This is a genomic window from Micromonospora sp. M61 (assembly GCF_018070245.1).
Lineage (GTDB): Bacteria > Actinomycetota > Actinomycetes > Mycobacteriales > Micromonosporaceae > Micromonospora > Micromonospora zamorensis.
This window is the reverse complement of sequence record NZ_JAGPYA010000002.1, coordinates 57,672-113,853: the sequence shown is the minus strand read 5'-3', so window position 1 is coordinate 113,853 and position 56,182 is coordinate 57,672. Positions and strand designations below refer to the sequence as shown.

General features: G+C 72.3%; 57 protein-coding genes, 3 tRNA genes and 1 pseudogene (2 of these 61 only partly in view). 42 read left to right on the top strand and 19 right to left on the bottom strand.

Features of this window, described 5'->3' with window-relative positions; genetic code table 11:
* The 4 genes from KBX34_RS01725 to serA all read left to right on the top strand — a co-directional run.
* On the top strand, positions 1-66 hold the 3' portion of the coding sequence (locus KBX34_RS01725; protein ID WP_141908174.1) for an acetolactate synthase large subunit. The gene continues 1,818 nt to the left of window position 1, outside the view; only the last 66 of its 1,884 coding nucleotides appear in the window; its start codon lies off the left edge, out of view; the stop codon is at positions 64-66.
* Positions 66-581, top strand: coding sequence for an acetolactate synthase small subunit (gene ilvN, locus KBX34_RS01720; RefSeq protein WP_088946549.1), 516 nt, complete (start codon positions 66-68; stop codon positions 579-581). Before KBX34_RS01725 ends, ilvN begins: the two co-directional genes overlap by 1 nt.
* Before the next feature lie 93 nt (positions 582-674).
* The gene (ilvC, locus tag KBX34_RS01715) at positions 675-1,688 is read left to right on the top strand and encodes a ketol-acid reductoisomerase (protein ID WP_088946550.1); all 1,014 of its coding nucleotides are present in this window, start codon (positions 675-677) and stop codon (positions 1,686-1,688) included.
* Between the two features lie 429 nt (positions 1,689-2,117).
* Positions 2,118-3,716 carry a phosphoglycerate dehydrogenase gene (serA, locus tag KBX34_RS01710; RefSeq protein WP_088946551.1) on the top strand — a complete coding sequence of 533 codons (1,599 nt, stop codon included), beginning with the start codon at positions 2,118-2,120 and terminating at the stop codon, positions 3,714-3,716.
* 76 nt (positions 3,717-3,792) lie between these two features.
* On the opposite strand, the gene KBX34_RS01705 is transcribed toward serA, so the two are convergent.
* Together KBX34_RS01705 and KBX34_RS01700 are read right to left on the bottom strand one after the other, a co-directional pair.
* Positions 3,793-4,149 carry a hypothetical protein gene (locus KBX34_RS01705; protein WP_210922858.1) on the bottom strand — a complete coding sequence of 119 codons (357 nt, stop codon included), beginning with the start codon at positions 4,147-4,149 and terminating at the stop codon, positions 3,793-3,795.
* Positions 4,150-4,534: 385 nt separating this feature from the next.
* Positions 4,535-5,377, bottom strand: coding sequence for an FAD:protein FMN transferase (locus KBX34_RS01700; protein WP_210922856.1), 843 nt, complete (start codon positions 5,375-5,377; stop codon positions 4,535-4,537).
* Between the two features lie 231 nt (positions 5,378-5,608).
* Here KBX34_RS01700 and KBX34_RS01695 point away from each other — a divergent pair, with 231 nt between their 5' ends.
* Both KBX34_RS01695 and KBX34_RS01690 read left to right on the top strand, forming a co-directional pair.
* Positions 5,609-6,640: a 3-isopropylmalate dehydrogenase gene (locus KBX34_RS01695; protein ID WP_088946554.1), complete on the top strand. Its 1,032-nt coding sequence runs from the start codon at positions 5,609-5,611 to the stop codon at positions 6,638-6,640.
* A 163-nt stretch (positions 6,641-6,803) separates the two neighbouring features.
* Positions 6,804-7,901 (top strand): branched-chain amino acid aminotransferase, encoded by a 1,098-nt coding sequence (locus tag KBX34_RS01690; RefSeq protein WP_088946555.1) that lies wholly within the window; start codon positions 6,804-6,806, stop codon positions 7,899-7,901.
* 79 nt (positions 7,902-7,980) lie between these two features.
* Here the strand turns inward: KBX34_RS01690 and KBX34_RS01685 are convergent, their stop codons facing one another.
* Both KBX34_RS01685 and KBX34_RS01680 read right to left on the bottom strand, forming a co-directional pair.
* Positions 7,981-8,736, bottom strand: a complete 756-nt coding sequence (locus tag KBX34_RS01685; protein WP_307871303.1) for a tyrosine-protein phosphatase — start codon at positions 8,734-8,736, stop codon at positions 7,981-7,983.
* A 56-nt stretch (positions 8,737-8,792) separates the two neighbouring features.
* Positions 8,793-9,251, bottom strand: a complete 459-nt coding sequence (locus KBX34_RS01680) for a PRC-barrel domain containing protein (protein ID WP_210922852.1) — start codon at positions 9,249-9,251, stop codon at positions 8,793-8,795.
* Positions 9,252-9,618: 367 nt separating this feature from the next.
* On the opposite strand from KBX34_RS01680, the gene cimA reads away from it, so the two are divergent.
* Positions 9,619-11,202, top strand: coding sequence for a citramalate synthase (gene cimA, locus KBX34_RS01675; RefSeq protein ID WP_210922850.1), 1,584 nt, complete (start codon positions 9,619-9,621; stop codon positions 11,200-11,202).
* Between the two features lie 120 nt (positions 11,203-11,322).
* On the opposite strand, the gene KBX34_RS01670 is transcribed toward cimA, so the two are convergent.
* The gene (locus tag KBX34_RS01670; RefSeq protein ID WP_210922849.1) at positions 11,323-12,330 is read right to left on the bottom strand and encodes an endonuclease/exonuclease/phosphatase family protein; all 1,008 of its coding nucleotides are present in this window, start codon (positions 12,328-12,330) and stop codon (positions 11,323-11,325) included.
* A 339-nt stretch (positions 12,331-12,669) separates the two neighbouring features.
* Between KBX34_RS01670 and KBX34_RS01665 the strand changes: the two genes are divergently transcribed.
* From KBX34_RS01665 to arfB, 7 genes are all read left to right on the top strand, one after another.
* Positions 12,670-13,179 (top strand): hypothetical protein, encoded by a 510-nt coding sequence (locus tag KBX34_RS01665; protein ID WP_088946561.1) that lies wholly within the window; start codon positions 12,670-12,672, stop codon positions 13,177-13,179.
* A gap of 267 nt (positions 13,180-13,446) precedes the next feature.
* Positions 13,447-14,490: a MoxR family ATPase gene (locus KBX34_RS01660; RefSeq protein WP_088946562.1), complete on the top strand. Its 1,044-nt coding sequence runs from the start codon at positions 13,447-13,449 to the stop codon at positions 14,488-14,490.
* Positions 14,487-15,506: a DUF58 domain-containing protein gene (locus KBX34_RS01655; RefSeq protein WP_210922847.1), complete on the top strand. Its 1,020-nt coding sequence runs from the start codon at positions 14,487-14,489 to the stop codon at positions 15,504-15,506. Before KBX34_RS01660 ends, KBX34_RS01655 begins: the two co-directional genes overlap by 4 nt.
* On the top strand, positions 15,503-16,462 hold the full coding sequence (locus tag KBX34_RS01650; protein WP_210922845.1) for a VWA domain-containing protein: 960 nt from the start codon (positions 15,503-15,505) through the stop codon (positions 16,460-16,462). The genes KBX34_RS01655 and KBX34_RS01650 overlap by 4 nt, the downstream gene beginning before the upstream one ends.
* Positions 16,463-16,500: 38 nt before the next feature.
* Complete coding sequence (locus KBX34_RS01645; protein WP_088946565.1) at positions 16,501-17,373, top strand: S1C family serine protease; 873 nt, start codon at positions 16,501-16,503, stop codon at positions 17,371-17,373.
* A 110-nt stretch (positions 17,374-17,483) separates the two neighbouring features.
* Positions 17,484-17,780 carry a hypothetical protein gene (locus KBX34_RS01640; protein WP_210922843.1) on the top strand — a complete coding sequence of 99 codons (297 nt, stop codon included), beginning with the start codon at positions 17,484-17,486 and terminating at the stop codon, positions 17,778-17,780.
* 34 nt (positions 17,781-17,814) lie between these two features.
* On the top strand, positions 17,815-18,240 hold the full coding sequence (arfB, locus tag KBX34_RS01635) for an alternative ribosome rescue aminoacyl-tRNA hydrolase ArfB (RefSeq protein ID WP_099851126.1): 426 nt from the start codon (positions 17,815-17,817) through the stop codon (positions 18,238-18,240).
* 13 nt (positions 18,241-18,253) lie between these two features.
* Here the strand turns inward: arfB and KBX34_RS01630 are convergent, their stop codons facing one another.
* Positions 18,254-19,120: a 3-methyladenine DNA glycosylase gene (locus tag KBX34_RS01630; RefSeq protein WP_210922841.1), complete on the bottom strand. Its 867-nt coding sequence runs from the start codon at positions 19,118-19,120 to the stop codon at positions 18,254-18,256.
* 33 nt (positions 19,121-19,153) lie between these two features.
* Positions 19,154-20,629: a hypothetical protein gene (locus KBX34_RS01625; RefSeq protein ID WP_210922839.1), complete on the bottom strand. Its 1,476-nt coding sequence runs from the start codon at positions 20,627-20,629 to the stop codon at positions 19,154-19,156.
* Positions 20,630-20,801: 172 nt separating this feature from the next.
* Between KBX34_RS01625 and KBX34_RS01620 the strand changes: the two genes are divergently transcribed.
* The 4 genes from KBX34_RS01620 to KBX34_RS01605 all read left to right on the top strand — a co-directional run bounded on the left by KBX34_RS01620 (position 20,802) and on the right by KBX34_RS01605 (position 22,240).
* Complete coding sequence (locus tag KBX34_RS01620) at positions 20,802-21,605, top strand: fumarylacetoacetate hydrolase family protein (protein ID WP_099851131.1); 804 nt, start codon at positions 20,802-20,804, stop codon at positions 21,603-21,605.
* Between the two features lie 108 nt (positions 21,606-21,713).
* Positions 21,714-21,785: transfer RNA gene (locus KBX34_RS01615), tRNA-Gln, on the top strand.
* 135 nt (positions 21,786-21,920) lie between these two features.
* Positions 21,921-21,993: transfer RNA gene (locus KBX34_RS01610), tRNA-Glu, on the top strand.
* A 174-nt stretch (positions 21,994-22,167) separates the two neighbouring features.
* Positions 22,168-22,240 (top strand) — tRNA-Glu (locus KBX34_RS01605).
* Positions 22,241-22,438: 198 nt separating this feature from the next.
* Here the strand turns inward: KBX34_RS01605 and KBX34_RS01600 are convergent.
* Positions 22,439-23,125, bottom strand: a complete 687-nt coding sequence (locus KBX34_RS01600; protein WP_007456408.1) for an IclR family transcriptional regulator — start codon at positions 23,123-23,125, stop codon at positions 22,439-22,441.
* 49 nt (positions 23,126-23,174) lie between these two features.
* Here KBX34_RS01600 and leuC point away from each other — a divergent pair, with 49 nt between their 5' ends.
* From leuC to KBX34_RS01580, 4 genes are all read left to right on the top strand, one after another.
* On the top strand, positions 23,175-24,620 hold the full coding sequence (leuC, locus tag KBX34_RS01595; protein ID WP_210922837.1) for a 3-isopropylmalate dehydratase large subunit: 1,446 nt from the start codon (positions 23,175-23,177) through the stop codon (positions 24,618-24,620).
* A gap of 14 nt (positions 24,621-24,634) precedes the next feature.
* Entirely contained in the window at positions 24,635-25,222 is a 588-nt protein-coding gene (gene leuD / locus KBX34_RS01590; protein WP_210922835.1) for a 3-isopropylmalate dehydratase small subunit, read from the top strand.
* Positions 25,223-25,394: 172 nt separating this feature from the next.
* Positions 25,395-26,099: an HU family DNA-binding protein gene (locus KBX34_RS01585; RefSeq protein WP_210922833.1), complete on the top strand. Its 705-nt coding sequence runs from the start codon at positions 25,395-25,397 to the stop codon at positions 26,097-26,099.
* 140 nt (positions 26,100-26,239) lie between these two features.
* Positions 26,240-28,162, top strand: coding sequence for an endonuclease/exonuclease/phosphatase family protein (locus KBX34_RS01580; protein ID WP_210922832.1), 1,923 nt, complete (start codon positions 26,240-26,242; stop codon positions 28,160-28,162).
* A 44-nt stretch (positions 28,163-28,206) separates the two neighbouring features.
* Here the strand turns inward: KBX34_RS01580 and KBX34_RS01575 are convergent, their stop codons facing one another.
* From KBX34_RS01575 to cofC, 5 genes are read right to left on the bottom strand one after another with little or no spacing between them, the layout of a single operon-like run.
* The gene (locus KBX34_RS01575; protein ID WP_088946575.1) at positions 28,207-29,085 is read right to left on the bottom strand and encodes an NUDIX hydrolase; all 879 of its coding nucleotides are present in this window, start codon (positions 29,083-29,085) and stop codon (positions 28,207-28,209) included.
* A complete protein-coding gene (locus tag KBX34_RS01570; RefSeq protein ID WP_210922831.1) occupies positions 29,073-30,593 on the bottom strand; it encodes a CYTH and CHAD domain-containing protein in 1,521 nt (506 codons plus the stop codon). The genes KBX34_RS01575 and KBX34_RS01570 overlap by 13 nt, the downstream gene beginning before the upstream one ends.
* 24 nt (positions 30,594-30,617) lie before the next feature.
* Positions 30,618-32,972, bottom strand: coding sequence for an RNA degradosome polyphosphate kinase (locus KBX34_RS01565; protein ID WP_210792138.1), 2,355 nt, complete (start codon positions 32,970-32,972; stop codon positions 30,618-30,620).
* A 54-nt stretch (positions 32,973-33,026) separates the two neighbouring features.
* Positions 33,027-33,224: a cold-shock protein gene (locus tag KBX34_RS01560; protein ID WP_030335323.1), complete on the bottom strand. Its 198-nt coding sequence runs from the start codon at positions 33,222-33,224 to the stop codon at positions 33,027-33,029.
* 23 nt (positions 33,225-33,247) lie between these two features.
* Complete coding sequence (cofC, locus tag KBX34_RS01555; RefSeq protein ID WP_210792139.1) at positions 33,248-33,898, bottom strand: 2-phospho-L-lactate guanylyltransferase; 651 nt, start codon at positions 33,896-33,898, stop codon at positions 33,248-33,250.
* Positions 33,899-34,026: 128 nt separating this feature from the next.
* On the opposite strand from cofC, the gene KBX34_RS01550 reads away from it, so the two are divergent.
* The 5 genes from KBX34_RS01550 (at position 34,027) to KBX34_RS01530 (ending at position 38,826) form a co-directional block, all read left to right on the top strand.
* Positions 34,027-34,764, top strand: coding sequence for a 1-acyl-sn-glycerol-3-phosphate acyltransferase (locus tag KBX34_RS01550; RefSeq protein WP_210922830.1), 738 nt, complete (start codon positions 34,027-34,029; stop codon positions 34,762-34,764).
* Positions 34,761-35,768 (top strand): NAD(P)H-dependent glycerol-3-phosphate dehydrogenase, encoded by a 1,008-nt coding sequence (locus tag KBX34_RS01545; RefSeq protein WP_210922829.1) that lies wholly within the window; start codon positions 34,761-34,763, stop codon positions 35,766-35,768. Before KBX34_RS01550 ends, KBX34_RS01545 begins: the two co-directional genes overlap by 4 nt.
* An 8-nt stretch (positions 35,769-35,776) precedes the next feature.
* Positions 35,777-36,907, top strand: coding sequence for a cystathionine gamma-lyase (locus tag KBX34_RS01540; protein ID WP_210922828.1), 1,131 nt, complete (start codon positions 35,777-35,779; stop codon positions 36,905-36,907).
* Complete coding sequence (locus KBX34_RS01535; protein ID WP_210922827.1) at positions 36,904-37,692, top strand: putative protein N(5)-glutamine methyltransferase; 789 nt, start codon at positions 36,904-36,906, stop codon at positions 37,690-37,692. Before KBX34_RS01540 ends, KBX34_RS01535 begins: the two co-directional genes overlap by 4 nt.
* Before the next feature lie 84 nt (positions 37,693-37,776).
* Positions 37,777-38,826, top strand: a complete 1,050-nt coding sequence (locus KBX34_RS01530) for an ROK family protein (RefSeq protein ID WP_088946583.1) — start codon at positions 37,777-37,779, stop codon at positions 38,824-38,826.
* Positions 38,827-39,027: 201 nt separating this feature from the next.
* Here KBX34_RS01530 and KBX34_RS01525 read toward each other — a convergent pair whose 3' ends face one another.
* Positions 39,028-39,228 (bottom strand): DUF397 domain-containing protein, encoded by a 201-nt coding sequence (locus KBX34_RS01525; RefSeq protein ID WP_088946584.1) that lies wholly within the window; start codon positions 39,226-39,228, stop codon positions 39,028-39,030.
* Positions 39,229-39,233: 5 nt separating this feature from the next.
* The gene (locus tag KBX34_RS01520; protein WP_099851149.1) at positions 39,234-40,079 is read right to left on the bottom strand and encodes a helix-turn-helix transcriptional regulator; all 846 of its coding nucleotides are present in this window, start codon (positions 40,077-40,079) and stop codon (positions 39,234-39,236) included.
* Between the two features lie 278 nt (positions 40,080-40,357).
* Between KBX34_RS01520 and KBX34_RS01515 the strand changes: the two genes are divergently transcribed.
* Positions 40,358-40,576, top strand: coding sequence for a hypothetical protein (locus KBX34_RS01515; RefSeq protein WP_088946586.1), 219 nt, complete (start codon positions 40,358-40,360; stop codon positions 40,574-40,576).
* Positions 40,577-40,771: 195 nt separating this feature from the next.
* Positions 40,772-41,872 (top strand): D-alanine--D-alanine ligase family protein, encoded by a 1,101-nt coding sequence (locus KBX34_RS01510; protein WP_088946587.1) that lies wholly within the window; start codon positions 40,772-40,774, stop codon positions 41,870-41,872.
* 76 nt (positions 41,873-41,948) lie between these two features.
* Here the strand turns inward: KBX34_RS01510 and KBX34_RS01505 are convergent, their stop codons facing one another.
* Both KBX34_RS01505 and KBX34_RS01500 read right to left on the bottom strand, forming a co-directional pair.
* Positions 41,949-42,608 (bottom strand): DUF3515 family protein, encoded by a 660-nt coding sequence (locus tag KBX34_RS01505; protein WP_210922824.1) that lies wholly within the window; start codon positions 42,606-42,608, stop codon positions 41,949-41,951.
* Between the two features lie 9 nt (positions 42,609-42,617).
* Positions 42,618-42,851: an Lrp/AsnC ligand binding domain-containing protein gene (locus tag KBX34_RS01500; RefSeq protein ID WP_030487446.1), complete on the bottom strand. Its 234-nt coding sequence runs from the start codon at positions 42,849-42,851 to the stop codon at positions 42,618-42,620.
* A gap of 153 nt (positions 42,852-43,004) precedes the next feature.
* On the opposite strand from KBX34_RS01500, the gene KBX34_RS01495 reads away from it, so the two are divergent.
* Positions 43,005-43,937 carry a thiamine-phosphate kinase gene (locus tag KBX34_RS01495; protein WP_374223644.1) on the top strand — a complete coding sequence of 311 codons (933 nt, stop codon included), beginning with the start codon at positions 43,005-43,007 and terminating at the stop codon, positions 43,935-43,937.
* Positions 43,938-43,966: 29 nt separating this feature from the next.
* Positions 43,967-44,428: a GNAT family N-acetyltransferase gene (locus tag KBX34_RS01490; RefSeq protein WP_099851152.1), complete on the top strand. Its 462-nt coding sequence runs from the start codon at positions 43,967-43,969 to the stop codon at positions 44,426-44,428.
* Between the two features lie 181 nt (positions 44,429-44,609).
* Here the strand turns inward: KBX34_RS01490 and rpmB are convergent, their stop codons facing one another.
* Positions 44,610-44,801: a 50S ribosomal protein L28 gene (gene rpmB, locus KBX34_RS01485; protein ID WP_007456456.1), complete on the bottom strand. Its 192-nt coding sequence runs from the start codon at positions 44,799-44,801 to the stop codon at positions 44,610-44,612.
* 288 nt (positions 44,802-45,089) lie between these two features.
* Here rpmB and KBX34_RS01480 point away from each other — a divergent pair, with 288 nt between their 5' ends.
* Entirely contained in the window at positions 45,090-46,703 is a 1,614-nt protein-coding gene (locus KBX34_RS01480) for a DAK2 domain-containing protein (RefSeq protein WP_210922823.1), read from the top strand.
* On the top strand, positions 46,700-48,898 hold the full coding sequence (gene recG, locus KBX34_RS01475; RefSeq protein ID WP_210922821.1) for an ATP-dependent DNA helicase RecG: 2,199 nt from the start codon (positions 46,700-46,702) through the stop codon (positions 48,896-48,898). The genes KBX34_RS01480 and recG overlap by 4 nt, the downstream gene beginning before the upstream one ends.
* A gap of 107 nt (positions 48,899-49,005) precedes the next feature.
* Here the strand turns inward: recG and KBX34_RS01470 are convergent, their stop codons facing one another.
* On the bottom strand, positions 49,006-50,010 hold the full coding sequence (locus KBX34_RS01470; RefSeq protein ID WP_210792144.1) for an LPXTG cell wall anchor domain-containing protein: 1,005 nt from the start codon (positions 50,008-50,010) through the stop codon (positions 49,006-49,008).
* 451 nt (positions 50,011-50,461) lie between these two features.
* Between KBX34_RS01470 and rsmD the strand changes: the two genes are divergently transcribed.
* The 9 genes and pseudogenes from rsmD to KBX34_RS01425 form a co-directional block, all read left to right on the top strand.
* Positions 50,462-51,025, top strand: coding sequence for a 16S rRNA (guanine(966)-N(2))-methyltransferase RsmD (gene rsmD, locus KBX34_RS01465; RefSeq protein WP_210922820.1), 564 nt, complete (start codon positions 50,462-50,464; stop codon positions 51,023-51,025).
* Positions 51,022-51,504 (top strand): pantetheine-phosphate adenylyltransferase, encoded by a 483-nt coding sequence (gene coaD, locus KBX34_RS01460; RefSeq protein ID WP_088946595.1) that lies wholly within the window; start codon positions 51,022-51,024, stop codon positions 51,502-51,504. The genes rsmD and coaD overlap by 4 nt, the downstream gene beginning before the upstream one ends.
* Positions 51,505-51,730: 226 nt before the next feature.
* Positions 51,731-52,228, top strand: a complete 498-nt coding sequence (locus KBX34_RS01455; RefSeq protein WP_099851159.1) for a hypothetical protein — start codon at positions 51,731-51,733, stop codon at positions 52,226-52,228.
* 109 nt (positions 52,229-52,337) lie between these two features.
* Positions 52,338-52,901: a DUF177 domain-containing protein gene (locus KBX34_RS01450; RefSeq protein WP_088946597.1), complete on the top strand. Its 564-nt coding sequence runs from the start codon at positions 52,338-52,340 to the stop codon at positions 52,899-52,901.
* 5 nt (positions 52,902-52,906) lie between these two features.
* Entirely contained in the window at positions 52,907-53,080 is a 174-nt protein-coding gene (gene rpmF, locus KBX34_RS01445) for a 50S ribosomal protein L32 (protein ID WP_030335284.1), read from the top strand.
* A 111-nt stretch (positions 53,081-53,191) separates the two neighbouring features.
* Complete coding sequence (locus KBX34_RS01440; RefSeq protein WP_088946598.1) at positions 53,192-54,178, top strand: hypothetical protein; 987 nt, start codon at positions 53,192-53,194, stop codon at positions 54,176-54,178.
* Positions 54,175-54,921: pseudogene (rnc, locus tag KBX34_RS01435) on the top strand (ribonuclease III); the annotation flags it as partial. The gene KBX34_RS01440 and the pseudogene rnc, both read left to right, overlap by 4 nt.
* A 166-nt stretch (positions 54,922-55,087) precedes the next feature.
* The gene (gene mutM, locus KBX34_RS01430) at positions 55,088-55,945 is read left to right on the top strand and encodes a bifunctional DNA-formamidopyrimidine glycosylase/DNA-(apurinic or apyrimidinic site) lyase (RefSeq protein WP_088946600.1); all 858 of its coding nucleotides are present in this window, start codon (positions 55,088-55,090) and stop codon (positions 55,943-55,945) included.
* Positions 55,946-56,167: 222 nt separating this feature from the next.
* A protein-coding gene (locus KBX34_RS01425) for an MMPL family transporter (RefSeq protein ID WP_210922819.1) crosses the window boundary here: on the top strand, positions 56,168-56,182 show its 5' end (the start). 2,205 nt of this gene lie beyond the right edge of the window; 15 of the gene's 2,220 nt are visible here — the first part of the coding sequence; it begins with the start codon at positions 56,168-56,170; its stop codon lies off the right edge, out of view.

The following is a 56,182-nucleotide window of genomic DNA, read 5'->3' as shown; positions in this document are numbered from 1 at the left end:
ACCAGCAACGACGAGATCATGTTCGCCCGCGGCGTCCGCCCGACCTTCGACGAGGATGACATTTAATGACGATGCACACCCTTTCCGTGCTCGTGGAGAACAAGCCGGGCGTGCTCGCCCGGGTCTCCGGCCTGTTCTCCCGGCGCGGGTTCAACATCGACAGTCTCGCCGTGGGTGAGACCGAGAACCCGGACGTCTCCCGGATCACCATCGTGGTCAACGCGGAGTCGTCCCCGCTGGAGCAGGTCACCAAGCAGCTGAACAAGCTGGTCAACGTGCTGAAGATCGTCGAGCTGGATCCCCAGGTCTCGGTTGCCCGCGAGTTGCTGCTGGTGAAGGTCCGCGCCGACAGGTCCGCGAGGTCCCAGGTGCTGGAGACCGTCAACCTGTTCCGCGCCCGGGTCGTCGACGTCGCACCGGACACGCTGACCATCGAGGCCACCGGCACCCCGGACAAGCTCGACGCCCTGCTGCGCGATCTCGAAGCCTTCGGCATCAAGGAGATGGTCCAGTCCGGCCTGGTGGCGATCGGGCGCGGCTCGCGTTCGATCACCGCCGGTCCCGCGCTGCGGGCCGCCTGACCGCCACCCGGTCGGCCCTGGCGGGCTGCCCCGGAACCCATCAACACAGACCACGACGGGCCGCCCCGGCCGTCGTACGAAAGGGAAGTTCTCATGAGCGTTGAGGTGTTCTACGACGACGATGCCGACCTCGGCCTGATCCAGGCCAGGAAGGTCGCGGTGATCGGCTACGGCAGCCAGGGTCACGCCCACGCGCTGTCGCTGCGTGACTCGGGCGTCGACGTGGTGATCGGTCTGCCGGAAGGCTCGAAGAGCCGTCCCAAGGCCGAGGAGCAGGGCTTCCGGGTCCTCACGCCGGCGCAGGCCTCCGCCGAGGCCGACGTGATCATGGTGCTCGCACCGGACACCGCCCAGCGTTCCATCTACTCGGAGTCGATCGCCCCGAACCTCGCCCCGGGCAAGGCCATCTTCTTCGGCCACGGCTTCAACATCCGGTACGGCCTGATCACGCCCCCGGCTGAGGTGGACGTGGCGATGGTCGCCCCGAAGGGCCCCGGCCACCTGGTGCGCCGCCAGTACGCCGACGGCAAGGGGGTGCCCTGCCTCGTCGCCGTCGAGCAGGACGCCAGCGGCAACGCGTTCGCCCTCGCCCTCGCGTACGCCAAGGGCATCGGTGGCACCCGCGCCGGCGCGATCAAGACCACCTTCACCGAGGAGACCGAGACCGACCTCTTCGGCGAGCAGGCGGTGCTCTGCGGCGGTGCCTCCGCACTGGTGCAGACCGGCTTCGAGGTGCTCACCGAGGCGGGTTACGCCCCGGAGGTCGCCTACTTCGAGTGCCTGCACGAGCTGAAGCTGATCGTCGACCTCATGTACGAGGGCGGCATCGCGAAGATGCGCTACAGCATCTCCGACACCGCCGAGTACGGCGACCTCTCCCGCGGCTCGCGCATCATCGACTCCCGGGTCAAGGACGAGATGCGCAAGATCCTGGGCGAGATCCAGTCCGGCGAGTTCGCCCGCGAGTGGGTCGCCGAGGACGAGGCCGGCCGGCCCAACTTCACCAAGTGGCAGGCCGAGGGTGCGGCGCACCCGATCGAGGAGACCGGCAAGAAGCTGCGCGGCATGATGAGCTGGGTCGACCGCCCGATCACCGAGACCGCCTGACGCATCCTGCGACACCGACGGCCCCGGCCGGCGCTCTCCCCAGCGTCGCCCGGGGCCGTCAAACCATGTGCCGCCCCGCCCCTCAACGCGCTAGATGCCCTCCGTGATCCGGGCAACATCAGGGATATTGCGCCCTCAGGCTGCTTCGAGGCAGCAGTTTCCCCGATGTTGCGCGAGGCATGGCACCGATGGGCGGGCGCGGCGGCGGGCGGGACCGTTTCGGCCCGGTGAACGGTCGATGTCCGTCGCACGACCGGGCGTGTGAGGGCCCTCACCCCGAAGACCGGAACATGCTGGGCAGCAAGGCACCTACGATCGCGGGTAGGTGCAGCAGCCGGCACCTGACGGCCACGGCACGGATCAGCGCAGGGTGCAGTGCCGCGCCCCGCCCGCCCGGGCCGATCGCAAACACGACCTCTACGAGGACCGATGAATCCTGTCGTACTGATCGCCGAAGAACTCGCCCCCGCCGCCATCGAGGTGCTCGCCCACGACTTCGACGTCCGTCACGTCGACGGCACCGACCGTCCGGCCCTGCTCGCGGCGCTCTCCGAGGCCGACGCCGTGATCGTGCGCAGCGCGACCCAGATCGACGCCGAGGCGGTCGCCGCCGCGCCGCGACTCAAGGTGGTCGCCCGGGCGGGCGTCGGGCTGGACAACGTCGAGGTGCCGGCCGCCACCGCCCGGGGCGTCATGGTCGTCAACGCGCCCACCTCCAACATCGTCTCCGCCGCCGAGCAGGCCGTCGCACTGCTGCTGGCCGTCGCGCGTAACACCGCGAGCGCCAGCTCCGCGCTCAAGGCGGGGGAGTGGAAGCGGTCGAAGTACACAGGCGTCGAGGTGCAGGGCAAGACCGTCGGCGTGGTGGGGCTCGGTCGCATCGGGGTGCTCTTCGCGCAGCGCATCGCCGCGTTCGGCACCCGGCTGATCGCGTACGACCCGTACATTCAGCCGGCCCGCGCGGCGCAGCTCGGCGTACGTCTGGTCGGTCTGGAGGAGCTGCTGCGGGAGAGCGACTTCATCTCCATCCACCTGCCCAAGACGCCGGAGACGGTGGGGCTGATCGGTGAGAAGGAGTTGGCGATCGTCAAGCCCGGCGTTCGCATCGTCAACGCCGCCCGTGGTGGGCTGGTCGACGAGCAGGCGCTCGCGAACGCGATCGCCGAGGGGCGGGTCGCCGGCGCCGGTGTCGACGTGTACAGCAAGGAGCCGTGCACCTCGTCGCCGCTGTTCGCCTTCGACAACGTGGTGGCCACCCCGCACCTGGGTGCCTCCACCCACGAGGCGCAGGACAAGGCGGGTCTCGCCGTGGCCAAGAGCGTCAAGCTGGCGTTGCAGGGTGAGTTCGTCCCGGACGCGGTGAACGTGCAGGCCGGCGGCGTGGTCGCCGAGGACGTCCGGCCGCTGCTGCCGCTGGCGGAGAAGCTGGGTCGGGCATTCACCGCTGTCGCCGGTGGGGTTGCCGCCAGCGTCACGGTCGAGGTGCGTGGCGAGATCGTCAGCCACGACGTGTCGGTGCTCAAGCTCGCCGCCACCAAGGGCCTGTTCAGCTCGGTGGTCGAGGAGCAGGTCACCTACGTCAACGCCCCGCACCTGGCGGCCGAGCGTGGCGTCGAGGTCACCCTGGCGACCCTGGCCGAGACGGCCGAGCAGCCCACGTTGGTGACTGTGCGTGGCGCGCTGCCGGATGGTCGTACGGTCAGCGTCTCCGGCACCGTCACCCACTCCGGTGCCCGGGACGTCCTCAAGCTGACCGAGGTGGACGGCTTCGACGTGGAGATCGGCGCGGAGGGCATCCTGCTCTTCCTGCGCTACGCCGACCGGCCCGGCGTCGTCGGCACCGTCGGCACCCTGCTCGGCGAGTCCGGCATCAACATCGCCGCCATGCAGGTGGCTCGGCGCGAGGCGGGCGGTGAGACGCTGATGACGCTCACCGTCGACCAGGCGCTCGGCGCGGACCTGCTGACCTCGGCCGCCGACTCGATCGGTGCCACGTCGGCCAGCGCCGCGGACCTGCGCGACGAGTAAGTAGACGACAAACACCGTGGGGGGCCTGGCGATTCGCCGGGCCCCTCGTCATTTCCCGTCCGAGCCGCCGGCCAGGTCAGCCGGGCAGTCGGGCCGGGGGCGGGTAGACCGAGCCGTCCTGCGGGTCGAAGAGCATCAGCCCGTGCTCGCCGGCCAGCCGTTCGATGTCCAGCAGCACCTGGTCCGCGCAGGTCGGGTGCAGGTTCAACTCGACGTGATCGTGTGCGGCGTGCAGTGGCGCCACCGCCCACGGGCTGTTCGGGCCGGGGTGGCGGTCCGGATAGGAGGCAGTGATGGCGCGGTAGAAGCTGACCACCCTCGGGTCGGGGTAACGGTCCACGTGTCGCCCCTGTCGGCAACCGTCGACCGCTGTCCGTACGTCCTCGGGCGTCGCCCTGTCCTCCAGGGCCCACACGCTCAGATCGAAACTCACGGCGGACAGCGTGCCATCCGTCGTTCACCATGTCGAAACTGCCTCGCCGCCGGGTCAACTACCGGATACCGCAGTCTCCGGTCACGACGGTCCGCTGTGGAGACTCTTGCGTCGAGTTGCGTCGATTCGCTAGCGTACGTCTGCGGTCACTGGCCGAGTTCGAGGCGCCGGCCCGTCTTCGGGTGGCGCGGTCGACGTCCGGCCCGACCGGTCCGCACCCCTCGATTGTGCGAGCCACGCGCACTCGTCGCTGACCGGCCCCCACTGTCGTTGCCGAGACCGTGGGGGCCGATCGCATTGGCCCGTCCGGCCGCCTGTCAGCGGCCGAGGTGCGAATCGGGCCCGAGCGCCGCGGGGAGACGGGCTCGCTGCGACCGCGTTCTTCTCAGCGTCGGTGTGCGAACAGCGCCCGATAGTCGGAGTTGCCACGGAACCACGACAGGCCGGTGGGGCCGGCCGCGTAGAGCGCTGTGGCGTAGGCGTCGGCGATGGTGAGGTCGGGGCCCACGACGGTGGCGGCGACGAGCTGGTCGGCCGGCTCACCGGTGTGCGGGTCCACCACGTGCCCCTGCCGCCCGGTCACCCCGGACGTGCCGACCGCTCCGGCGGTCATCTCCAACACCAGCGGGGCGCGCTCGGGTGCGGTGGGGTGGTGCACCGCGACCCGCCAGGGCCCACCGTGCGGCGCGTGGCCGCGAACGACGAGGTCGGCACCGGTGAGGACGGCGTAGTCGTGGATGCCGGCGGCGCGAAGCCGCTCGGCGGCGCGTTCGACAGCCCAGCCGCCTAGCAGGCCACCCGGGTCGAAGCCGCCGGGCACCGCCCAGGCGTCGAACCACCCGTCGGTGGCGGCGCGCATGGCCGTGCAGCGGTCCACCAGGTCGGCGAGTGGCGGGTACGAGTCGGGGCTGATCTCGCCCCTGCGCAGGCGGGAGACGAGGCTCTCCGGCCGGTTGGGACCGTAGGTGAGGTCGATGGCGCGCAGCTCCGCCACGCTGTCCCGCAGTGCCTCGCCGACGCCGCGGCGGCCGAGCCACGCGGGGGCGTTGAGCAGGAGGGTGTATTCGGCGGTCGCGGTGCGAACGGTGTGCTGCACCGCGATCCGGCCATCGGTGGCGGAGGTTGGGTCGATGCGGTGTCGACGGCTGCCGAGTCGGAGGTCCGGCCGGCGGTTGCGGAATGTGGCCGGGTCCGGCCAGCGGGTCCGCGGCTGCTCGTCGATGCGCATCGCATCTACCCCCTCGCGCTTGGCGTCGCGTCGTCGCGACGCCGATGGTCGGCAGGCCCCCGTGACCCGCTGATCACCACGGTATGCAGCGGACATGACCGCCCCATGAGTCTCAGCTGAGAGGGTGCTGTGCATCCGCGCGTCCCGAATAATGGAAGGCGCGTACCGGGAGGCGGGACACCCACGTACCGTTGCCCCGGAGGAGAACCCGTTGAGCAGAGGAGTGCGGTCGTGGCGCGGATCGCGGTGGTTGCCGGGGACGGTATCGGGCCCGAGGTGGTCGCGCAGGCCCGCAAGGTGCTCGACGCGGTGCTGCCCGGCGTGCAGGCCACCGAGTACGACCTCGGCGCCGCCCGCTGGCACCGTACCGGAGAGGTGCTGCCCGACTCCGTGCTGACCGAGCTGGCCGGGCACGACGCGATCCTGCTCGGCGCGGTCGGTGACCCGACGGTTCCGCCGGGTGTGCTCGAGCGAGGGCTGCTGCTCAAGCTCCGGTTCGCCTTCGACCAGTACGTCAACCTGCGCCCGTCCCGGCTCTGGCCCGGGGTCGCCGGCCCGCTCGGCAACGTCAAGCCGGGCGAGGTCGACCTGGTGGTGGTGCGCGAGGGCACCGAGGGTCTCTACGCCGGGGCCGGTGGTTCGCTGCACCGGGACACCCCCGCCGAGGTCGCCACCGAGGAGAGCCTGAACACCCGGCACGGCGTCGAGCGGGTCATCCGCGACGCTTTCGCCCGCGCCGGCCGCCGCGAGCGGCGCAAGGTCACCCTGGTGCACAAGACCAACGTGCTCACCCACGCCGGATCGCTCTGGTCGCGCACCTTCGACGTGGTCGCCGCCGAGCACCCGGACATCGCCACCGAATACCAGCACGTCGACGCGGCGGCCATGTTCCTGGTCACCCAGCCCCAGCGCTACGACGTCGTGGTCACCGACAACCTCTTCGGCGACATCCTCACCGACATCGCCGCCGCCGTCACCGGCGGGATCGGGTTGGCCGCCAGTGGCTGCATCAACCCCGAGGGGGCGTACCCCTCGATGTTCGAGCCGGTACACGGCTCGGCGCCGGACATCGCCGGGCAGGGCATCGCCGACCCGGTCGCCGCGGTGCTCTCCGCCGCGTTGCTGCTGGAGCAGCTCGGGCACGCCGAGGCCGCGGCCCGGGTCAACGCGTCGGTCGCCGTCGAGCTGGCCAGCCGCACTCCGGGCGTGACGCTGCGTACCGAAGAGGTAGGCGACCGGCTCGCCGCCCACGCCGTAGCCTGACCGACCCGACCCCACCAGCGACCGGCCCGGCCTCGGCCCGGCCGGGTCGCTCTGTCTCGCCCGAGCGGCGCTACCCGCTGAACGACCGTTCGGGGTAAGTTTCTGGCACAGCCAAGTCGGTGTGCGATTCCGCATGCCGTTGTCCCGCAGGGAGGTCAGCGCGATGAGCGGTGGTGACAAGCTCGACTTCGAGATCCGTCCGAATCCCGCACCGGTATCGGCCGCCGACCGGGCCGCCCTGCTGGCCAACCCCGGGTTCGGCCGCGTCTTCACCGACCACATGGTCACGGTCCGTTACGCCGACGGCAAGGGCTGGTACGACGCCCGGGTCGAGGCGCGGGCCCCGATCCCGATGGACCCGGCCAGTGCGGTGCTGCACTACGCGCAGGAGATCTTCGAGGGGTTGAAGGCATACCGGACGGCCGACGGTGGCGTGACGATGTTCCGACCGGACGCCAACGCCGCACGCTTCGCCACGTCGGCGCAGCGGATGGCGATGCCGGTGCTGCCGCCCGAGGTGTTCGTCGACTCGCTGCACAAGCTCATCGAGATCGACCGGGAGTGGATCCCCACCGACGAGCACGGCAGCCTCTACCTGCGGCCGTTCATGTTCGCCAGCGAGGTCTTCCTCGGCGTCCGCCCGGCCAACGAGTACCTCTACATGGTGATCGCCTCACCGGTCGGCGCGTACTTCACCGGTGGCGTCAAGCCGGTCACCGTCTGGGTCTCCCCGGACTACACCCGGGCCGCGCCCGGCGGCACCGGCGCGGCCAAGTGCGGCGGCAACTACGCCGCGTCGCTGGCGGCCCAGGCCGAGGCCATCGAGGCCGGCTGCGACCAGGTCGTCTTCCTGGACGCGGTGGAGCGCCGGTTCGTCGACGAGCTGGGAGGCATGAACGTCTTCTTCGTCTACGACGACGGCACGGTGGTCACCCCACCGTTGACCGGCACGATCCTGCCGGGCATCACCCGCGATGCCATTCTCGCGCTGGCCGGGGCGGCCGGGCACCAGGTCGAGGAGCGGCCGGTCAGCTTCGCCGACTGGCAGGCCGACGCCGCCAGCGGACGCCTGAAGGAGGTGTTCGCCTGCGGCACCGCCGCGGTGGTCACCCCGATCGGTGGGGTCCGCTTCCCGGACGGCGAGTTCCTGATCGGTGGCGGCGAGCCCGGCCGGGTCACCATGGCCCTGCGTCAGCAGCTGGTCGAGATCCAGCGTGGCGAGGCCGCCGACCCGCACGGCTGGGTGCAGCGGGTCTTCTGACATCCGTCGCTGCGCCGGCCCGTCCAGAGGGACGGGCCGGCGCAGTCGGACCGGTGCAGGCGTCCGGAACCTCGGCGGTCTACGCCTCGGTGGGCTCGGCGAGCAGGTGGGCGCGGAGTGCGGCGAGCTGCTCGTCGGTCACACCGGCGTGCCGCAGGTACGCCTCGACCGAACCGTGCCCCTCGCGCAGCTCGTCCAGGAAGATCTGCATCGCCTCGGCGGGTGAGGCCAGGAACGGCGCCGGCAGGTCCCCGCCGTCCGGGTTGATGGAGGCCAGCCACGCGCTGTACCGGGCCGACGCCTCGCTGCTGAGCGCGTAGTCCGCGGTGATGTCCGCGTCGTCGACGCCGAGCACGGCGAGGGTCAGCGCGCAGACGATGCCGGTGCGGTCCTTGCCGGCGACGCAGTGCACCACCACCGGGGCGTTGGCGGAGTCGGCGATCAGACCGACGGCCTCGGCCAGCCCGGCGGTGCCGGTCTGGGCCAGGGCGGCGTACCGGTCCGCGAGGTACCGGGCCAGGCTCGCGCCCTCCTCGTGCGGCACGCCCGCCCAGTCGTCGTGCTCCGGGTGGATGTGCCGGTAGGTCAGCCCCTGGTATGCCGGCACCCGGCCGTCCCGCTCCACCTCGGTGGGGCGGCGCAGGTCGATGACCGTGCGGATGCCGATCGCGACGAACGCGTCCCGGTCCTGTTCGGTGAGGCGGTGCAGCGAGTCGGAGCGGTAGAGCCGACCACGGCGTACGGGTCGGCCACCGTGCCCGAGGTAGCCGCCGGCGTCGCGGAAGTTGAAGGTGGCGGGGAGCGGGATCTGTCGGCTGTCGTCGATGGCGTCCACGCCCTCACGGTAACGGCCGGTGGGTCCGTGCCCCACCGGCCGTCGGGGCCGAACCGTCAGCGTGCCGTGCCGGGTGGAAGCGCACCGTACGTCTCGTCGTAGTAGCCGCCCAGCTGGTCCCGGTAGCGCGGGTCGCTGTGGCTGGTCTCGTCGTACTCCGGGGCGGCCTTGATCTGGTCGCGGGTCCGGTCGACGGAGACGGTGCGCTGGTCGTGGTCGACCTGGTTGACGGTGCCGGCCGGCAGCATCACCTTCTTACCGAAGATCCAGGGGCCGGTGTCCACGACCAGGTAGCTGCCGCCCACCTCGTGGCTGGCGCTGTCGATCTTGCCGATTCCACCGTCGGTGGCCTCGACCTTGTAGCCGACCAGGTCGGCGTCGGCCACCCCGGCCTGGTCCCGGTAGCGCCAGGGGTCGAAAGTGCCGGCCGGCGCGCCGCCGGGCACCGTGCCCTGGTCGCCACCGCGGAGCGGGTCCGGCCCGGCGTGGGTGGCGTGGGGATCGATCCTGTCCATGCCGTTCACTCCTGACTGTCGCCGATCGTCTCGGCGTAGGTGGGTGCGTCCCCGCAGGAGCTACCCGTCCGCCGGGGGCCGGAAACGGCGGGAGGCCGAGGCCGCAGTGCGGCGGGAGGCCCAGCCGCGCCGTGCGGCGGCAGCTTGTCGGCGCGTACGTGCTCGGGCCCGGCGCTGGGGGCCACCCAGAGTGACCGTCCCGCTATATGGATTGTTTCTCCCAAAACCACGGGCGGAGTGGCAGAGTGGCCATCGTGACCAGCACCGCCCTGATTATTGCGACCTAGCGCGCCGGCCCCCCTCCGCCGAGCGCGCAGACCTCCCGCATCCGCGGGAGGTCTTTTTGTTGCTCCGAGAAAGGATCCTGATGACGTTCCAGGTCTTCGACACGACGTTGCGCGACGGCGCCCAACGCGAAGGGCTCACCTACTCGGTGGTCGACAAGCTGGCCGTGGCCCGGCTGCTCGACGAGTTCGGGGTCGGCTTCATCGAGGGCGGTTGGCCGGGCGCGGTGCCCAAGGACACCGAGTTCTTCCGCCGGGCGCGCACCGAACTGGACCTGCGGCACGCCGTCCTGGTCGCGTTCGGCGCCACCCGCAAGGCCGGTGTGGCGGTCGCCGACGACCCACAGGTGCGTGCCCTGCTGGACGCGCAGACGCCGGCGGTGGCGCTGGTCGCCAAGGCCGACAGCCGGCACGTCGAGCGCGCGTTGCGCACCACCGGCGCGGAGAACCTGGCGATGATCCACGACACCGTCAGTCACCTCGTCCGCGAGGGCCGACGGGTCTTCGTCGACGGTGAGCACTTCTTCGACGGCTACCGGCACGATCCCGCCTACGGCGCGGCGGTGGTGCAGACCGCGCTGGCCGCCGGCGCCGAGCGGATGGTGCTCTGCGACACCAACGGCGGCATGCTGCCGTCCCAGGTGACCGCCGTGATCGCTGACCTGACCGACAGGCTGGGGGTCGACGCCGCGCTGCTCGGCATGCACGCCCAGAACGACACCTCCTGCGCGGTGGCCAACACGATCGCCGCCGTGGAGGCGGGTGTCCGCCACGTCCAGGGCACCGCCAACGGGTACGGCGAACGCCCCGGCAACGCCGACATCTTCGCGGTCGTCGCCAACCTCCAGCTCAAGCTGGGCATGCCCGTCCTACCGGAGGGCTGCCTGGCACAGATGGTGCGGGTCTCGCACGCCATCGCCGAGATCGCCAACATCGCCCCCGACACCCATCAGGCGTACGCCGGGGCGGCCGCCTTCGCTCACAAGGCGGGGCTCCACGCGAGTGCGATCAAGGTCGACCCGTTGCTCTACAACCACGTGGACCCGTCGGTGGTGGGCAACGACATGCGGATCCTGATCACCGAGATGGCCGGCCGGGCCAGCGTCGAGCTCAAGAGCCGTGAGCTCGGCCTGGACCTGGCCGGCAGTCCGGAGGCGCTGACCCGGGTCACCAATCGGGTCAAGGAGCTGGAGGCAGGTGGCTGGTCCTTCGAGGCCGCGGACGCTTCCTTCGAGTTGCTGGTCCGCTCCGAGTTGCCGGAGGGCAGCCCGGCCCGACCGTTCACTCTGGAGTCGTACCGCGTGCTGGTCGAGCACCGCGAGGACGGCGCGGTGGTCTCCGAGGCGACCGTCAAGATCCGGGTACGCGGCGAGCGGGTGATCGCCACCGCCGAGGGCAACGGCCCGGTCAACGCGCTCGACGAGGCGCTGCGGGTGGGGCTGGCCCGGCACTACCCGCAGCTGCGTGACTTCGAGCTGGCCGACTACAAGGTGCGCATCCTGGAGGGCAGCCACGGCACCGGCGCGGTGACCCGGGTGCTGCTGGAGACCGCCAACGGCACTGGCCGGGACTGGACCACTGTCGGTGTGCACCCCAACGTTGTCGAAGCGAGCTGGCACGCCCTGGTCGACGCCCTCACCTACGGCCTGGCCCCCACCACGGTCTAACCCCACCCACCTGGTCGATCATGGAGTTGTGGCGCTTCGCAAGACGGGTTTCCGTTCTCAAAATGCCCACCACAACTCCATGATCGACCGCAGCGGGGTGGGCGTGACGACCGCGGGGGGTTACCGGGTTGGGAGGGTGACGGTGGCTAGGACGGGGCGGTGGTCGCTGCCGGGTAGGGCGAGCACCTTCACCGACCGGACCGCGATGCGCCGGTCGACGAGCACGTGGTCGATGGTGACCGGTGGGATGAGGTCCCCGTCGTACGGGCCCCAGGTGCCGGTCAGGCCCTTTCCGGTGGCGTCGGCGGCGTCGACGTAACCGGTGCTCAGCAGGGCCCGCAGAGGGCTGTGGTCGAGGGTGGCGTTGAAGTCGCCGGCGAGGATCTGCAGGCCGCCGTCCGGGGTGGCCGGTGGTTGACCCTTCAGGTCGGCACGCCAGGCGCCCACCTGGTCGACCGCGTACGGCGCCGAGGGGTGGGCCGACTCCACGCGGACCGGGGGCGCGTCGGGGATGGTTATCGTGCCGTGCGCCTGGGTGAAGCCCCAGCCGCCGAGGTTGCGCCGCAGGCCGACGTCGGTGAGCGGCCACCGCGAGTAGAGCCCGGAGCCGGGTGTGCCGATCTCCGGGTTGAGCTGCCGGTGCGGCAGCAGCCCGTCGAGGCCGAACCGATCCAGGGCCGCCTGTGCGTCCGGGGTGAACTCCTGCACGGTGAGCACGTCCACCTCGTAGCGCCGCACCAGCTCGACCAGGGTCCGCGCGTCGCCGGCGCCGGCGAGCAGGTTGGCGGTGAGCAGCCGGACGGTCGGCCCGGCCACCGTCGGCTGTGCGGAGGCCAACGCCCGGGGTGCCACGGCACCGAGCAGCGCCACCGCCGCCACCGCCGCGAGGGTCGCCGGCCACCAGCGCCGCAGGGCGAGGGCGAGGGCCAGGGTCAGCACGCTGAAGCCCGCGACGTACGGCGTGAAGGCGAGCGCCTGCACCAGCGGCCCCCGGTCCAGGCCGATCAGTCGGAGGGCGGCCCAGAGGGCTGTCGGGGCGACCACTAGCCAGCAGATCGCTGTGCGGAGCCGAGCGCTTCGGTGCCACCCCGGCGTGGGAATGGGCGTTGACGGAGCGTCGACGATCATGGCGCTGATCCTAGTTCAGAAGACCGAAGCAATTTCGTGAATGGTGACGCGCTCATCTTTCACAATTATCTGACGGCTGATTGACAGCTCGACAAAGTGAGATCAACTATTGACTCCCGGCTTTTTCCGGTGCTACGTTCCATCTGGCCTAAACGACGCAACTCTGAGTAGTAATCCCAGCTCAGACGGGTTAGAGGTCGTTGAGAAATCAACCTCACTGAGTGCAGGAGAAACAACTTGCCCCAGCCCTGCCGTCGTCGTGTCGCCTATTTAAGGGCAGTCATCCGTCCCGCCCCGCGGGTCGGCCGAATTCGCACGGTCACACAAGGGGGACCTGTCATGAGCACATCTTTCCGACGTAAGGCGGCAGCGGTCACGTTCGCCGTCCTGGCGCTCAGCCTGGCTGGTGGGGGGATCGCTATCGCCCAGCCGTCGGCGAAGGCGCCGCAGGAGGCTGTCCAGCCGGCGGCCCGCGGCACGAACTCCCAGCCGCCGGTCACCGCCGAGTCGGCCCGGATGGCGAAGGCCGCGCTGAAGTCGGGTGCGGCCACCACGCTGGTCGCCAGCACCACCGTGGTCGTCGTCAACTCCAACGGCACCAAGGCACGCGGCGTCGGCACCGTCATCAAGTACGGCGTCGGCCAGTACGAGGTCCAGTTCGGTTACACAGTCACGTCGGGCGTCTTCGTGGCCACCGTCGGCCGGGCTGACGCCTGCTGCATCCCGCCGGCCGGCGAGATCTCGGTCGCGCCCCGGCTCAGCACGCCCAACGGGGTCTTCGTGCAGACCCGCAACTCGGCCGGCACCCCGACCGACCTGGGCTTCCACCTGGTCGTCCACCTCCCCTGATCGACCGACGTCCGGCCCCCGCGCCTCGTGCGCGGGGGCCGCACCATGTCCGCTGCGGGGCCCACCGGTCCCAGCCCGACTCCGGCTCTGATCCACTCGGTTTCCTGCCAGGTCCGGTTTCCGTGGTCCCGAGTCGATCGGCCGTCGCCGAGTGCCTCGTGCCGTTCTTCACCCGTTCGCGCGGCTCATCCCCGTTCGGGTCACCCAGGGCCGGTCCGGCCCGCACAATCCGACGTTTGCCGGGCACGTGCCCGGGAAGCAAGCACCGTGACGGACATCTCGGACACCCTGGCCAGCATGCCCAGCTCGGTCGATCCCGAGCCGACGGGCGCCGAGCTGGAACAGACCCTCTTCGAGGTCAAACGCGTGATCGTCGGGCAGGATCGCCTCGTCGAACGCCTGCTCACCGCACTGGTCGCCAACGGGCACTGTCTCCTGGAGGGGGTGCCCGGCGTCGCCAAGACACTGGCCGCCCAGACCCTCGCCACAGTGGTCGGTGGCAGCTTCTCGCGGATCCAGTTCACTCCGGACCTGGTCCCCTCCGACATCGTCGGCACCCGGATCTACCGGGCCTCCAAGGAGACCTTCGACATCGAGCTCGGCCCGATCATGGCCAACCTGGTGCTGGCCGACGAGATCAACCGTGCCCCGGCGAAGGTCCAGTCGGCGCTGCTGGAGGCGATGGCCGAACGGCAGGTCTCGATCGGCGGGCGGAGCTGGCCGGTCCCGGAGCCCTTCCTGGTGCTGGCGACCCAGAACCCGATCGAGTCGGAGGGGGTCTACCAGCTCCCGGAGGCGCAGCGCGACCGGTTCCTGATGAAGGTGGTGGTCGACTACCCCAGCGACGCCGACGAACTGGCCATTCTCTACCGGATGAGCACCGACCGGCCGAGCCCACGGCGGGTGCTCGACGCCCAACGGCTGCGGGACCTCCAGCTCCACGCCGAGAGGGTCTTCGTCCACCACGCGCTGGCCGAGTACGTGGTGCGGTTGATCCTCGCCACCCGGGACCCGGGCCGGTTCGGGCTGCCCGAGATCGCACCACTGCTGGCGTACGGTGCCAGCCCGCGGGCCACCCTGGGCCTGGTCGCGGCCGCCCGGGCGCAGGCCCTGCTGCGGGGACGGGAGTACGTGCTGCCCGAGGACGTCCGCGAACTCGCCGTCGACGTCCTCGCCCACCGGCTGGTGCTCTCCTTCGACGCGGTGGCCGACGGGGTGTCGGCCGAGAGTGTGGTGCGCCGACTGGTCGAGGCGGTGCCACCGCCTCGGCTGGCCAGCCCACAGCAGACGCCGGATCTGGCGGCGGCATGAGACGCGTGCAGGTGGCACCAGCCGCCGCGCCGGCCGACCCCGGCCTGGCCGAGCTGGCCCCCGACCAGCGGTTGCGCCGCCTGGAGCTGACCGTCACGCGCCGACTGAACGGCCTGCTGCACGGCCAGTACCGCGGCCTGCTGCCCGGACCGGGCAGTGAACCAGCCGGCAGCCGTGAGTACCGGCCGGGCGAGGACGAGGTGCGCCGGATGGACTGGGCGGTGACGGCCCGTACCGCCGTACCGCACGTCCGGCAGGTCGACGCCGACCGTGAGCTGACCACCTGGCTGTTGGTCGACGGCAGCGCCAGCATGGAGTTCGGCACCGCCGAGCTGGACAAGCGGGAGTTGGCGGTGGCCGCCGTCGCGGCGGTCGGGTTCCTGACCGCGGGCGTCGGCAACCGCCTCGGCGCCCAGGTGCTGGGCGCGGACGGGGTACGCCGCTTCCCCGCCCGCGCCGGACGTACCCATCTGCTTGCTCTGCTCCGCGCGCTGCTCGCCGCCCCTCGTGCCACCGCGCCCGGGTCGGAGGCCGGGGGACAACCCCGCCCGCCGGATCTGGCCGACGGGCTCGACGCGCTGCACCGGATCGCCAACCGGCGGGGACTGGTCGTGGTGGTGTCCGACTTCCTCGACGGGCTGCCCGACGACCCCGACAGGCAGGCGCCCTGGGAACGGACGCTGCGCCGGCTGACCGCCCGGCACCAGGTGCTGGCGATCGAGGTGACCGACCCGCGTGAGCTGGAGTTGCCGGACGTCGGCCTGATCACGCTGATGGACCCGGAGACCGGGCGTTGCCGTGAGGTGTGCACATCGGACCGTCGGTTGCGGGAGCGGTACGCCGAGGCCGCCGCCGCCCAACGCGATCAGGTCCGCCAGGCCTTGCGCCGCAGCGGGGTCACCCACCTGCCGTTGCGCACCGACGGGGACTGGAGCGCGGACATCGTCCGGCACGTCCACGCCCAACGTCGACTGGCCGCCGCGCCGGCCGGCCACCGACGGGGAGGTGTCGCGTGATCTGGCAGTCGCCACTGCGACTCTGGCTGCTGCTCGGCGTGCTCGCCCTGGTGGTCGCGTATCTGGTGGTGCAGCGCCGACGCAGCCGCTACGCGGTCCGCTTCACCAACCTGCGGTTGCTGGACCGGGTTGCCCCCGAGCGGCCCGCCTGGCGCCGGCACGTGCCGGCCGGGCTCTTCCTGGCCATGCTGGCGCTGCTCGTGGTCGGGTTCGCCCGACCCAGCGCCGAGGTCCGGGTGCCCCGGGAACGCGCCACGGTGATGGTGGCGGTGGACGTGTCCACGTCGATGCTCGCCACCGACGTGGAACCGGACCGGTTGACCGCCGCGAAGCAGGCGGCCCGGAGCTTCGTCGAGGGCCTGCCCGACGAGTTCAACGTGGGGCTCGTCGCCTTCGCGGGCAGCGCCGCCGTGCTGGTGCCGCCCGGCACCGATCGGGGTGCCCTCGACGAGGGGATCGACCGGCTCGCCGAAGGAATCACCGGGGTGCAGGGCACCGCGATCGGCGAGGCCATCAACACCTCGCTCGGCGCGGTCAAGAGCCTGGACAGCGAGGCCGCGAAGGAGACGCCGCCGGCCCGGATCATCCTGCTCTCCGACGGCGCCAACACCTCCGGGATGGACCCGATGGAAGCGGCGGCGGAAGCGGTGACGGCCGAGGTGCCGGTGCACGCCATCTCGTTCGGCACACCGTCCGGGTTCGTGGACCGTGGCGGACGGCCCATCCAGGTGCCTGTCGACGGGCAGACGCTCAAGGCGGTCGCCGAGGAGACCGGCGGCATGTTCCACGAGGCCAGCACCACCGACGAGCTGCGAGCCGTCTACGACGACATCGGCAGCTCGGTCGGATACCGCACCGAGCGGCAGGACGTCTCGGCCCGGTTCATCGGCCTCGGACTGGTGTTCGCGATGGGTGCCGCCGCCGGCTCGATGCGCTGGTTCTCCCGGCTGCCCTGATCGCCGCGCACGACCGACGTCGACCGTGAGGAGTACGCATGGCAGTGCAGACCGGACTGGGCGAACCGCGCGGTCCCTGGTTCATCTCGCCGGAACTCGACCCGGACGGGCGCGGGTGGTGGGACCCACCCGAGCGGGAACCGGGCGGGCGACAGCCTGGGCGGCTACTCGCCGTGCTGGCCGTGGTGGCGGTCTCCGCGGTCTCCGGTGCTCTCGCCGGTGGCGTGGTGGCCAGCCGGGACGGGGCTGGGGGCCCGGCAGCGGCGTCCGCCGCCCCGGTGCCGGCCGAGCTGGTCACGGCGGCGGAGCGGACCGTACCCGGGGTGGTGTCGGTGCTGGCCGGCGGCGGCGCGACCGGCGGGTCCACGACCAGCGGGTCCGCGACCGGGTCGGGCTTCGCCGTCGACGACCAGCAGCACCTCATCACCAACGACCACATCCTGGCCAAGGGGGGCGGTGGGCCGGTGACAGTGGAGCTGCCCGACGGCCGCCGGTTCGCCGCCGAGGTGGTCGGACGGGAGCCGCGCAGCGACCTGGCCGTGCTGAAGGTGCCGGCATCGGCCGGGCTCACCCCGTTGCCCCTGGCCAAGCCGGGAGCGACCCGGGTCGGTGAGCCGGTCCTCGCCGTCGGTTCGCCGCTCGGCCTGGCCGGGACGGTCACCGCAGGCATCGTCAGCGCGTTGGACCGCGAGGTGCGGCTGGGCAACAACCGGCACACTGCGGTGCAGACCGACGCCTCCATCAACCCCGGCAACTCCGGTGGGCCCCTCGTCAACGCCCGCGGGGAGGTGGTCGGGGTGAACACCGCGATCGCCACCATCGACGGAAACGGATCGATCGGCATCGGCTTCGCCATCCCGATCGACCAGGTGCAGCAGACCGCCGACACGATCATCGGCAAGGGTGGCTGAGCTGCCCGGACGGCCTCGCGGCGGGCGGTGGCAGCGCGGCCACTGTCAGATATCCGGCGGGACAGCATCGGGCCATGGAAATATTACGGTCGGTATGGATACTGGCGGAGGTGGAGAGTCCCCTTCTTGCGGTCCTCCTGCTGGTGGGCCTGGTCATTGGATGTGCAGTGGGGTCGGCGTACGCCCGGGCACGATGCGGGTGGAACGATTACCAGACCGTCAAGAAATCGGTGCCGGGCGCCCGTCGAGGCGCCTGGACACTCGTCCGTGGGCTCGTCGTCAAGGCCGCGGTGATCGCGCTGCTGCTCTTCGGCGCGGTGGCGTACGCGGCGGTCGGCGCCGACGAGGAAACCGCCGGGCCGACGCCCAGCCAGTCCCCGCCGCAGAGTGAGCGTCCGCACCGATGACCCCCGGCGGGTCGTCGCGGGTTAGCCTCGGGGCGTGGACGACGGACTGCGGGTGACCGACCGGTGGGTCGTCCCCGCCGGGGAGCTGCGGGAGCGTTTCTCCCGCTCGTCCGGGCCGGGTGGGCAGGGAGTGAACACCGCGGACTCCCGGGTCGAGCTGAGCTACGACCTGGCCAACTCGCCGGCCGTGCCCGAGTGGCTGCGGTCGCGGGCCCTGGCCCGGCTGGCCAACCGCCTGGTCGACGGGGTGCTGACGATCGCCGCCAGTGAGCACCGGGCCCAACTGGCCAACCGGGAGGCGGCCCGCGAACGGATGACCGCCCTGCTGCGGGAGGCCGCCGCACCCCCACCGCCGGCCCGCCGAGCGACCCGCCCGTCGCGGGGGGCCAAGGAACGCCGGCTGGCTGAGAAGAAGCGCCAGTCCCAGCGCAAACGCGACCGCCGCGCCGACGACGACTGACCGGTCGACCGGCTCAGGCCGGGACGGCGGCGAGCAGCCGGTCGCGCAGCACAGCGGCCCGGTCGGCGAACCCGCGTTGCGCCGCCGCGTACTCCGCCCGACCCTCCGGCGTCTCCACCCGCACCGGCGGACAGCCCAGCGCCGCCAGGTCGTACGGGCTGGCCCGCATGTCCAGCGTGCGGATCTCCCGGGCCAGCTCGAACGTGTCGGCCACCAGTTCCGAGGTGACCAGCGGGGACAGCTTGTACGCCCACTTGTAGAGATCCATGTTGGCGTGCAGGCAGCCCGGCTGTTCGAGTGCGTGCTGCGTCTCCCGGGTCGGGGTGAGCAGGTTCAACTGTCGAGCCGGCGGCGTGAAGAACCGGAACGCGTCGAAGTGGCTGCACCGTACGCCGCGCTCCTCGACGACCGCGGCGGTCCGCTCCGGGGTCAGCCGCAGCGGCCAGGCGTTGTGCCGCAGCTCCTCACGGGTCTGCCGGTAGACCATCGCCCACTCGTGCATCCCGAAGCAGCCGAAGTGCGGGGCCCGCCCGGCGGTGGCCGCCAGCAGGGAGCGGATCCAGGTGATCGACTCGCCGCGCCGCGCGCGTACCGCATCGGTGTCGAGGGTGACCCCGGCGGCGGTGGCGCGGTAGTCCCGGCCGAACTCGGCCGGGTCGGCGTCGCGCAGCTCGACCCCGGCCCCCGGGTGCCAGCGACGGAGCTGGGCCGGGCGGTGCGAGTAGTAGGTGAACAGGAAGTCGGCCACCGGATGCCGCTCACCACGCCGCCGGCGGGCCAGGTGCGGCGTCAGCCAGACGTCCACGCGCTCCTCGTGGGCCCGTCGGCGGGCCTGCCACTGCGCCACGTCGAGCACGGCGGGGGCGAGGGCGGCGGTCACGCACCCAGGGTACGACCGCCGCCCGCACACCGGTCAGGGCATGTGCACCCGGACGCCGGCGGAGAACACCCCGCTGCGCAGCTCCAGCTGCTGGGGCGGGTCCCGCCCGTCGACGGTGAAGACCAGCGGGAGCACCATCCGGGTGCCCGCAGCCATCGGGTCGGCGAAGATGTCCCGACCCAGGTTGGCCGCCCGGGTGGCCGGCTCGTCGGTGCTCACCCAGCGCCCGCCGGGCAGGTACGCCCGTTGCAGCTGACCGTGCCAGGGCTGGTGGTCCCCGGTGACGTTGCGCACACCCACTGTGGCCTGGCAGCGTCGACCGTTGGCCGGTGCCGCACCACCGCCGTCGGTCTTCGCGGCAGAGCCGGGCGCACCACACGACATCCGGTACACGGTGAACTCGAACGCCGACTCACGCAGCGGCACACCCACCGGTCCGGTCACACCGCTACCCCTCCACGCGCCGCTGGACGGCTGCTTCTGCGTGTCGATCTCCGAGACCTGCCGGGTCGCCGTCCAGCCGGCGGTGCCGACGACACCGGCCAGCACCACGACGGCGGCACCCACCAACAACCAGACCGGCGGGGTACGCCGACGACTCGCCGGCCTCGGGGCTGCCGGACGCGGATAGATCGTCCCGCGATCACCCTCCGGCCCGCCGCTGGTGGCCAGTGCGGCAGCCGTCACCCGACGCCCGCGCCGACGTCGCCACACCCACAGCAGCGCGGCGCTGACCAACAGCAGGACCGCCAGGCCGGCGAGCAGCACCGGGTACCGCCGCCAGGGCGGCGCCTCGGTGACTTCGGCCGCCGGTGCTCCCGCCGCCTTCCAGGTGGCCGTCGCGCAGTCGTACGGCCGGCTGCCGTCACTGGTGAACGCGCAGGCCGGCGCGGTCAGCGGCTGGCCCGGCGCGGTCGCGGCGAGGGCGGTGCCCAGCGTGGTGCTGCTGTGCGCCGGCAGCCGCAACCGCCAGGTCACCTCCGTGCTGGACCCGCCGGCGCTGGTGGACCGGCCGCCGGCGCTGATCGCGGTCGGCGACGAGCCGGCCGGCAGCTCCTGACGCACAGTGGTGTCCACCGGCGCGTTGCCCACGTTGCGCACCTGGATCCGGTACCTCGGCGCCGGGCTGCTCTCCGGCGCGACCGCCACCGTGACCTGTTGCGGGGGCGCTGACGCCGGCGCCCGGGAGGGCGGTGCCACCGCCGGTGGCGCCGAGGGCGGGGTGGGCTCGGTCAGCCACGCGACCACCGCGACCGGCGGCTGCGTGACGGTCGGCCCGGCGGTCTCCGCCGGTGGCCGCGCGGCGCCCGGTCGTGGCGTCGCGGCGACTGGCGGCGCCGCAGCCGACGACCGTGGCGTCGCGGCCGCTGGTTGTGGCGTGGCGGCCGGTGGTCGTGGCGTGGCCGCCGCCTCCGGGGCCGCCGACGGCAGGGCCGGCACGGCGGCGAGGATGCCGAGGCAGTGTACGAACACTGCGAGGGCTCTGTGGTGTCGTGTCGATGCAGGCATACGAACGAACCTCCGGAGCCGACGGTAGGGGCGAGTTGCCTCCGTGCGGGTACGAAGTCGGGAAGACCGCCCCGCTCACCTCCTGCTCCGATAGGGTGCCGCGCTGAAGTGTTGCGCACACCGCACGGCCGGTCCTGGCCGGTGGAGGTGTCGGCGGGGCTAGATTGGCCGGGTGCGTATCGCTCGTTTCGCCCATGCCAAGGGAATGTCGTTCGGTGCCGTCGAAGGCGAAGCGGAGGCCGGGCCGCAGGGCCTGACCATCGCCGAGATCGAGGGCCACCCGTTCGGCAAACTCTCCTTCAGCGGGGCCCGTTGGGCCCTTTCCGACGTTCGGCTGCTCTCGCCGATCCTGCCCAGCAAGGTCGTCTGTGTCGGCCGCAACTACGCCGACCACGCCGCCGAGCTCGGCAACGACGTGCCCAAGGAGCCGCTGCTCTTCCTCAAGCCGTCCACCTCGGTGATCGGCCCCCGCGACGCCATCCGACTGCCGATCTTCTCCAAGCAGGTCGAGCACGAGGCGGAACTCGCGGTCGTGATCGGGGCACCGGGGGCGCGCCGCGCCGACCGGGCCGCCGCCGAACGCGCCATCTTCGGCTACACCTGCGCCAACGACGTCACCGCGCGGGACCTCCAGCGCTCGGACGGGCAGTGGACCCGGGCCAAGGGCTTCGACTCGTTCTGCCCGATCGGTCCGTGGATCACCACCGGTCTGGACGTCTCCGACGTGGAGATCCGCTGTGAGGTGGGTCGCAACCCGGAGGAGATGGAGGTACGCCAGCTCGGCCGGACCAAGGACATGGTCTTCGACGTGGCGGGCCTGGTGTCGTACATCTCGCACGTGATGACTCTGCTGCCCGGAGACGTCGTTCTCACCGGCACTCCGGCCGGGGTTAGCCCGCTTGTCGAGGGGGATACGGTCACCGTGCGGATCGAGGGCATCGGCGAGCTCACCAACCCGGTGGTTCCCGTCGCCTGATCCGTCCGATGCCCCTGTTTTCGCAGCTCACGAGTGGTTCGGGGGGATCGGATTTGGCCAGTCGGCACCGGGAGGGTAAAGTTCACTCCCGGCGCCGCAAGGTGCCAATGGGGTATGGGGTAATTGGCAGCCCGACTGATTCTGGTTCAGTTAGTCTAGGTTCGAGTCCTGGTACCCCAGCGCTGCTGGAATTCGCGAGAGTTCCAGACGCTGGATTCTGACGGAGTTCGACTCCGCCCCTTCGGGGGCGGAGAGTGGTCTTCGGTAGAGTGCAGCTCCTCCGCCCGCACGGGTGGGGGAGCAAAAGCTAGTTCTGGCCCCGTCGTCTAGTGGCCCAGGACGCCGCCCTCTCAAGGCGGTAGCGCCGGTTCGAATCCGGTCGGGGCTACATTGTGCACAGCCCGTCTCACCTGGTGAGGCGGGCTGTTTTGTTGTCCGCTTTGCTGTCCGCGCCGGCCCGCTGTGCGCCCTCTGTGCGCCCGCACCCCGCGATCACGCCGGCGCGACGGTGCCGCTAGACTACAGCCGTGCCGCCCGCGAGGGCGGTGAACGGAAAAGTTCTGGCCCCGTCGTCTAGTGGCCCAGGACGCCGCCCTCTCAAGGCGGTAGCGCCGGTTCGAATCCGGTCGGGGCTACAACACCCAAAGCCCGTCCCGCCAATGGCAGGACGGGCTTTCCCGTACCCCACCCCCCACCCCCGGCCCCGGCCGCATCCACCTCTGCCTCGGTGATCAAGAGCTTTGCGTCACCGCTTTCGGCGTGTCATGACGCAAACCTCTTGATCACCCGCGCTGGGTGGGAGGGGGCGGGGACAGGGGTGGGTGGGGGACAGGTTAGAGGCCGGAGAGGCGTTGGCCGGCTCTCACCACTGCCATGGCGTGGCGTTCGCCGGGGCGGCGGCCCAGGCGCTCTATCGGGCCGGAGATGCTCACCGAGGCGATCACCCGGCCGGTGCGGTCACGGATCGGCGCGGAGACGCTCGCCACACCGGCCTCCCGCTCGGCGACGCTCTGCGCCCAGCCACGACGGCGTACCTCGGCAAGGGTCCGGCCGGTGAACTTGCTGCGCGGCAGCAACGGCATCACCGCCTCCGGCGGCTCCCAGGCGAGCAGGATCTGGGCCGCGGAGCCGGCCGTCATCGGCAGCACCGAGCCGACCGGAACGGTGTCCCGCAGGCCGCTGGCGCGCTCTGCCGCCGCCACGCAGATCCGCTCGTCGGCGCGGCGCAGGTAGAGCTGTGCGCTCTCACCGGTGGCGTCGCGCAGGGCGGCCAGCAGTGGCTCGGCGGCGGTGAGCAGAACGTCCGGTGCGGCGTTGGCCAGCTCACCCAGGCGGGGTCCCGGTCGCCACCTGCCCTGGGTGTCGCGCACCAGCATCCGGTGAATCTCCAGGGCCTGTGCCAGCCGGTGCGCGGTGGCACGGGGCAGCTTGGTGCGTTCAACGAGTTCGGCCAGGCTGGCGCCGTCGACGCAGGCGGCCAGGATGACCACCGCCTTGTCGAGAACGCCGACACCGCTCATACTGTGTCCCACAAGCCGAAACTTACCTCCCAGAATTTAGGATGTCCAGATGGTGGGAGTCACTCCTGAGCCGAGGACCCTGGCCGAGAAGGTCTGGGACACGCACGTCGTACGGTCCGCCGCTGGTGAGCCGGACCTGCTCTTCATCGACCTGCACCTCCTGCACGAGGTGACCAGCCCGCAGGCGTTCGACGGGCTGCGGCTCGCCGGGCGCCGGGTGCGTCGTACCGACCTGACCCTCGCGACCGAGGACCACAACACCCCGACCGGGTACGCCGACCCGGCGTTCCGCCTCCGCCGTGGTGACCTGCTCACCATCGAGGACCCCACGTCGCGTACGCAGATCGAGACGCTGCGCCGCAACTGCGCCGAGTTCGGGGTGCGGCTGCACCCGCTCGGTGACGACAACCAGGGCATCGTGCACGTCATCGGCCCGCAGCTCGGTGTCACCCAGCCGGGCATGACGATCGTCTGCGGCGACTCGCACACCGCCACCCACGGCGCGTTCGGCGCGCTCGCCTTCGGCATCGGCACCAGCGAGGTGGAGCACGTGCTGGCCACCCAGACGCTGCCGCAGAGCCGGCCGAAGACGATGGCCGTGAACGTCACCGGCCGCCTCGCCCCCGGCGTCACCGCCAAGGACCTGGTGCTGGCGTTGATCACCCAGGTCGGCACCGGCGGTGGGCGCGGGCACATCGTCGAGTACCGCGGCGAGGCGATCCAGGCCCTCTCCATGGAGGGGCGGATGACCATCGCCAACATGTCCATCGAGTGGGGCGCCAAGGCCGGCATGATCGCGCCGGACGAGACCACCTTCGCGTACCTCAAGGGTCGGCCGAACGCGCCGCAGGGCGCGGACTGGGACGCGGCGCTGGCGTGGTGGCGGACGCTGCCCACCGACGAGGGCGCGCGCTTCGACGCCGAGGTGACCCTGGACGCCAGCCGGGTCACCCCGTTCGTCACCTGGGGCACCAACCCCGGCCAGGGGGCGCCGCTGAGCGCGCCGGTGCCGGACCCGGAGGAGTTCACCACCGACTCGGAGCGCGCCGCCGCGCGTCGCGCCCTGGAATACATGGACCTGCGCCCCGGCACCCCCCTGCGGGACCTGCCCATCGACGTGGTCTTCGTGGGCTCCTGCACCAACGGTCGTCTGGAGGACCTGCGGGCCGCCGCCGACGTGCTGCGGGGGCACCAGGTCGCCGACGGCGTCCGGATGCTCGTGGTGCCCGGTTCCGCCGCAGTGCGGGAGGCCGCCGAGGTCGAGGGGCTGGACAAGGTCTTCACCGACGCCGGGGCCGAGTGGCGGTTCGCTGGCTGCTCCATGTGTCTGGGGATGAACCCCGACACACTGAAGCCGGGCGAGCGCTCCGCGTCCACCTCGAACCGCAACTTCGAGGGCCGTCAGGGCCGGGGTGGGCGTACCCACCTGGTCTCCCCACCGGTCGCCGCCGCCACCGCCGTGGTCGGCCGGCTGGCCGCCCCCGCCGACCTGTAGAAGGGACCGAGGAGATGGACAAGTTCACCACCCACACCGGCACCGCCGTGCCGCTGCGGCGGTCCAACGTGGACACCGATCAGATCATCCCCGCCGTGTACCTCAAGCGGGTGACCCGGACGGGTTTCGCCGACGGGCTGTTCAACGCGTGGCGGGAAGATCCGGAATTCGTGCTCAACGATGACAGCTATTCCGGGGCGTCGATCCTCATCGCCGGCCCGGAGTTCGGCACCGGCTCCTCCCGGGAGCACGCCGTGTGGGCCCTGCGGGACTGGGGCTTCCGCGCGGTGGTGGCCCCGCGCTTCGGCGACATCTTCCGTGGCAACGCCCTCAAGGAAGGCCTGTTGCCGGTCGAGTTGGAATTGAAAGCCGTCGAAGAGTTGTGGGATCTGGTCGAATCGGATCCGACCACGCCGGTGAGCGTCGACCTGACCGCCCGCCAGCTCCGGGCGGGGGACGCCAGCTGGTCGTTCCCGCTGGACGACTTCAGCCGTTGGCGGCTGCTGGAGGGCCTGGACGACATTGGACTCACCCTTCGGCACGCCGCCGACATCGACTCCTACGAGGCGCGTCGACTGCCGTTCCTGCCCTCCGTGGCATAGCCGTACGCCCGCTCACACAGCGAATTCCACCCCCATCGGTCCAACCGGTGGGGGTGAATCCGTTACGACACAAGGGCTTTTTTCTACCGAATGTTTGTGTCTAGGCAGCACAGGGCATAACGTGCGCGCAGAATGGCTCGCGTCGAGTCAGTTGCACAATCGGGAGGAAGTCGTGAACAAGGCCGAGCTCATCGAGGCGCTCGCTGTTCGCCTGGGGGACCGGAAGATGGCGACGGCCGCGCTCGACGCGGTCCTCACCGAGGTCCAGGCGGCAGTCACCAAGGGCGAGAAGGTGGCGATCACCGGATTCGGAGCATTCGAAAAGCGTGTACGTGGCGCGCGAACAGCGCGCAACCCTCGTACCGGCGAGGCGGTGAAGGTCAAGAAGACGTCAGTCCCGACCTTCCGCGCTGGCGCCGGGTTCAAGGAGATGGTGGCCAGCGGCAAGGTGCCGAAGGCCACGGCGGCGACGAAGAAGGCCGCCACCAGCACCGCCACGGCCAAGGCGGCCGGCACCAAGGCAGCCGGCACCAAGGCGGCTGGCACCAAGGCTGCCGGCACGAAGGCCGCTGGCACCAAGGCGACCGCGGCCAAGACGGCCGCCAGCAAGAAGACCGCCCCGGCCAAGGCGAGCAAGAGCACCACGACGGCCAAGACGGCCGCCAGCAAGAAGACCGCCCCGGCCAAGGCGAGCAAGAGCGCCACGGCGACCAAGACGGCCGCCAGCAAGAAGACCACCGCGGCGGCGAAGAAGACCACCGCGGTGACCAAGTCGACCGCGGCGAAGAAGACCACCGCGGCGGCGAGCAAGAGCGCGGCGGCCAAGAAGGCGCCGGCGAAGAAGGCTCCGGCCAAGAAGGCGGCCAGCAAGCGCTGACCGACCTGTTCCGAAAGGGCGTCCACCCGTGGGTGGGCGCCCTTTCGGCGTACGGGGACCGTTGACCCGCTCGCCTCGCTCGCGCAGAATCGCCGTGCCGGTCCCCCTCCGCCGGCCCGTCGACGCGAAATGGGGCGCCGGTGCGCTACCGCCAGCTCACCACCGGGACGCTCGCGCTGGGCGTCATCCTGCTCATCGACGTGCTGCGGGTCTGGCTGCCCGGCATCATCACCATCTTCGGCCAGGCGGCGTCCACGCCGGCCGAGCTGATGGGCGCGTTCGCCCTCGGCTGGTTCGTGCTCGCGCTGGGCGCACCCGCTGTGGTCCACCGGGTCGGCGCCCGCCCCGTCACGGTCGTCGCCGCCGTTCTGCTCGCCGTCGCCCGGCTCGCGCTCACCGCAACACCCGGCGGGCGTACGCAGCTCTGGTTGGCCACCGCCGGGCTGCTCGCCGGGCTGGTCTGGCTGGTCGGCGTCGCCGCCGACACCGACCGCCCGGTTCCGGGGCTCGCGTTGGGTTTCGCTGTCAACGCGGCCCTGCACGCGGTGTTGGACACCGTCGACCTGGTGTGGCGGGGCGGCTGGTTGGCCTGGCTGCTCAGCTCCGTCGCGGTCGTGCTGTTCGTGCTCGGGACGGCGCAGCCCGGCATCCGTGCCGATGGCGTGACCGGTACCGGTGGGGTGCGGGCCTGGCTGCTGGCCGGGCCGGCGCTGCTGCTGGCCGCAATGGTGGCGCTCTCCCCGGCACTGGCCCGGACCGGGATGTCGTACCTGGTGGCCGGGGACGGTGTGGCTCGTTCGCCGCTGTTCGGCCTGGCACCGGTGCCGGTGGCGGTCGCCGGGTTCCTGTGTACCGCGTTGACCCGACCGCCCCGGGGGTGGAGCCGCGCGTACGGGCCGGTGGCGCTGCTGGCCGGCGCGGTGCTGTTCGCCCTCGACCGGGGTGACCTGCTCCTCCCGGCCATCCTGCTCGCCGCAGTCGGTCTCGGTGCCTGCCTCGCGCTGACCGACGACGCCAGCGGCCCGGACAGCGACGCCGGCGACACCGCGAACGCCAGCGACAACGCCAGCGCCAGAGCGGCCCGCCGGGGGTACGCGGTGGCCGCCGGCATGCTCGTCTTCGCGCTGGGGGCGGTCGGGTACTACTCCGCCTACGACCTCGGTTACCCCAACGCGGCGGTGCCCGTGCTGGTGGCCGGGCTCGTCGCCGTCGTGGCGTTCGCCGCCCGTCCCGTCGTGCACCGGCTCCCCGGGCCGTTTCCGCCACTACGGGCCGCCGCCGCGGTCACCGCGCTGGCCCTGCTGGCGCCGGTGCTCGCCGACGACATCCCGGTGGCCAGCAACCGGGACGGCCCGCCGGAGCGGCTGACCGTGGTGGCCTACAACATCCGGATGGGTTTCGGGCTGGACGGCCGGTTCGACCTGCCCGGCCTCACCGAGGTCGTCGAACGGCAACGACCCGACGTGGTGCTGCTCAGCGAGGTGGACCGCGCCTGGCTGCTCAACGGTGGGCACGACACCCTGGACCTGCTGGCGGGCCGGCTCGGTATGCCGTACGTCTTCGGGCCGGCCGCCGACCCGGTCTGGGGTGACGCGGTGCTCAGCCGCTGGCCGATGCGTGACCCGCGCAGCCTCCCGCTGCCGGCCGTCGGGGCGCCCACCGGTGCGCAGGCCCTCGCCGTCACGCTGGACCTGGGTGACGGTGTCCGTACCGCCGTGGTCAGCACCCACCTGCAACCGCCACCGGGGCGGGGCCCTGTGGTGCAGGCCCGCGCGGTCGCGGACTTCGCCACCCGGTACGCGGCCGGCCGACCCCTGGTTGTCGCCGGCGACCTGAACACCGAGCCCGGCGACGAGGCGTACACGGAGTTCACCGACGCGGGCCTGACCGACGCGTTCGCGACCGCCCGACCGCTGGCGACCAGCCCGGCGGACGACCCGCGCCAGCAGATCGACCACATCTTCGTCTCGCCCGGCCTGACTCCCGGCGACCCGGTGGCGCCCCGCAGCACGGCCAGCGACCACCTGCCGGTCGCGGTGACCCTGACCCTCCCGCCCCGCTGAAACGCCCTACAGGCGGTCGACGGCCCTACAGGCGGTCTACGGCCCTACAGGCGGTCGACGGCCAACAGGCGGTCGGCGGTGAAGGCAAGCAGCCAACCGCCGCCCTTGGGCGTCGTGAAGTCCTCGTCGGTGCGCCCGGTGAGCTGCTCCAGGGCGCCCGGCAGCACCTTGCCCTGGCTGCAAACCGCCACCTGCCCACCGGCGTTGGCCAACTCCAGCAGCCGAGCGGCGGTGGCGAGGATCTGCTCGTCGCTCTGCTGGCCGGGCTGGGGTTCGTCCAGGTCGCCGCAGATCTCGATCGGCAGGTCGAGCAGCGCCGCCGCCGGGTCCAGTGTCTGCACGCACCGTCGCGGTGACGCCGACACCAGCCGGGACGGCCGGATCAGGGCGACCAGGTCGGCCAGGGCGCTCGCCTGGGCCCGTCCCTCGGCGTCCAGGGGCCGCCCGACGTCCGGGCCGGACCAGGTGGCCCGCTTGCCTGCGTGCGCGTGCCGGACCAGCGCGACAGTCGCGGTGACCGGCGGCAGCGCGGCGAACGCCGCCAGGACCTCGGCGTCGTGCGGGTAGCTGACCAACCGGATCGCGTCGTCCACCGCGAGCCAGCGCATGTCGTCCACCTCGGTGTCCGGTTGGAAACCGCCGCTGGCCACAGCGAGCATCGACCAGTAGTCGACGAGCTTGGCCTGCCCCTCGCTGCGGTACCGCACCGACGGCAGCCGGACCTGCGGTACGCCCCGCACGTCGGACTCCTCGGCCACCTCACGGACCGCCGCTGCCAGCGCGTGCTCACCCGGCTCCAGCTTGCCCTTCGGCAGGGTCCAGTCGCCGTAGCGGGGGCGGTGCACCACACAGACGCGTACGCCGTCGGGGGTCGGCCGCCAGGCCACCCCGCCCGCCGCCCGGATGCCGATCACGGCAGCCAACTGGTCCGCCGTCGCCGGGTCGCCCGGTGCCAGGCGGCCGGAAGGAGGCCGCGTGTGCGGTGTACGGACCCGCGTTCCCGCTCGGCGAGCCGCCCGGCGGTGACCGCCAACTCGTGGTCGTCCGGCCGCTCGGCCGCGATCTCCAGCCAGGTGTCCGCCGCGACTGCCGCATCCTGGTGCTCGCCGAGCACGTCCTGCACCTGGGCCAGGGCGCGGGACAGTCGACGCGCACCCTTGCCGACCGTCGGTGCCACGGCGTTGACCGCGTAGCGGGCCTGTTTGGCCTCCTTGCGAACGGCGTGCCAACTGTCGTCCGGCGACTGTGCGTCGAGCCCGTCGACCCCGTCCGGCCCGGTCAGCCGCGTCCACGGACGGGCCACCAGCGCGGGCAGCGCCTCACCCGCGGGCGCGGCCGCCCTGCGGGTCAGCCGGGGCGCGCGGGCGGCCAGCACCAGGGAATCCACCAGGGCCAGGTAACGCGCGGAGCGCAGCGCCTCGTCGATGGCAGCGTGCGCCGTCCGCTGCCGTTGGGCGAGCACCTCGTCCAGGCGGTCCACCGCGCCCTCGTCGAGCGGGCTGAGCGGGTCGGCGTCGGCGGTGCGGCGCAGCCGTGCGCGCAGCACCTCGGCATCGCGGGCCGCGCCGAGGACACCGGCCAGCCAGCGCAGCTCGTCACGCAGCGGACGGGACCACGTCTTGCGGAGCAGCGGCCTGAAGGTGCGCAGGTCACTGCGCAGGCGTCGACAGGCGACCCGCATCTGGTGCACGGCGGTGTCGCCACTGGCGGCCGGGGCGCGCAGCCGGACCAGTGGGTCGTGCGCCAGCAGCCGGCGGATCTCCTTGCGGACCGCTTCGGTCACCACGTCGCCCGCGCTCGCCTCGGCGGGCAGCCCGGCCGGTGCGACCAGGTCCGGATCGGCCTGCGCCGTCTCGCCCAGCGCCCGTACGTGCTTCGGGGTGAACGACCCGCCCCGGGCACCAGCCTCGCGCAACACCGCGCCGATCCGGTCGAGCAGCTCGCTGTCGCCGGCCTTGCGTTCCGCCTCCACCTCGCGAAACGTATCGGTGGTGGCGCCGGAGTCGTCCAGCACGGTCACCCGGTCGTCCACCACCTCGGCGAGCACCGTGCCGGCCTTGTCACACACCTCGTACGCGTGCCGCACCGTCCGCACCACAGTCACCGGGGCCAGCGGCGCCCCCCGGTGCAGGACGGTGACCAGCTCCACCAGCTCCGGTGGTGGCCGCCCCTTCGGCCCTGGACGGGAGATCTCGTGCCGGACACCCGGTGTCCCGGTCGGCAGTTTCACCGTCCAGGGCAGCTCGTCGCCCTTGCGGTGGCGCAGTGAGGCACCGGCGCGGGCCAGCCGCAGGTCGACGGTGTCGAGATAGCGGGCGACCAGCGTCACGGGTGGCAGCGCCCGGACCCGACCCCCGGCCGGGGCCGTGGCGGCCAGGTCCGGCAGCACGTAGGCGTCGTCCACCTCGTACTTCTGCTCCTCCTCGACCATCAGCTCAGCCTATGCGCTGATCGTTCAGCCGGCCGTGCCACCGACGCGGCGCAACAACAGTTCCTGCAGATGCACCCGGGCGTTGTCGTCGGCGCTGGTCCGCCGGGTCCAGCTGCCGTCGCCGGCCAGCTCGAACGCGTCAACGTCCGGGCTCATCGCGGCGGTCAGCACGTGGTCCAGCTCGGCACGGGCGATCGGGTCGGTCACCTTCACCAGCGCCTCCACCCGACGGTCCAGGTTGCGGTGCATCAGGTCGGCCGAGCCCATCCAGAACTCCGCCTCGCCGTTGTTGCCGAAGCGGAAGACCCGCGAGTGCTCCAGGAAACGGCCGAGGATCGAGCGGACGCGGATGTTCTCCGACAGCCCGGGCACCCCGGGACGCAGCGTGCACATGCCCCGGATGAGCAGGTCGACGTGGACGCCGGCCCGGGAGGCCCGGTACAGGGCGTCGGTCACCCCCTCGTCGACCAGGGAGTTGACCTTGAACTGGACCAGGCCGGGCATGCCCAGTCGGACGTGCGAGATCTCCCGCTCGATCCGCTCGATGAGGCCGGTGCGGATGCCCTGCGGGGCGACCAGCAACCGCCGGTAGGCGGTCTGCCGGCTGTAGCCGGTGAGGACGTTGAACAGGTCGGTGAGATCGGCGCCGATCTCCGGGTCGGCGGTGAGCATCCCGAAGTCCTCGTAGAGTCGGGCGGTCTTCGGGTGGTAGTTGCCGGTGCCGATGTGGCAGTAACGGCGGATCTGATTGCCCTCCTGGCGGACCACCAGCGCGGTCTTGCAGTGCGTCTTCAGGCCCACGAGGCCGTACACCACGTGGCAGCCGGCGCGTTCCAGCGTGCGGGCCCAGCCGATGTTGGCCACCTCGTCGAAGCGGGCCTTCACCTCCACCAGCACCACCACCTGCTTGCCGGCGGCGGCCGCGTCGACCAACGCGTCGACGATCGGGGAGTCGCCGCTGGTGCGGTAGAGGGTCTGCTTGATGGCCAGCACGTTCGGGTCGGCGGCGGCCTGCTCGATGAAGCGCTGCACGCTGGTCGCGAACGAGTGGTACGGGTGGTGCACCAGGATGTCCCCGTCGCGCAGTGTGGAGAAGACGCTGCGCGGCACCTCGCCCTCGGCGAGCCGGGGGTGGGTGGAGGGCACGAACGGCGGGTCCTTGAGGTCTGGCCGGTCGGCCTCGCCGTAGACCTGCCACAGCGCGGACAGGTCCAGCAGTCCGGGCACCCGCAGTACGTCCTGGTCGTCCATGTCCAACTCGCGGACGAGCAGCTCCAGCACGTGGTCGGAGATGGACGCGGCCACCTCCAGCCGGACCGGTGGACCGAACCGCCGCCGGGCCAGCTCCCGTTCCAGGGCCTGCAGCAGGTCCTCGTCGCGGTCCTCGTCGACCTCCACCTCGGCGTTACGGGTGACCCGGAACAGGTGGCACTCGACCACCTGCATGCCGCTGAACAACTGCCCCAGGTGCACCGAGATCAGGTCTTCCAGGGGAAGCATCCGTACGCCCGGCTGGCCCCTGTCGACCCGGACGAAGCGGGGCACGTTGTTGGGCACCTTCACCCGCGCGAACAGCTCGGAACCGCCGTTCGGGTCGCGGACCGCCACCGCCAGGTTCAGCGAGCGCCCCGAGATGTACGGGAACGGGTGCGCCGGGTCGACCGCGAGCGGGGTCAGCACCGGGAAGATGTGCTCCCGGAAGTAGGTGCGCAGGCGTTCCCGCTCCGGGTCGCCCAGCTCGCCCCAGCGCAGGATGCGGATGCCCTCGTCGGCCAGCTTGGGCAGCACGTCGTCGACGAAGCAGGCGGCGTGCCGGGCACCCAGTGCCGCGGTGCGCTCGGCGATCAGCTCCAACTGGGTACGCAGGGGCAGCCGGTCCCCGCCGCGCACCGGCAGGCCGGCGGAGAGGCGCCGCTTCAGCCCGGCGATCCGCACCATGTAGAACTCGTCCAGGTTGCTGGCGAAGATCGCCAGGAACTTGGCCCGTTCCAGCAGTGGGGTGCGCTGGTCCTCGGCCAGGGTGAGCACGCGGGCGTTGAAGTCGAGCCAGGAGAGCTCCCGGTTGAGGAACCGGTCCTCCGGCAGCGGCGCCGGCGGCTCGTCGTCCTCGTCATCGGCGCCGGTCGGTAGGTCGCCGGGCAGGACCTGGTGGACGCCACCGGCGGTCGGGCCGGCAGCCTCGACGCTCGGCGTGGGGTCGAGGACCTCGTCCAGCCCGGAGGAGGCGGCAGCCGGGTCGTCGGCGAGGGTGTCGGCGCGGGCGGCGCTGGCCCTCTCCGCGCGGGACGGGCGGAAGCGGCCGTCGGTGCCGCGCGTGCGGGAGCCGTTGCGGAGGTCGGTGGTGGGCGGGTGGGCCGGTTGCTCGCGAGGGGTGCTCACCCGCTCATAATCACCCGATTACGGTGAACGCAAAATGAACTTGGGCTCGCCGGCTCAGATCATCGTCGGCAATGTCACCCGGACGACCTCTCCGTCGGGATCCGTGTCGATGCGGACCCGCTGGCCCAGCCGGAGCAACCGCAGCCCGGAGGCATCGAAGGCCCGCGCGGGGAAGCGCATCTCGGTGCCGTCGTCGAGCAGCAGCACACCGCTGCGTGTTGCCGCGTCATAGCTGGCCACCGTGCCCTGCATGCTGGCACCGTACACCCGGGGGGTCACCCCGCGGAGCGGGCCGGACGGCTGGCGGTGGCGACGAGCGCGGCGGTGCGTGGCCCCAGTCCGAGCCGGGCGGCGGCGGCCAGGTCCGCGGCGGTGTCCACGTCCCGGCGCAGGCTGGGCCAGTCGCCGGTCAGGGGCAGCGCCCCGCTCGCCGCGTGCGCGACCGCCGAGCCCACCCCGAAGCGAGGATCCAGCGGCACACCCGGCGGGGCGGCGAGCAGCACCGTGCCGCTGCCGGGCGCGTCCGGCACGAACCGGCGTACCCCTTCCCGGCCGTTCTGCGCCGCGAGCAGCGCGCCGGCCAGCTCGGCCGGGCGCAACGCAGGCAGGTCCGCGGTGAGCCCGGCCACCCAGCCGGCGGTGGTCCCGGCGGCGCCGTGTCGGAACGCCGCGTTCAGGCCGGCGTCCGGCCCGTCGGGCAGCACCCGCGCGCCGGCGCCCAGCGCCGCCGCCGCGACCCGGGCGTCGTCGGTGACCACCAGGACCTCGGCGACCGCCGGGCAGGCCAGCACCGCGCGGAGGGTGTCGGCCGCCAGGGCCAGCGCCAGCTCCTCATGCGGTACGCCGGATAGCGCGCCCCGCAGCCGGCTCTTGGCAGCGGCCAGATGCTTCACCGGCACCACCACGGCCCACCTCGGCTGACTCACGCCCGCAATCCTGCCAGCCGCACGGCGGGACCCTCACTGGCCGTACCGGGGGCGAGCAGGCATGATTTCCGCTGCGGGTGTCGCGGGCGGGGTTTCGCGGCGGGGTTGGGGCGCGACGAGGAGGCACAGTGGCACGGCGGAGGCTGGGGTTCTGGCAACGGTTCGCCGTGTGGCTGGTCAAGCCGGTGATGACCGTGTGGACCCGGCGCACCTGGCGGGGCCAGGAACACCTCGGCGGCGACGGTGGCGTGATCATCGTGGCGAACCACATCTCGCACGCCGACCCGCTCGTCTCCGCGCACTTCATCTACGACTCCGGGCGCTGGCCGCAGTACCTGGGCAAGGCCAGCGTGTTCCGGGTGCCGGTGGTCGGCTGGATCCTGCACCGGTGCCTACAGATCCCGGTCGAGCGGGGCAGCGTCGACGCGGTCCGCTCGCTGGACGCACTCGTCGCCGCGCTCGATCAGGGCGGTGCCGTGGTGATCTACCCGGAGGGCACCACCACCCGACAGCCGGAGCTGTGGCCGATGAAGGCCAAGACCGGTGCCGCCCGGCTGGCCCTGGCCACCGGCGCACCCGTCGTACCGGTGGTGATGTGGGGACCGGAGCGGATCTTCGACCCCCGGACCAGCCGCGTCAACCTGCGCCCCCGGACCCCGGTGACCGTCGTCGCCGGAGACCCGATCGACCTGAGCCGGTGGGCGGACGCCCCGCCGACCCGGGCCACCCTCGAGGAGATGACGGACACCATCATGTTGCGGCTGCGGGACATGCTCGCCGAGATCCGTGGCGGCACCCCGCCGCCGCTGTGGGAACGACCGGCCCGGTCCTCCGTCCGGCACGAGCAGCAGGGCGACCTGGCATGACCGGCCACGTCGCGGTGCTCGGCGCCGGTTCCTGGGGCACCGCGTTCGCCAAGATCCTGGCCGACGCGGGGCGTGACGTGACCGTGTGGGCCCGCCGTGCGCCGGTCGCTGAGAGCATCCGGACCGAGCGCCGCAACCCGGAGTACCTGCCCGACCTGCTGTTGCCGGCCCGGGTCACCGCCACCGCCGACGCGACCGAGGCGATCATCGGCGCGGAGTTGGTGGTGCTGGCGGTGCCGTCGCAGACCCTGCGCGGCAACCTCGCCGAGTGGGTCGGACACCTGCACCCCGACTCCACCCTGGTGTCGCTGATGAAGGGCATCGAGCTCGGCACCACCAAGCGGATGAGCGAGGTCATCGTGGAGACCGCCGGGGTCGCCGCGGACCGGGTGGTCGTCGTGTCCGGCCCGAACCTGGCCCCCGAGATCGCCGCCGAGCAGCCCGCCGCGACCGTCGTCGCCGGGACGAACAGCCACCGCACCGCGCTCGTGCAGGCGTCGATCCGGACGCCATACCTGCGCCCGTACACCAACGACGACGTGATCGGCTGCGAGCTGGGCGGGGCGGTCAAGAACGTGATCGCCCTGTCGTACGGCATCGCCACCGCGATGGGTTTCGGCGACAACACCCGGGCCATGCTGATGACCCGGGGGCTGGCCGAGACCGCCCGGCTGGGCGTGGCGCTCGGCGCGGACCCGATCACCTTCGCCGGCCTCGCGGGAATGGGCGACCTGGTCGCTTCCTGCTCGTCCCCGCTGGCCCGCAACCGCACCTTCGGCGAGCACCTGGGCCGGGGCGAGACGCTGGAGCAGGCCCAGACGGCCACCCGGCAGACCGCCGAGGGTGTGAAGAGCTGCCTGGCGATTCGCGACCTGGCCCGCGCGCACGGTGTGGAGATGCCCATCACCGAGCACGTCGAGCGGATCTGCCACGAGGGGATGGACCCACGCCTCGCCGTGGAAGCCCTGATGAGCCGCACCGCCAAACCCGAGTCGTACGAGTGAGGAATCCGATGAGCGAGTTGGGAGACGGCACCCGCTGCGTACGCGCCGGCCTGCCCGAGCCGGCACCAGGGGACCCGTTCCTGCCCGGGCCGGTCTTCGCCGCGCCGTACCACCTCGACCCGTTCCAGGGCCAGGGCACGTCGCCGAACGGCTACGGTCGCCCCGACAACCCGACCCGGCGGCTCCTGGAGGCGGCCGTGGGCGAGTTGGAAGGCGGCGACTGCCGCGTCTTCGCCACCGGTCAGGCGGCCATCACCGGCCTGCTGCTCACCCTGCTGCGCCCGGGGGACACGGTGGTGCTGCCCTCCGACGGATACTTCCCGGTCCGGGCGTTCGCCACCGACGTGCTGGAGGGCATCGGCGTCCGGGTGCTGTTCGCGCCGACCGCCGGACCGTACCCGTCGTTCGAGGGCGTCCGGCTGGTGCTGGTGGAGACGCCGGCCAACCCGGGCCTGGACGTGGTCGACGTGGCGGCCCTGGCGGAAAGGGCGCACGCCGCGGGCGCGCTGCTCGCGGTGGACAACACCACCGCCACCCCGCTCGGTCAGCGCCCACTGGACCTCGGCGCGGACCTGGTGGTCGCCTCGGGCACAAAGGCGCTCACCGGCCACTCCGACCTGCTGCTGGGTTACCTGGCCAGCCGGTCCACCGAGCTGATCGGGGCGGTGACGACCTGGCGTACGACCACCGGGGCGGTGCCGGGAGCGTTCGACGCCTGGCTGGCACACCGGTCGCTGGCCACCCTCGATCTGCGGCTGGCCCGGCAGAGCGCGAACGCCGCCGCGGTCGCCGACCTGCTGGCCGGCCGGCCGGACGTGACGGGTCTGCGCTGGCCGGGGCGGCCGGGCGATCCCGCGTACGCGGTGGCCTCGGCCCAGATGCGTCGGATGCCGGGGGTGCTCTCGTTCGATCTGGGTAGCGCCGACCGGGTGGGCCGGTTCATCCAGGCCGCCCGGCTGGTGGCGGCGGCGACCTCCTTCGGTGGCCTGCACACCACGGCGGACCGGCGGGAGCAGTGGGGCGACGACACCGCACCCGGCTTCGTCCGGCTCTCCTGCGGTGCGGAGGACACGGCCGACCTGGTGGCCGACATCGCCGCCGCCCTGGACGCGGCCGGGTCGGTCCGAGGAGGCTCGTGACGTCAGCACCCCTGGCCGACCGGTCCGCGCTCGTGGGCCGGCTGCGTGCCGCCGGCTGCGTCTACGCCGAGGACGAGGCCGACCTGCTGCTGGCCGCCGCGGACACCCCGGCGGCGTTGGCTGAGCTGACCGACCGGCGGGTGGCCGGTGAACCGCTGGAGTACCTGCTCGGCTGGGCCGAGTTCTGCGGGCTGCGGATCGCCGTCGACGCTGGCGTCTTCGTGCCGCGTGGGCGGACCGCGCTGCTGGTCGAGGTGGCCGCCGAACTGACCGGCCCGGCGCCGGCCGTGGCCGACCTCTGCTGCGGCTCCGGGGCCACCACCGTCGCGCTGGCGCACCGGCTCGCCCCACGCTGGCTGGCCGGTGCCGACATCGACCCGGCGGCCGTGGCGTGCGCACGCCGCAACCTCGCCGGGCTGGACGCCGAGGTGTACGAGGGTGACCTCTTCACACCGCTGCCCCGGCAGTGGCGGGGTCGGCTGGACCTGGTGGTCGCCAACGCCCCGTACGTGCCGACCGACGCAGTGGCGCTGATGCCCGCCGAGGCGCGGCTGCACGAGGCCCCGGTGGCGCTCGACGGCGGGCCGGACGGGCTCACCGTGCTGCGCCGGGTGGGCGTCGGTGCCGCCTCCTGGCTGGCCCCTGGCGGACACGTGGTGGTCGAGGCCAGCGACGCCCAGGCGGACGTGCTCTGCGCTGCGCTCGCCGCCGCCGGGCTGGTGCCGAGCGTGCGACACGACGAGGACCTGGACGCCACAGCAGTGACCGCCCGCCGCCCCAACTGAGCCCGCTCGGGTGGCCGGGCGTAGCGGGGGAGGAGGGTTGGCACTAGCCTCGGCTCACACTCATGACGGCGGGAGGCGGTATCGGTGGGCAGCGCAGGTGTGCCGGTGGTCGTCGGGCTGGACAACGGCGGCACCAGCAACAACGCCACCGTGCTGACGGTGGACGGCCGCTTCCTGGTGGACGGGCTGTTGGAGATCCCCAGCGAGGTACGGGCCGGGCCGGAGGCGGCGATCGAGGCACTCGCCCAGGCGCTGGACGGCGCCCTGGCGCAGACCGGGGTGCCGCGCGACCTGGTCCAGGCGGTCGGGCTGGACACTCCCGGCCCCGCCAGCGCCGACGGCGTCATCTCGTCGCGGGGCTCCACCAACTTCTCCCAGCCGGCCTGGCGGGGCTTCGACGTGCGGGGCGCGCTGGAACGACGGCTCGGCCTGCCGGTCGTCTATCACAACGACGGCAACGCGGCGGCGCTCTACGCCCACCACGTGTACTTCGGCGCCGACGCGATGGGCCGCTCGTCGGTCTCCGCGATCGTGGGCACCGGCCTCGGCGGCGGTGTGGTCGAGAGCGGTCGGGTGATCGCCGGTGCGGCCGGAATGGCCGGGGAGCTCGGTCACGTGCACATCCCGCTGAACGGGCTGCTCAGCCCGGGGCAGCAGGAACCCACCTGTGCCTGCGGCTTCACCGGTGACGTCGAGAGCGTGGCCTCGCTGACCGGCATCGAGCGCAACCTGCTGCCGTACTGGCTGACCCGCTACCCCGACCACCCGCTCGCCGCCGAGCCGCTGGCTCGGGCGGCCAAGCTGGTTCGCGGGTACGGCGAACGGGGAGACGCCCTCGCACGGGACCTCTTCACCCAGCAGGCGATGGCGCTGGGCCGGCTTTTCACCGTTGCGGCGAACTTCACCGACCCGCACGCGTACTTCGTCGGTGGCGGGGTGGTCGAGGCGGCACCGGAGTTCCGCGACTGGTTCCTGGCGACGGTCCGCGAACACACAGTGCTCCGCGAGGAGCAGGCCGCGGTGGCCACCTTCGCGCTGGTGCCGGACCGGGACATGGCTGGGGCCCGGGGCGTGGCGATCGCCGCGCTGGAGGCCCTGCGCGCCGTCCCGGAGCCCCGCCCGCTGGTCGCCTGAGCCCACCGGGCCTGAGCCCACCGGGCCTGAGCCTGCCGGGCCTGAGCCTGCCGGGCCTGAGCCTGCCGCGCCTGGGCCTGCCACATGCCTGGCCTGGCCCGCCGCGCGCCCTGATCGGCGGCGCGGCGGGCGGTCAGCAGGGGGCATTGCCCGGTCCGGGCTGCGGTGGCCCCAGGTCGGGTCAGCGGTGCGACGGCCTGGTCAGCGGCGAGGTGGCGCCTGAGCGAAGGCGGCCCAGGCGCCCGTTGCGAACAGCAGAGCCGGGCCGGCCGGGTCCTTGGAATCGCGGACGGCCACCAGCCGCGGCAGCGCGGCAACCTCGACGCAGGCACCCTCGTCGCCGCTGCGGCTGCTCTTGCGCCACGCCGCCGCGGCCAAGGCCGCTGTGATTGTCGGTGTCATCGGTCCTACCGTCCCTTCAGGACTGACAGGAGCATCTCGCGGCTGTCCGCCGGGCTGAGCGCCACGCTTCGGAGATGCTCCATGATCTTGGTGCAGGTACGCGTCTCGCCGGCCCGGTCGAGGATCATCTGACCTGCCACGGTCTCCACCGAGGCGATGATCGGGTCCTCCGGGTCGGCGAACTCCAGGATGTGCAGCGAACCCCGCGTGCCCCGGTGGTAGCCGGCGGAGAGCGGGATCACCTGGACGCTGATGTTGGGCAGCTCGGCCATCTTGACCAGGTGACGCAGTTGCCCGTCCATCGCCGACTTGTCACCGACGGGACGCAGTAGCGCGCCCTCGTCGATGATCGCGTCGAAGATGGGCGGGTTGTCGCCGGTGAGCCGTTGTTGACGGTCCAGCCGGATCTTGACCCGTTGCTCCACCAGGTCGTCGCCGAGGGTGTGCGGCCCACCGCGCATCACGCCACGGACGTAGTCCGCGGTCTGCAGCAGGCCGGGCACCACCGAGGGCTCGAAGTTGGCGATGGCCGTCGCCTCGGCCTCCAGCGCGATGAAGTCGATGGTGCGCGGATCCAGCAGGTACGAGTACGACACCCACCAGCCCGGCTTGCGGGCGTCCTTGGCGAGCTGCACCGCCGCAGCCACCTCCTCGGCCCCCACCCCGTACGACGTGAGCAGGGCGCGCACGGTGGCCGGGCTGATCAGGGTCTGGGCGTTCTCGTACCGGGAGAGGGTGCTGCGGGTGCTGTTGATCTCATCCGCCGCGGTTTCCAGCGTCAGGCCGGCGGCTTCCCGGTGATGGCGCAGGGCGATGCCGAGCCGGCGGGCGCGGGCGGTCTTGGGGGCCATGCATCGATGGTCGCACACATTTGCGGGAACGTCTGCATGAGAAAACGTCGATGAGAGTTGCATTCACGGCTGTACACGTGTCAATCTGTTACCGCGTCCTCACCGCCGGTTGTCGTGGCGACGGTGGTGGTGAGCGACCGGAGGGGATGGGGCGCGCGGCGATCGGGTTTCTCCCCCGTGCCCGATCGTCGCGTGCCGCCCCGCCATCCCGTCCCGCCGGAAGGAGACGACGTGCGAACCTGTCCGGAGCCCTCCGCCGTGCACCCGGGCGGCCGTCGATGACCCGCTTCCTCGTGGTGCTCACCGACGTGCGCCCCGTCGAGGGCATCGACCGCAACGAGAGGGTCGCGCCCGAGCGACGCCGACAGGTGGTCGGCGCCAGCAGCCGGGAGGCCGCCGACCGGATCGCCGGAGCGTTCATGGCGCTGGGCATGGTGCGCGCCGGCCGACAACGGGTCAAGGTGATCGCGGTCGGTCGCAGGCACTCCCGGGACTGAGCAGGCCCAGGTCACCGGCCTGCGACACCGCGACTGTCCCGTCACGCACCGTACATCCTTTGTTGACCGATTGCCGTGTCGTGCTGTGGCTCGCCGGGTATCGCCTCGCCCTACCGCCACGCACAGTAAGGTCAACCGGGTGAGCGCCACCGGCGAGCACGACCAGCCGCAGTCGCGTACGAAGAGGTGACCGGAGTGACCACCCCAGGCAAGACCCGCGTGGCGATCGTGTTCGGCGGCCGCAGCCCGGAGCACGGCATCTCCTGCGTCAGCGCCGGCAGCGTCTTCGGCGCGCTCGACCCCGACGAGTTCGAGGTGGTGCCCGTCGGCATCACCCGGGCCGGCCAGTGGGTCCTGACCAGCGGAGATCCCGCCCAGCTCGCGATTAACGCCCGTCAGCTGCCGGAGATCACCGCCGACTCCGGCGACGACATCGTGCTGCGCGCCGACCCCACCGGCAACGGGCTCATGGTGCTCGACCCGACCGAGGGCCCCCGGGTGCTCGCCGACGTCGACGTGGTCTTCCCGGTGCTGCACGGCACGTACGGCGAGGACGGCACCATCCAGGGAATGCTGGAGATGGCCGGCATCCCCTACGTCGGGGCGAACGTGTTCGCGTCCGCAGCGGCGATGGACAAGGAGTTCACCAAGAAGCTCTGCGCCGTCGAGGGCATCCCGGTCGGCTCGTACGCCGTGCTGCGCAACGGCATGACGCTCAGCGAGCAGGACAAGGAGCGGCTCGGTCTGCCGGTCTTCGTCAAGCCGTCCCGGGCCGGGTCGTCGTTCGGCATCACCCGGGTCACCGACTGGGCGCAGCTCGACGACGCGGTCGCCGCCGCCCGGCAGTTCGACCCGAAGGTCATCATCGAGGCCGCGATCATCGGCCGCGAGGTCGAGTGCGGTGTGCTGGAGGGCGAGGCCGGCGGTGCGCCCGAGGCGTCCGTGCTGGCCGAGGTGCGGGTCGTGGCCGACCACGACTTCTACGACTTCGAGGCGAAGTACCTCGACGACTCCTGCGAGTACGACATCCCGGCCGGCCTGCCGGACAAGGTGACCCGCCAGGTGCAGGAGTACGCCGTCCGCGCGTTCACGGCGCTGGACTGCGCGGGCCTGGCCCGGGCCGACTTCTTCGTCACCCCCGAGCTGGATGTCTACCTCAACGAGATCAACACGATGCCCGGGTTCACCCCGACGTCGATGTTCCCCCGGATGTGGGCGGCCTCCGGCCTGGAATATCCGAAGCTGGTCAACCGCCTGATCCGCACCGCCCAGCGGCGCGGCGTCGGCCTGCACTGAGCCACCCGGCCCAGGAGCGTCAGACAGCCGAGCCGCCCGGTCCCGCCCGACGTGCGTCAGGCGGCGCGGGATCGGGTCAGCGCTGGCAGCCGGACGGGATGGCGCCGCCGGAGGGCACTGTCGCCACGATCGTGCTGGAGATGGTCGTCAGCCACTGCAACGGCTGCTCGTAGGAGCGCGGGACACGCACCGTGATCAGCGTCTCCCGGTCGACAGTGCTGAGCACCGCCGCGTCGGCCTGCTCGGCCAGGTGCCAGCAGACCCGGTTCACCGTCCAGACCTCGTCGGTGCTGGGGAACTCCGGCTCGGTGCCGCCGCAGGCCACGGTGAGAGCGGGGTCTCCGTACGCCGCGTTCTGCTCCGGGCCGGCGGTGACCGGCCGCTGGGTCAGGTCGCGGATGTTCGCCGGCAGTTGGGAGAGCAGGGCCCGGCAGACCGTGGCCGGGCGGGCGGCCAGCGCCGGGGCGGCCATCTCCACCGGGGCGGTGGAATGCACCCGGGGAGTCGTCGCGGACGGGGTCGGCGCGGCCGCGGGTGCGCCCGGGCTGAGCTTGTTGAAGGCCAGCACGGCCACCAGCAGCGTGATCGGCAGCGCGATCACCGTGGCCAGTAGCGCGGCGCCGCGAATGGTCCGGTCCCGGCCGGCCGGCGCGGCGGCGGCGGTGTCGGCCGGGTCGCGGTTACCGTCAGCCGGCTCACGCGTCCGGTCGTCGTCACGTGCAGAGGAGGCCGTCATCTCGTCCACTTACAGCCGCACCACCGAACACGTGAGGGTGCGGGTGATGCCAGGCACCATCTGCACCTTGCTGACGATGAGCTTGCCGAGCTCGTCGACGGTGTTCGCCTCGGTGAGGACGACCACGTCGTACGGCCCGGTGACGGCGTCGACGCGCACCACGCCGGGGATGTCCGCGATGAGACCCGCCACGTCACGTGCGCGGCCGACCTCGGTCTGGATGAGGATGTACGCCTGTACCACGACTCGACCTCCGTCCGTCGCCGCCCGGGAGCGGCCCGAAGGGTGAAACTACCTTACGGACCAGGTCTGATCCCTATCGGTCGTCAAGGAGCAGCGGTGAGCGAGCACGGCGGAGCCGGGCAGCACGGGCAGAACGCCGGCAGTGGCGCCAGTGTGTCCGGGATCGGGGAGTTCGGGCTGATCGGGAAGATAACTGCCCGACTCTCGTTCGGGCCCACGACCCTGCTCGGCCCCGGCGACGACGCGGCAGTGGTGGCCGCCCCGGACGGCCGGGTGGCGGCCTCCACCGACGTGCTCGTCGACGGTCGGCACTTCCGGCGGGACTGGTCCTCGGCGCGCGACGTCGGGCACCGGGCGGCGGCGGCCAACCTGGCCGACATCGCGGCGATGGGCGCCACGCCGACCGCCCTGCTGGTCGCGCTCTGCATGCCGGCTGACCTGGAGACCGGCTGGGCGGAGGAGCTGGCCGACGGGCTCGCCGCCGAGGCGGCGACGGTCGGCGCCAGCGTCGTCGGCGGGGACATGTCGGCCAGCCCCACCCTGACCGTGGCGGTCACCGCGTTGGGCGACCTGGAGGGCCGCCCACCCGTGCTGCGCTCCGGCGCCCGTCCCGGTGACGTGCTCGCCCTGGCCGGGCGCAGCGGGTACGCGGCTGCCGGGCTGACCGTGCTCACCCGCGGCTTCCGCACTCCCCGGCTGCTGGTCGAGGCGTACCGGCGGCCGCAGGTGCCCTACCAGGCCGGCCCGCAGGCCGCCCGGCTCGGCGCCACCTCGATGATCGACGTGTCGGACGGGCTGCTCGCCGACCTCGGCCACGTGTCGGCGGCCAGCGGGGTGGCCATCGACGTGCGGCGGGACGCGTTCGAGGTGCCCCGGCAGATGGCCGACGCGGCGCAGGCACTCGGCGTCGACCCGTACACCTGGATCCTGGCGGGTGGCGACGACCACGCGCTGGCCGCGACCTTCCCCCCGGCGGTCGTGCTGCCGCCGGACTGGCGGCCGGTGGGCCTGGTCACGGAGGGTGCCGGGGTGACGGTCGACGGCGCGCCCCACGACGGCCCGACCGGCTGGGACCATTTCCGGTGAGGACTGGGGCCCGCCGTACCCTGGACACCGTGAGTGAGATCGAGATCCGGACGGTGCGGTTCGACGCACCGGTGGCACAGCAGTTGATCCAAGCCGCACTGGCCGACCTCGGCGCCCGCTACGGCGGCACCGGCGACGACACCCCGGTGGACGCGACCGAGTTCGAGCCGCCGGATGGCGCGTTCCTGGTCGCCTACCTGGCCGGCGAACCGGTCGGGTGCGGTGGCTGGCGCAGCCACGGCGCGGACACCGCGGAGCTGAAGCGGATGTACACGGCCCCGGCTGCGCGTGGGCGGGGCGTGGCCCGCACGGTGTTGGCGGCCGTCGAGCGCTCGGCCCGGGAGCAGGGCCGTAAGCGGGTGGTCCTGGAGTGCGGGGACAAGCAGCCCGAGGCGATCGCGATGTACAGCTCCGCCGGTTACGAGCGGATTCCGAACTTCGGCTTCTACAAGGACGCGGAGGGCTGCGTCTCCTTCGGCCGCACCCTCTGACTCCGTTGCGGTGATCGACTCGGGTTTCTTGAACTCGGGCTGTTCCCCAGCGGCGGACACCCCGACTCCCGGAAAACCGAGTCGATCAAGCAGCACAGCTCAGGCGGCGACCGGACGCGACAGAGCCGGCGGACCTCAGGGTCCGCCGGCTCCGCCGTACGAGAAGGTGGGTGCTACCGCGTCAGGCGCGGGTGACCTTGCCGGCCTTGATGCACGAGGTGCAGACCTGCAACTTCTTGGTGTTGCCGCCACCGGCCGGGGTACGCACCGACTGGATGTTCGGGTTCCAGCGGCGGTTGGTCCGCCGGTGCGAGTGGGACACGTTGTGGCCGAAGCCCGGTCCCTTGCCACAGACGTCGCACACGCTAGCCACGGGATACTCCTGGGATTGATACGTTCATGGGGTCGCCGGCAGGTGCTGCCCGGGCAACCTGGTCAGGTTACCCGATGACTCGCCGACCCGGCCAACTGGCCCGGTCCGGCGCTCGCCCGTGCCCCGGCTTGTGCCTGGTCGTGGGCCCGCCCGCCCGTGGGTGGGACCGGCCCGGCGGCAAGGGTACCGGAGGAGTTTGCCCGTGTTACGGCCACCGCCGGAGCGGGGCGCGGGGGACACGCGGGACGAGTCCGACGCGTGTCGGTGCGCGCCAGTAGGCTTCTGGCCGTGCTGGACACCCTCGACGCCGCCGCGGTCCGCCGCTGGTGTGCGAGCGGGTTGGCCGCGCTCAAGCGTCACCAGGGCGAGATCGACCAGCTCAACGTCTACCCGGTGCCCGACGGCGACACCGGCACCAACCTGGTGCTCACCCTCACCTCGGCCCAGCAGGCTCTCGCCATGAACCTGGACACCCTCCCCGACAGCGGGCCGACCGCGCACGGGCACGCGTTGCGGCTGATGGCGCAGGGCGCGCTGCTCGGCGCGCGGGGCAACTCCGGGGTGATCCTCTCGCAGATCCTGCGGGGGTTCGCCGACGAGGTCGCCGGGGTGCCGGCGGTGCGCGGTCGGGAGTTGGCCGCCGCGCTGCGCTCCGGCTCCGCCGCGGCGTACACCGCGGTTGCCCGGCCGGTCGAGGGCACGGTGCTGACGGTGGTCGCAGCGGCGGCCACGGGCGCCGAACGGGCGGACAGCGACGACCTGCCGGCGGTGGTCCGCGCCGCAGCCCGGGCCGCTGCCGAGGCGCTCTCCCACACCCCGGAGCAACTGCCGGCGCTGGCCCGCGCGGGCGTGGTCGACGCGGGTGGCCGAGGGCTGTGCGTGCTGCTCGATGCCCTGGTCGCGGTGCTCACCGGGGAGAGCACCCCTCAGCCCGCGCCGACGCCGCGCTCCGCCCGCCCGGCGGCCACCGTCGCCCGGGAGACCGGTTCCGACGAGTACGCGTACGAGGTGCAGTTCCTGCTCGACGCCGGGGGGGAGGCGGTCGACGGGTTGCGACGGGCGCTGGACGCGCTGGGGGATTCGCTGGTCATCGTCGGCGACGGGCGTGAGCCCGAGGGCACCTGGAACGTGCACGTGCACGTCAACGACGTGGGCGCAGCGGTCGAGGCGGGGGTCGCCGCCGGTCGCCCGTACCGGATCTCGGTGACCCGCTTCGCCGACCAGCCGGAGCCGCCCTCGGGCCCCGTGACGGCCGGACGGGCCGCGGTGGTGGTCGCCACCGGCGGAGGCATCGCCGAGTTGTTCGCCGCCGAGGGCGCCACAGTGGTGCCGGGCAACCCGTCCACGGGTGAGCTGCTGGACGCCGTGCGCAGCACCGGCGCGGCCAGGGTGGTGGTGCTGCCCAACGACGCCAACACCGAGGCGGTGGCGAGCGCGGCCGCCCGCGAGGCCCATCGGCACGGCATCAAGGTCAGCGTGGTGCCAACGCGCTCGCCCGTGCAGGCGCTGGCCGCCCTCGCGGTCCGCGACGACGACCGCCGCTTCGAGGACGACGTGATCGCGATGGCCGAGGCGGCCGGCGCCTGCCGCTACGCCGAGGTCTGCCACGCCAGCCGGGAGGCGCTGACCGTCGCCGGCCCGTGCCGTCCCGGCGACGTGCTGGCGCTGGTCGAGGGGGAGGTGCACCTCATCGGCACCGACCTCACCGACACCTGCGCCGCCGTGGTCGACCGGATGCTCGGCGGCGGTGGCGAGATGGTCACCCTGCTGGCCGGGGCGGATGCCCCGGCCGGGCTCACCGATGCCGTCCGCGCGCACGTCGCGAGACGCTGGCCGTTCGTCGAGGTGCACGCGTACCCGGGGGGCCAGCCGTTTTATCCGCTCCTGGTAGGGATCGAATGAGCGAACCAGCCACGGTGGACACTCCGCTGAAGAAGCTGGTCGGGGACAAGACAGCCAAGGCGCTGGCCACGCACCTCGACCTGCACACCGCGGGTGACCTGGTCTACCACTTCCCCCGTCGTTACGACGAGCGCGGCGAGCACACCGACATCCGCTCGCTGGACGTCGGCGAGCAGGTCACCGTGCTGGCCCAGGTGCAGCGCACCGCGGTGCGCCCGATGCGGCAGCGGCGGGGCAACCTGCTGGAGGTGACCGTCGGCGACGGCTCCGGCGGGGTGCTGACACTGACCTTCTTCGGCAACCAGGCATGGCGCGAACGGGAGCTGCGCCCCGGCCGGTGGGGGCTGTTCGCCGGCAAGGTCACCGAGTTCCGGGGCAAACGGCAGCTCAACGGCCCGGAGTACGTCCTGCTCGGCGAGGGTGGCGACGGCGAGGCGGCGGTCAGCGACGAGATCGAGGAGTTCGCTGGCGCGCTGATCCCGGTCTACCCGGCCGCCGCGGCCGTGCCGACCTGGGTGATCGCGCGCTGCGTGCGAGTCGTCCTGGACACGTTCACCCCGCCGGACGATCCGCTGCCGGGCACCGTGCGCGCCAGCCGCAAGCTGGTCGGGTTGGGCACCGCGTTGACCGAGATCCACCGTCCGTCCAGCAAGGAGGAACTGCACCGGGCGCGGCGGCGGCTCAAGTGGGACGAGGCGTTCGCCGTCCAGCTGACCCTTGTACAGCGCAAACACCGGGCAGCCGACTGGCCGGCGCGACCCCGCCCGGCACGGTCAGGTGGGCTGCTGGACGCCTTCGACGCCCGACTGCCGTACGAGCTGACCGCCGGTCAGCGCGACGTCGGTGTGGAGATCGCCGCCGATCTGGCCGCGCCGCACCCGATGCACAGGTTGTTGCAGGGCGAGGTCGGCTCGGGCAAGACAGTGGTGGCGCTGCGGGCGATGCTCCAGGTGGTCGACGCGGGCGGGCAGGCCGCGCTGCTGGCGCCCACCGAGGTGCTGGCCGCCCAGCACTACCGCGGCATGCTCGACCTGCTCGGGCCGCTCGGGCGGGCCGGCGAGCTGGGTTCCGCCGAGCACTCCACCCGGGTCGAGCTGGTCACCGGCTCGCTGGGCGCTGCCGCCCGACGGCGGGCCCTCGGTGAGGTGGCCAGCGGTGCCGCCGGCATCGTGCTCGGCACCCACGCCCTGCTCTACGAGGGGGTCGACTTCGCCGATCTCGGCCTGGTGGTCGTCGACGAGCAGCACCGCTTCGGTGTGGAGCAACGCGACGCTCTGCGCTCCAAGGCCGACCAGCCGCCGCACGTGCTGGTGATGACGGCCACCCCGATCCCGCGCACGGTCGCGATGACCGTCTACGGCGACCTGGAGGTCTCCACCCTCTCCCAGCTGCCCCGGGGCCGGTCGCCGATCGCCTCGCACGTGGTTCCCGCCGCCGAGAAACCGGCCTACCTGGACCGGGCCTGGCGCCGACTGCGCGAGGAGGTCACTGCCGGCCACCAGGCGTACGTGGTGTGCCCGCGCATTGGTGAGGGGCCGGCCAGCGAGGAGGAGCCGCCACCGGTGGACGACAACGGCCGCCGGCCCCCGCTGGCGGTGACCGAGGTGGCCCCGTTGCTGGCCGAGGGGCCGTTGCACGGGCTGCGGATCGGGGTGCTGCATGGCCGCCTGCCGGCCGACGAGAAGGACGCGGTGATGCGCTCCTTCGCGGCCGGTGACCTGGACGTGCTGGTGGCGACCACAGTGATCGAGGTCGGCGTGGACGTGCCGAACGCGACCGTGATGATCGTGCTGGACGCCGACCGCTTCGGTGTCTCCCAGCTGCACCAGCTCCGTGGCCGGGTCGGCCGGGGCTCCGCCGCCGGGCTCTGCCTGCTGGTCAGCGAGGCTGCCGAGGGTTCGTCGGCGCGTGAGCGGCTGGACGCCGTGGCGTCCACGAGCGACGGCTTCAAGCTCGCCGAGCTGGATCTGGAGCAGCGCCGCGAGGGTGACGTGCTGGGTGCCACCCAGTCCGGGCACCGCTCACACCTGCGGTTGCTGTCTCTGAAACGCGACACGGAGCTGATCCGCGACGCCCGTGCCGAGGCGATCACCCTGGTCGAGGACGACCCGGAGCTGACCCGCAATCCCGCGCTGGCCGCCTCGGTGGCCGCGCTGGTCGACGAGGACCGCGCGGAATACCTGGAGAAGGGCTGAGGATTGCCCGCTCCGTGATCCCCGGCCCGGCCGGTGATCCTCCGCAACAGACCAAGGGCGCGTCGACCGGGTGGTCGACGCGCCCTCAGTTGTCAGAGCGGGTTGTCTCAGGCGGTGAAGCGCACCCGACGACGACGCGCCATCACGAACAGGCCAGCACCAGCGGCGAGCAGCACCACGGCGCCCGCGATGATCCCGCCGGTCGCGGCACCGGTCAGGGGCAGGGTCGGCTCGTCCTTGCCGCCACCCTGACCCGGGTTGCACTCGGCCGGCTTGACCCACTTCACGGCCTCGGAGGCGTCGCCCTCCTCACCGTCGATGCTCGGAGTGACGGTCAGCCCCTCGTACGCCTCGAAGGAGACCTCGGTCTTCTTGCCCGGGACCAGCTCGAGCTTCTTGACGACCTTCTTCTCGGAGGTGAGCACCAGAGTCTCGGTGATGCCGTCCGCCGGGTTGTCGGCGGTGACGACGAGTGCGTCACAGTCGAAGATGATCTCGAACACCGGGGCGTTGGGCTCCTCCGGCACCAGCGGGCCGGTCGGCTCGCTCGGCTGCGGGGTCGGCACCGGGCTGGTCGGGGCCGGCGTGGTCGGGGCCGGGGTCGTCGGCGCGGGGCTGGAGGGCGTCGCGCTCGGCGTCACGCTCGGCGTCGGCGTGGGCTTCGTCGGCGTGGGGGTGGCGGTCGGCGGCGTGGCGGCGCAGTTCTTGCGCACGACAGCGGTGCCGGAGGCGGTGTTGGTGTGCAGCTTGCCGCCGCGCGTCCACTCCGCCGTGACCTTCAGCTCCAGCTTGGCGTCCTTCTTGGTGTACTGCACGCCGACCACGTCGCCCTCGGACGGCTTCGGCAGCGCAGTGTTCGCCGCGATGCCGGTGATGGCGGTGCCGGACGGGGTCCACACCTGCGTGATGGTGCCGGCGAGGTCGCGCTCGCTGTTCACCACCTTCCACTCAACGCGGTAAACGCCCTTCGTGTCCGTCTTGCAGGCGGTGCCGGAGATGGTGGTGTGGTGGGCGAGCGCCGGGGAGGCGACCGTCGCTACGCCGGTGAGGCCGATCAGCGCGCCGGCGGCGATGGCCGCGATGCGCCGGAACGGAGTCTTGGGAGGGTTCACGCAGGCTCCTGGTGAGGGGGTACGGATCGCGTGCGGGAGGGACGGGAGGCGGGACGACCGGGCGGGTCGTCTGCTCACCGGGGTGTCGCGCGACGCGGGGGTGTTCCCGCGCGAAGCGGGGACAGACGGTGACTGTACTGACGGGTCATGAATGAGGGGAGTTCAGATCATTGCCAGAAGGCAATGTAACGAATTCGTGATCTTTGATGTACGGATGGTGTCCAGCTGATCACCGTGGATCTCCGACGTCGATGGCTCCGCAATGGATCTGGAGCGGCTGCGTGTGCCCCGACCAGCCACAGAGCGGCCGCCCGGCTGCGTTCCGGTGGTCACTCCGGCTGGAGCGGCACGCGGTTACGAAGCGTGGGAACGCGCCCACGCTGACATGGGTGGTGTCGGTCGTGATCTCCTCCGGCTCGCGTAGCGTCGCGGGCATGAGCAGGAGGAGACCGTGACCCGGATCGTGGCCGGGACGCTCGGCGGCCGGCGGATCGCCGCGCCCCCCGGTGCCGGCACCCGACCCACCTCCGACCGGGTCCGCGAGGCGCTGTTCAGTGCCGTCGAGGCCGAGGTCGACCTCGACGGCGCCCGCTTCGCCGACCTGTACGCCGGCTCCGGCGCGGTCGGGTTGGAGGCGCTCTCCCGCGGGGCCGCGCACGTGCTGCTGGTCGAGTCGGACGCGCGGGCGGCCCGGGTGATCCGGGAGAACGTGGCGGTTCTGCGTGCCGGCCCCGCCGCCCGCCTGGTCACCGGCAAGGTGGCGACGGTGCTGGCCGCCGGTCCGGACGGTGGGCCGTATGACGTGGTCTTCGCCGACCCGCCCTACGCCGTACCGGACGCGGAGATCACCGCGCTGCTTACCACGCTGGTCGACGGCGACTGGCTGGCGCCGGACGCGCTGGTGGTGGTGGAGCGGTCCCGGCGGACCAGGGAGTTCGACTGGGTGGACGGGATCACCCCGGAGCGCAGTCGCCGTTACGGCGAGACCACCCTTTGGTACGGTCGCCGATCATGAGACGTGCGGTGTGCCCCGGTTCGTTCGACCCGGTCACCAACGGACACCTCGACATCATCGGGCGGGCCAGTCGGCTCTTCGACGAGGTGATCGTCGGTGTGCTGATAAATCAGTCGAAGAGTGGCCTGTTCACCGTCGAGGAGCGGATCGAGATGCTCCGCGAGGTGACCTCGTCGTACGGCAACGTGCGGGTCGAGTCGTTCCGAGGGCTGCTGGTGGACTTCTGTCGGGCCCAGCAGGCGAGCGTGCTGATCAAGGGTCTGCGGGCGGTCAGCGACTTCGACTACGAGTTGCAGATGGCCCAGATGAACATCGGGCTGGCCGGCGTCGAGACGCTCTTCATGCCGACCAACCCGCTCTACTCGTTCCTCTCCTCAAGCCTGGTCAAGGACGTGGCCAAGTGGGGTGGCGACATCTCCGCGCACGTCCCCGACCTGGTCCGTGAGGCCCTTCAGGCCCGGCTCGGCCCCCGCCCCTGACACTCCCCGTCCGGCGGTCCTGCCGCTTCGGTCGCCGTGACGCCCCTTTTGCGGAAAATTGACGCAAGAGTGCGGGCAGGGTGGGCGCGGTGTGACGATGTCGCGACGCGCCGGGTTGGGGTGGATGGGGCCGGTGTGGGGCCGGCACGACATGATTGGTGGCGCGGGGAACGGCCGTAGCCCGCATCATGGAGGTCGGCCGAAGAACGACAGGAGTGAGGTACCGGTGGACCCGCTCGATCGCATCGACGAACTGATCGCCATGGTGGAGCAGGCCCGCTCCGTCCCGATGTCGCGTAACAACTGCATGGTCGACCGGGGTGAGATGATCGCGGTCCTCGACGAGATGCGCGCCGACCTCCCCGCCGACCTGCGTCGCGCCGCCGCTCTCCTGGAGGAGCGCGACAAGATCATGGAGGCCGGCAAGCGCGAGGCGGACCGGATCATCAGCGAGGGTGAGGCAGAACACGCCCGCCTGGTCTCGGTGAACGAGATCACCGTGTCGGCCGAGCACGAGGGTGCCCGGATCATCGCCGAGGCCCGGGCCGAGGCGCAGCGCCTGCGTGAGGAGGTCGACGACTACGTCGACACCGCGCTGGCCAACTTCGAGCAGTTCCTCACCCGGGCGCTGGCCTCGATAGAGCGCGGCCGGGACAAGATGCACGCACTGCGGGAGATCGGCACCTTCGCTGGGGATGAGGCGGAACGCCCGCTACCCTTCTGAGCGGCACCTCACCAGCCGACTTCTCAGGCGGGCGTCGCCCCCGGTTCGACGGTCCGGCGGTCGTCCAGGTAACCTTTTTTGTCGGCCTCTCACCGGCCGGAGTCTGACTATGCCCAAGCACTCGCCATCGACACTCAACCCCAGGTCGCCGTTGGTCCTCGACACGAGGGACCTCCCGCGCCGCCCTGGCGCGTTGCGTGAAGTCCGGCGGGTCGTGCCGGCACCGGCGGACCTCGGTGTGGAGTTGATCGGCGTGCCGGAGGGCGCGGACCTCGACCTCGATCTGAGGTTGCAGTCGGTGTCCGAGGGCGTGCTCGTCTCCGGGACCATCACCGGTCCCGTTCAGGGCGAGTGCGGCCGTTGCCTGCGCGAGATCAACGACTCGATGGGCGTGACGATCCAGGAGCTGTACGCGTACGAGGACAGCACCACGGACGCCACGACCGACGAGGACGAGGTGGGCCGGATGCAGGGCGATCTGATCGACCTGGAGCCGGCGCTGCGGGACGCGTTGGTGCTCACGCTGCCGACCAACCCGCTCTGCCGGGAGGACTGCCCAGGACTGTGCCCTGAATGTGGGGCGCACTGGGACGATCTGCCGGCCGACCACAGTCACCAGCAGATCGACCCGCGTTGGGCGGGCCTGTCGCAAATGACCGTTACAGAGGAGTAAGAACCGTGGCCGTCCCGAAGCGCAAGATGTCGCGCAGCAACACCCGGTCCCGCCGGGCGAACTGGAAGGCGACCGTGGTCGCGACCGTTGCGTGCCCGCAGTGCAAGTCCCCGAAGCTGCCGCACGCCGCCTGCTCCGTCTGCGGCACCTACAACGGCCGCCAGGTTCTCGAGGTCTGACCTGGACGCCGAGTGACGCCCCCGACCCCAGGTCGGGCGGCGCGCGCATCCTGGCATTCGCCCGGTGCCCCGGCTCCCTCCGACGCCCGGCCCACTCCGGCCGGCGTCCCGGTGGAGCCGGGCACCGCGCGGATCGCCGTTGACCTCCTCGGCGGGGACGACGCTCCCGCCGTCGTGGTTGACGGCGCTCTGCGGGCCATGCGCGCCGACCCTGACCTGCACCTGCTCCTCGTCGGCCCGACCGAGGTCGCCGACGGGATGATTGCTGCCCTCGATCCGGCGCAACGTGCCCGGATCACTGTGCGGCCCGTCCGCGATGTCGTCGGTATGGCCGACCACCCCAGTGCCGCCCGCGCGGAGAGCACCGTCCGGGCCGCGGTCACCGCCGTTCGCGACGGCACCGCCGACGCCCTGGTGTCCGCCGGTGCCACCGGTGCCACCGTCACCGCCGCCGTCCTCGGCCTCGGCCGTTGGCCGGAGATCCGCCAACCTGCCCTGGCCGCCACCCTGCCCGCCGTGGCCGGGCCGGTCGTCCTGCTCGACGTCGGCGGCTCCCTCGAACCCCGCCCGGCCACTCTCGCCCGCCACGCCGTGCTCGGCGCCGCGTACGCCGCGGTGGCGCACTCGATCGCCGCGCCGCGGGTCGGCCTGCTCTCGGTCGGCACCGAGGCCGGCAAGGGCGACCGGGTCCGCCGGGCCACCGACCCCTTGCTCGCCGTCGAGCCGCTCCCCGGCGGGGCGCGCTACGTCGGCCTGGTCGAGGGGTACGACGTGGCCCTCGGCGCGCGCGCCGATGTGGTCGTCACCGACGGCTTCACCGGTAACGTGCTGCTCAAGGCCATCGAGGGCGCGTACGCCATGGCTGGCGGCCCTCCCAGCGGGGGTGGCGCGCCCCGCGCGGCCGCCCTGTTGGGCGTCGCGGGGACTGTGGTCGTCTGCCACGGTTCCGCCCGCGCCGACGACGTCGCCTCCGGCATAGCTCTCGCCGCTCACCTGTGGCGGCGGCGCGCCACCGATCTGGTCTCCGCGTTGCTCGACGGCGACGCCGCGACGGACCGCACCGACCGTTCCACCGACACCGAGGTACGCACATCATGAGCAACGACAAGCGGCGGCGGGCGTCCGTCGGTCACCTGGAAGCCGCCTTCGGCGTGAGCCTGGAACCCGAGCTGCTGCAGCGTGCGCTGACCCACCGCTCGTACGCGTACGAGAACGGCGGGTTGCCCACCAACGAGCGGCTGGAGTTCCTCGGCGACTCGGTGCTCGGCGTGGTGATCACCACGGCGCTCTTCCACAACCACCCGGACCTCCCCGAGGGGCAGCTGGCCAAGCTGCGCGCCAGCGTGGTCAACATGAGGGCCCTCGCCGACGTCGCCCGTGGTCTGGGCCCGGACGGCCTCGGCGCGTACCTGCTGCTCGGCAAGGGCGAGGAGACCACCGGCGGCCGGGACAAGGCGAGCATCCTCGCCGACACGCTGGAGGCGCTGCTCGGCGCGATCTACCTCCAGTACGGGTTGGACACCACCGGGATCGTCATCCACCGGCTCTTCGACCCGCTGATGGCCGAGTCGGCCGGCCGGGGCGCCGCCCTGGACTGGAAGACCAGCCTGCAGGAGTTGACGGCGGCGCTGGGGCTCGGCGTCCCGGAGTACCGGATCGAGGGCACCGGCCCGGACCACCTGAAGACGTTCACCGCCTGGGTGGTGGTGGCCGGCAACCGGTACGGCGGCGCCGAGGGGCGCAGCAAGAAGGAGGCCGAGCAGCGCGCCGCCGAGGCCGCCTGGCGGACGCTCGCCGAGCAGAACGGCCAGAACGACGACGGTCAGGACGGGCGGGCCGGCGACGGGCGCGAGGACCAGCCGGTCGACCGCGGCGGCTCGGCCGACTCCGACGAGCCGTTCGGGCCGTTGGAGCGCGCCGAGCGGGCGGCCCAGGCCGAGCAGGCCGACCACCTGGCGCAGGCACTGCCGGCCGGGGGTGCCGACGGCCACGAGACGGGGTCACGGGGTGCCTGAGCTGCCCGAGGTGGAGACCGTCCGGCAAGGGCTGGCCCAGTGGGTCGTCGGCCGCCGGATCACCTCGGTCGAGGTCCGTCACCCGCGTGCGGTCCGTCGGCACATCCCGGGTGACGTGCACTTCGCCGACGTGCTCGCCGGCCGGACGGTGCTCGACGCCCGCCGTCGCGGCAAGTACCTGTGGCTGCCACTGGACAGCGGCGACGCCATCATCGGGCACCTCGGGATGTCCGGCCAGATGCTGCTCCAGCCACCCGGCACCACCGACGAGACCCACCTGCGGGTCCGGTTCCGGTTCGCCGACGACGGGCCGGAGCTGCGCTTCGTCGACCAGCGCACGTTCGGCGGGCTCTCGGTGAGTGAGGGCGGCGCCGAGCTGCCCGACGAGATCGCGCACATCGCCCGCGACCCGATGGACCCGGAGTTCTCCGACGCGGAGTTCGTCGCCGCGCTGCGCCGCCGGCACACCGAGGTGAAGCGGGCCCTGCTCGACCAGACCCTGATCTCCGGGGTGGGCAACATCTACGCCGACGAGGCGCTCTGGCGCGCTGGGCTGCACGGCGCCCGACCCACCGACGCGCTGACCGGCCCTGCCGCGCAACGCCTGCTCGGCCACGTCCGCGACGTGCTCGGCGAGGCGATCACACAGGGCGGCACCAGCTTCGACGCCCTCTACGTCAACGTCAACGGCGAGAGCGGCTACTTCGACCGGGCGCTGAACGCGTACGGCCGCGAGGGTGAGCCGTGCCGGCGGTGCGGCGCACCGATCCGACGCGAGGCGTTCATGAACCGGTCCTCGTACAGCTGCCCGCACTGCCAGCCACGGCCCCGGGGTTCCCTTCGGGGATGACCCGGAGCCGACTCCGGGGTGGTGCCGGCGGGTCGCGGCCGGCCGCTCCGGGCTGGACCCTGGCGTACGTCCCGATAGCGGGTTGACGCCCGCCGAACCGACCCCCGCGCGCCCTGCGGTGATTCCGGGGTGCGCCGGGGCGGATCCCCGATGTGACCGCCTCGTCACGCACCTAACGTCAGCACCGATCACTGGGGGGCTGACGTGACAGGGGGAGTCGGAATGAGGAAAAGACCG

What these genes read in the sequence shown, in the direction of transcription:
- ilvN (WP_088946549.1), top strand. Translation starts at nt 66, where the DNA reads ATGACGATGCACACCCTTTCCGTGCTCGTGGAGAACAAGCCGGGCGTG.
- ilvC (WP_088946550.1), top strand. Translation starts at nt 675, where the DNA reads ATGAGCGTTGAGGTGTTCTACGACGACGATGCCGACCTCGGCCTGATC.
- serA (WP_088946551.1), top strand. Translation starts at nt 2,118, where the DNA reads ATGAATCCTGTCGTACTGATCGCCGAAGAACTCGCCCCCGCCGCCATC.
- KBX34_RS01700 (WP_210922856.1), bottom strand. Translation starts at nt 5,377, where the DNA reads ATGCGCATCGACGAGCAGCCGCGGACCCGCTGGCCGGACCCGGCCACA.
- KBX34_RS01690 (WP_088946555.1), top strand. Translation starts at nt 6,804, where the DNA reads ATGAGCGGTGGTGACAAGCTCGACTTCGAGATCCGTCCGAATCCCGCA.
- KBX34_RS01680 (WP_210922852.1), bottom strand. Translation starts at nt 9,251, where the DNA reads ATGGACAGGATCGATCCCCACGCCACCCACGCCGGGCCGGACCCGCTC.
- cimA (WP_210922850.1), top strand. Translation starts at nt 9,619, where the DNA reads ATGACGTTCCAGGTCTTCGACACGACGTTGCGCGACGGCGCCCAACGC.
- KBX34_RS01670 (WP_210922849.1), bottom strand. Translation starts at nt 12,330, where the DNA reads ATGATCGTCGACGCTCCGTCAACGCCCATTCCCACGCCGGGGTGGCAC.
- KBX34_RS01665 (WP_088946561.1), top strand. Translation starts at nt 12,670, where the DNA reads ATGAGCACATCTTTCCGACGTAAGGCGGCAGCGGTCACGTTCGCCGTC.
- KBX34_RS01655 (WP_210922847.1), top strand. Translation starts at nt 14,487, where the DNA reads ATGAGACGCGTGCAGGTGGCACCAGCCGCCGCGCCGGCCGACCCCGGC.
- KBX34_RS01645 (WP_088946565.1), top strand. Translation starts at nt 16,501, where the DNA reads ATGGCAGTGCAGACCGGACTGGGCGAACCGCGCGGTCCCTGGTTCATC.
- KBX34_RS01625 (WP_210922839.1), bottom strand. Translation starts at nt 20,629, where the DNA reads ATGCCTGCATCGACACGACACCACAGAGCCCTCGCAGTGTTCGTACAC.
- KBX34_RS01600 (WP_007456408.1), bottom strand. Translation starts at nt 23,125, where the DNA reads ATGAGCGGTGTCGGCGTTCTCGACAAGGCGGTGGTCATCCTGGCCGCC.
- leuC (WP_210922837.1), top strand. Translation starts at nt 23,175, where the DNA reads ATGGTGGGAGTCACTCCTGAGCCGAGGACCCTGGCCGAGAAGGTCTGG.
- leuD (WP_210922835.1), top strand. Translation starts at nt 24,635, where the DNA reads ATGGACAAGTTCACCACCCACACCGGCACCGCCGTGCCGCTGCGGCGG.
- KBX34_RS01570 (WP_210922831.1), bottom strand. Translation starts at nt 30,593, where the DNA reads ATGGTCGAGGAGGAGCAGAAGTACGAGGTGGACGACGCCTACGTGCTG.
- KBX34_RS01560 (WP_030335323.1), bottom strand. Translation starts at nt 33,224, where the DNA reads ATGCAGGGCACGGTGGCCAGCTATGACGCGGCAACACGCAGCGGTGTG.
- KBX34_RS01545 (WP_210922829.1), top strand. Translation starts at nt 34,761, where the DNA reads ATGACCGGCCACGTCGCGGTGCTCGGCGCCGGTTCCTGGGGCACCGCG.
- KBX34_RS01540 (WP_210922828.1), top strand. Translation starts at nt 35,777, where the DNA reads ATGAGCGAGTTGGGAGACGGCACCCGCTGCGTACGCGCCGGCCTGCCC.
- KBX34_RS01525 (WP_088946584.1), bottom strand. Translation starts at nt 39,228, where the DNA reads ATGACACCGACAATCACAGCGGCCTTGGCCGCGGCGGCGTGGCGCAAG.
- KBX34_RS01520 (WP_099851149.1), bottom strand. Translation starts at nt 40,079, where the DNA reads ATGGCCCCCAAGACCGCCCGCGCCCGCCGGCTCGGCATCGCCCTGCGC.
- KBX34_RS01515 (WP_088946586.1), top strand. Translation starts at nt 40,358, where the DNA reads ATGACCCGCTTCCTCGTGGTGCTCACCGACGTGCGCCCCGTCGAGGGC.
- KBX34_RS01505 (WP_210922824.1), bottom strand. Translation starts at nt 42,608, where the DNA reads ATGACGGCCTCCTCTGCACGTGACGACGACCGGACGCGTGAGCCGGCT.
- recG (WP_210922821.1), top strand. Translation starts at nt 46,700, where the DNA reads ATGAGCGAACCAGCCACGGTGGACACTCCGCTGAAGAAGCTGGTCGGG.
- coaD (WP_088946595.1), top strand. Translation starts at nt 51,022, where the DNA reads ATGAGACGTGCGGTGTGCCCCGGTTCGTTCGACCCGGTCACCAACGGA.
- KBX34_RS01450 (WP_088946597.1), top strand. Translation starts at nt 52,338, where the DNA reads ATGCCCAAGCACTCGCCATCGACACTCAACCCCAGGTCGCCGTTGGTC.